The organism is Streptomyces sp. NBC_00400 (genome assembly GCF_036048035.1).
Lineage (GTDB): Bacteria > Actinomycetota > Actinomycetes > Streptomycetales > Streptomycetaceae > Streptomyces.
In genome coordinates, this window is the sequence record NZ_CP107940.1 from 7412133 (window position 1) to 7467947 (window position 55815).

Sequence of the window (55815 nt, forward strand, 5' to 3'; positions counted from 1 at the left end):
TCTGGGAGTCGACCGAGGCGCTCGCCACGGCGTTCGGCAGCCCGGAGTTCCAGCGCATGGCGGCCGAGTTCCCCGACGACATCGTGTCGTACCCGCACATCTTCGAGCAGATCGACGTATGACACGGCAGTTGCAGTTGCAGTTGCAGCCGCGTCCGTGCCGCCTGACCAGGCCCCGTACGACGCACCAGGCTCACGAAGAGCCGCAAGGAGAAGCAGTGTCGTTGAAGAAGATCAACACCGTCCTGGCCGCCGCCTTCATCCTCTTCATCCTCTGGTTCGGGACGGAGTTCATCCTGAGCCCGGAGACGACGGCGCCGGGCTACGGCCTGCCGAGCTGGCCGTCCGGCGACGGCGACGGCTTCCTGATCATCAAGGGAATCCGCGACGTCGTCTTGGCTCTGGTCCTGGGCATCCTGCTGGTGACGGGCCACCGCCGGGCGCTGGGCTGGGCGCTGCTGGTGGAGGCCCTCGCCGCGTACGGCGACATGACCAACGTGCTGGCCCACCACGGCTCCGTGGCCACCGCGCTCGGCGTCCACTGCCTGACCGCGACACTGATGGTGGTCAACGGCCTGCTGATAATGCGCGAGACCCGCAAGGTCTCGGCCGCTCCCGCGACGCCCGCCCCGCAGCCTGCCTGACCCCCGGTCAGGGCCGCCGGCGGTGCCAGCGAAGAAGCTGGACGAGGCAGTTCGGGCCATCGATGGCGCTCGTGCCGAGCTGGAGAACGCGTTGTACCGGGAGCATCCTGAGATGGCGCAGACGTCGTTGTACTACCCGCACTCCGAGGATCGGGACCGCGCGTTTCCAGATCCGCGGGGGGCTTAGGCCGCGCATTTGGTCGTGATCAAGGAGTGGTCTGGGTGAGGTCCTTCATCCAGATCATCGAGGCTCGAAGGGGGAGTCCGGCGAGGTAGCTCTCGGGCGTTTTGTCGAAGCGTGTGGCGATGCCTCGCCAGGCCTTCAGCTTGTTGATCAGGCGCTCGACGGTGTTCCGCTCCTTGTGGAGATCGGTGTCGTGGCTGACGGGCCGGCCGCCCCTGCGGCCCTTCCTCTTCCGGTTGGCGGCCTGGTCCCTCTTTTCCGGGATGACTGCCCTGATGCGGCGTTTACGCAGGTGGGAACGGTTGCCGCGGGATGAATAGGCCTTGTCCCCGGCGACTGCACCGGGCCTGATGCGGGGGCGACCGACGGGCCCACGGACCCGTACCTTCTCGAGCACGGGGATGAACTGCGGGCTGTCCGCGGCCTGCCCCGCGGTCAGGATGAACGCCAGCGGGCGGCACCTGCGGTCGGCGGCGAGGTGGACCTTGCTGGTCTGCCCGCCCCTGGAGCGTCCGAGCAGAGCGGCTTTCAGGCGGAGTTTGTGTCGGCGTCGGATCCGGCGCCGCTCTGCCCGCCCCGGGTCGTATTCGGCTTCCCGCCCGTCTTGTCCTTCCGGGCCGCCCCCTAAGCCGTACCACCACACGCCGGGACTACACGCTCCCCCACGCCCCAGGTCTGCGGGCCGCCGCCCTGCCAGTCGATCAACAGCCCGTTGGCGTCGACCTGGTCCGGGTCGAGCCCCGCACGCCGTAGGGACTGCGCGAGATCCCGGAGCGTGCCGTGCCGCCGCGGGGCCGGGGGAGCCAGCTGGGGCGCGTCGTTCGGATCATGGTGTCCCGGCCCTCCGGACGGCAGCGGCTACGCGAGCGGCAGGGTGCTCTCCTCCTGCTCGTCGGACGCTCGTGCGAATCCGTCTGTCAGCCTTCCCGGATGAAGCCCTCCCGCACCAGCCAGTCCTTCGCCACCTCGTGCGGGTCCTCCCCGTCCACGTCCACCCGCGCGTTCAGCCGCTGGGCCTCCGCCCCCGTCAGCCGCTTGGTGATCGGGGTGAGGAGGTCGGTGATGGCGGGGTACTTCTTCATTGTGGCGCTGTTCATCTCGGGTGCCGCGTTGTAGTTGGGGAAGAAGTGCCGGTCGTCCTCCAGCACCTTCAGCTTGAGTTCGGGAATGCGGCCGTCGGTGGTGGCCGCCACGCCGAGGGCGCAGGCCGCACCCTCGGCGACCTGGGTGTAGACGACGCCGTCGTCCATCTTTTTGAAGTTCCCGCGCCGGAGGGCGAATCCGTACGTCTTCGCCACGCCCGGCAGGCCGTCCTCGCGCACCGAGAACTCGCTTCCGCCGCAGATCGTCGCCGCGCCCGGGTCTTGCTTCGTCAGACGTGCCACGTCGGAGAGTGTGCGCAGCCGGTACTTCTGCGCATTCGCCTGGTTCGCGACCAGCGCGTAGGTGTTGTTGAGCGGGGCGGCGGGCAGCCAGGTGATGCCGTTGCGGCGGTCCTCCTCGCGTACGGCCTCCCACTGCTCGTACGGGTCGACGACCTGCTTGGTGTGACCGAGGTAGGTGATCCAGGCCGTGCCGGTGTACTCGTACATCCCGTCCGCCGCACCGGACTTGACCGCCTCGCGGGCACCGATCGAGCCCTGGATGTTCGTCCGGTCCAGGACTTCCGCGCCGGCCGCTTTGAAGACCAGCCCCATGATCTGGCCCAGGACGATCTGCTCGGTGAACTCCTTTGAGGTCACGGTCAGTTGGGCGCCCTCCAGCGGTCGCCCCTTCCCGATGGAGCCGGGCTGCACCGAGTCGGCCAGCGGGCTGCCGCTGGTCAGTCCGCAGCCGCTCAGCCCTGCGGCGGCGAGCAGTAGGGCGCCCGCGCCCGCGACGGCCGTCCGTACCCGGGCCAGGCGCATCAGTCCACCTCCAGGCCGCGTGGGCGTAGCAGCAACTCGACGAGCGTCCCCGGCCAGTCCATGATCAGCGCCATGGCGACCGTCAGTACGGAGCCGAGCACCAGCACCGGCATGCGCTGGTTGGTGATGCCGGAGGAGACCCGGTCCCCGAGTCCTCCTCCTACGCCGAAGGTGGCCGGCGTCGCGGTGCCGACGTTCAGCACGAGCGCGGTCCGTACGCCCGCCAGGATCCGGGACGGCCAGGGGCAGCATCTTGAGGGTGGTGGTCTTGCCGTAGCCCGAGGGCCCCACAAGGATCACGGGTTCGCCGGCCGCTTCGTCCCGCTTCACGTCCTCCACGGCCGCGGCTTGGCTGTCCGGACAGCGCTTGGTGAGGTTGTCCCGCCGGATACTCGCGCTGGCGGCGGCCGGCCGGCCGGGCCCGGCGGATCGGGCGGATCGGGCGGTTCCGTCCGGGTCCGCGGCGCCGGACGTCGGGGAGGTCGGTTTGACGATTTCGGCAGAGTCAGCCACGGATCCCCCGTGAGATGGTGAGCCGTCCGATCAGCACGTACCCGGCGTCGAACGGCATGGCTGGGACGACGATTCCGAGCGTCCCCGACAGTACTGCGTTGAGCGTGTTCGCACTGCCCAGGCTGGAGATCCCGCGGAAGATCTGGTTGCCGAGCCCGAGCCTGAGCCCGAGCCCGAGCCTGAGCCCGAGCCCGAGCCTGAGCCCGAGCCCGAGCCCGAGCCCTGAGGCAAAGGCGGCGATCGCCGCGATGCCCATCAGCATCCGGGTCGACACCCGGACACCGGTGAGGATCGGCGGCCGGGCGAGGGGCGGTTCGACCCTGAGCAGCTGGGCGAACGTGACATCCCTATGCCCTTGGCGGCCCCGACGAGGGCCGGGTCGACTCCGCGTAACCCGACGACCGCGTTACGGACCACCGGCAAAGTCGGCGGCCTGCCGCCCTGGCTGCCATGTCGCAGTCGGTGCCCGCGCTGGTCGGCCGGAATCGGGATCACCGAGTCCAACTGGGGCGACGTCCAGGTCGGCGTCGTACTCAGCGGCCGTGCGCAGCTTGTACTCCGGGGAGAGACGGCGGCGGGCCGGTCTCGGTGCCGGGTCCTCAGACTCGGCTATCGGGCCGTTCGTTGCTGGTCATACGGGGGGACTCCGGTCTCGCCCGGGAAAGGCAACCCGGCATACCGGGTGTCTCGCTGCAGACCGACGGGGAGGGGGCGGTGAGCTCAGCTGAACGTGCGTCGGTAGGTCTGCGGGCTGACGCCGGTCGTGCGTTTGAAGCGGTCGCGGAAGGTGGTGGGGGAGCCGAAGCCGACCTGGCTGCCGATGCGTTCCACGGAGTGCTCCGTGGTTTCGAGCAGGTGCTGTGCCTGGCGGATGCGGGCTCGGTGGAGCCATTGGAGCGGGGTGGTGCCGGTCTGGTCGCGGAACCGCCGGATCAGGGTCCGGGTGCTCGTCCCGGCCTGCTCGGCGATGTCGGCGAGGATGAGGTCGCGGGCCAGATTTTCCCGCAGCCACGTGAGCAATGCCTCCAGCTCGGAGCCCTGTGGTGTGGGTGCGTGGTCGCAGACGATGAACTGCGCCTGCCCGCCCTCCCGTTCGAGAGGCATCACCGACAGCCGGGCGGCGTCGGCGGCGACAGCCGAGCCGTAGTCACGGCGGATCATGTGCAGGCACAGGTCCATGCCCGCGGCCGCGCCGGCCGAGGTGAGGAACTGGCCGTTGTCGACGTAGAGGACGTTCGGGTCGACGTCGATGTCCGGGTGGGTGTCGGCCAGAAGCCCGGCCGCATGCCAGTGGGTCGTCACGCGCAGCCCGTCAAGGAGCCCGGTGGCGGCCAGCGGGAAAGTGCCTACGCAGATGGAGGCGATCCGTGTGCCGCCGGCAGCGGCTGACCGCAGCGCGTCGCGCACGGGGGAGGGGAGTGGGGCTGTGGGGTCGGTGATGCCCGGCACGATGATCGTGTCCGCGTCCTGGAGGCCCTGCAGACCCCAGGGGGCGCGCAGGGTGAAGGCTCCGGCGTCGATCTCGTCGCGCTCGGCGCACACCCGGATCTGGTAGCCGGGCCGCCCGTCGGGCAGCCGGGTCCGCGAGAAGACCTCGATCGGGGCGGAGAGATCGAACGGGATCACCTGATCCAGCGCGAGAACGGCAACGGTGTGCATGGCCGGAACCTATCTCCTCATCGGCTTGACGACTCCGGACCGATATCCGGGCAGCTTCATGTCACCGCGGTGCTGAGCATTCCGGAAGCCCTTGGCACTATCCCGTTGAAACCTGTCACTCGTGCCACTGGGCGATCACGGCGACAGCCGGTTGACTTCGGAACGTCCGAGAGAAATCGACACCCGAAGGAACACTCATGCACATCCAGGTTGTCCTGTTCGACGGCTTCGACCCGCTCGATGCCATCGCCCCCTTTGAGGTCCTGAACGCCGGTGGCTCGGCGTCGGACGGTGCGGTGACCGTCGAGCTGGTCTCCGCGGAGGGCCCGCGTGAGGTGATCAGCGGCGCCGGAGGGCTGACACTGCGCGCCACCGGCGCCCTCGACCTGGAGCGCGCGGACATGCTCCTGGTGCCCGGCGCCGCCGGCCGAGTCGGCGAACCCGGCGAGGTTCCGGAAGAAGAGGTGGGCGGCGCCGGTGAGTGGAAGCAGGACGAGTTCATCCCGGTGCTGCTGGGCCGCACGCTGACCACCGGGCTGCCCGCACTCCTCAAGCAGGCAATGGACGACCCGGACATCACGGTCGCCACCGTCTGCGGCGGCTCGCTCGTCCTGGCCATGGCCGGCCTGCTGGAGGGACGCCACGCCACCACCCACCACATGGGCCTCGACATGCTGGACGCCACCGGCGCCCACCCGGTCCGCGCCCGCGTCGTGGACGACGGCGACCTGATCACCGGCGCCGGCGTCACCTCCGGGCTCGATCTGGGCCTGTACCTGCTGGAGCGCGAGGTGGGCCCCCGCGTTGCGCACGCCGTCGAAGAGCTCTTCTCCCACGAGCGGCGCGGCACCGTCTGGCGCGCCCAGGGCCCAACGCCCGCCACCCTCTGAACACTCGGCCCCCGCCCTTCGCGGGCCAGTCGCTCACCCTCCCCCTTGCACAGGCAGGAAGAACATCAGCATGTCCGTCGAAGGCACCTGGAACCTGTCCATCTCCACCCCCATCGGCACGATGAAGGCCGTGGTCGAACTCCGTGAGCAGGACGGCGTCCTGACCGGCGTCGCCCACGGAGCCGGCGAGGAAGTACCGCTGAACGACGTCGCCCTCGACGGCGACCGGCTCACCTGGAAGCAAGCCGTCACCAAGCCCATGCGGCTGAACCTGGCGTTCGACGTGACGGTCGACGGCGACACGCTCCAGGGCACCTCCAAGGCCGGCCGCCTTCCGTCCTCGAAGGTCACGGGCGAGCGCCGGACCGCCCCGGAGCACCAGGCGTGACCAAGCTCCTCCTGTCGCTGCATGTCCTGGCCGCCATCATCGCCGTCGGCCCGGTCACCGTCGCCGCGAGCATGTTCCCCGCGACGCTGCGCCGCGCCCTCGGCGACTCCGGCGACGGCGACGCCCAGACGACCCTGCGGACGCTGCACCGCATCTGCCGGGTCTACGCGGGCATTGGCATCGCGGTTCCCCTCTTCGGCTTCGCCACGGCCAGCAGTCTCGGTGTCCTCGGCGACGCCTGGCTGATCACCTCGATCCTGCTGACCGCGGCGGCCGTCGGTGTACTGGCCCTGCTGATCCTGCCGGCACAGGGCCGGGCTCTGGCCGAGACGACGAGTTCCGCCTCGCCGTCGCCGGCGCCTACCCCGTTGACACCGGGTCGTCTCGCCATGTTCACCGGCATCTTCAACCTGCTCTGGGCCACAGTCACCGTACTGATGATCATCCGTCCCGGCTCCACCACGGGAGTGTGACCGTGCACCTGCGGTCTCCGCGCCATCTGCGCATCGCGGCTCACGCCGAGCTGGTCTCGCTGATCGTGATGCCGGCCAACGTGTTCACCGTCCACCTCAAGCCCATCTCGTCCTTGATGGGCCCCACCCACGGCTGCGCCTACCTGTTCGTCGTGATCGCTACCTGCCGGCTCACACAGGCCCCGGCCGCCGCCAAGGTCCTGGCCGTCGTTCCGGGCATCGGCGGGCTGCTCGCGCTGCGACAGCTCGACCACGTCGAGGCGGGGCGGGACACGGGCAGCAGGAGGATCACCCCGAGCACTCGGAGATGATCTTCACGGAAAGACGGCGATCAGGTCCTGGTAGCAGAACTGTGGTCGCCACCCACCGGATCGGCCGGCCCGGGGAGGGCGGACGGCTCCGAGGGGCGCGCTACCGGTCCGGGCCGGCGGTCCCGGATCAGCTTGGCGCAGACGTAATATCCCATTCCGCCCACCACGAGCCCGACGAGCCAGGAGAGGTCGGCGCCGCCGAGGAAACCCACCAGGGGGCCGACGTACATGCCGCTGTCGATGAACAGCAGTTCGGCACCGATCGACGCGAGGTAGATGAGCACAGCCCACCAGGTGCAGGCCCCGTAGCGGCCGTCCTTCGTCAGGAGCGCGGGAATGTCGTAGTGGCCCCGGCGAACGACGTAGTAGTCGACGAGGTTGATCGCGGACCACGGCACCAGTAGAGCCAGCACGAACAGGGTGATGTTCTGGAACGTCGCCAGCAGGCTGCCGCCGGCCAGGGCGGCGAGCACGCTCGCGACCGTCGCGAAGCAGGTCACGAAGATCGCTCGTGCCGCAGCGGTCGAGCGCACCCGGCCGTCCGCGGATACCGCGCTGAGCACGGTGAGGAAGGCGCCGTACGGGCCCTCCGCGCCGGCCGGAACCAAGCCGAGCAGCAGCGCCGCGACCAGCAGCCCGCTGACCGACGGAAAGCGGCCGGCCAGGAACCCGATCGCGTCGGAGTTCACCGCGGCACTGTTGACGGCCGCGGCCATGGCTCCGATGATCATGGTGCCCGCGCCGCCTACGGCCGAACCGAGGTAGGTGTAGGTGAACGTCACCCTGGTCGGCGTGTCCTCGGGTAGGTAACGGGAGTAGTCGGACACGTAGGGAGCCCAGGTGACCTGCCAGGCTACGCACACCGATATCGCCGAGACGACGGCGCCGACGGAGTGCGTGGTCGCACCGGACGGGTGGCTGGGCAGATGCGGGACAAGCCACACGAACAAGGCGAGAAACGCCACGCCCGAGATCACCGCGACGATCCGGCCGGCGGCGTGGATCAGCCGGTATCCCACCAGGGGGATCAACAGCAGCACCAGGTTGAAGAGCACAATGCCTGCGATCTTGGGCACATGGGCCCAGGTCGCGATCGCCTGTCCGGCGACGAGGCTGCCCTCGACGGCGAAGCCGAGATACATCAACACGACCATGGCGGAGGGCAGCACCGCGCCGTAGAAGCCGAACTGGGCGCGGCTCTGCACCATCTGTGGAAGACCGAGTTGGGGCCCCTGCGCGGAGTGGTAGGCCATGAACAGCCCACCGACCAGGTTCCCCACCACGATGCTGATGATCGCCCAGGTCAGATCGAGTCCCATCCCGATGGTCACCGCACCGGTGATCAGGGTGTTGATCTGCACGTTGGTGGAGAACCACAGGGCGAGCTGGTGCCACGGCTTGCCGTGACGCTCCGCGGCCGGAATGTGTTCGATCGTTCGCCGCTCCAGCGCGAACGGCGTCTGCCGCTTCATCGTGCCTCCCGGACGCCGTGCCCGGTCCCGGCGGCCGCGGCGATCGAGGCCAGCGCCGCGGCGTGCTCGGCACGGGCGTCCCGGGGGTGCGGGAGGCTGGAAAACTTCACGATGACGACGTCTCGTTCCGGATCGAGCCAGAGGTACTGGCCGAAGATGCCGATCCCGAAGAGTGTGCCCGCCGAGTCGCCGGGGATCCACCACTGGTTGCGGTATGTGCCGTTGGGGTGGATCGACCCGAGGTCGCGGTCGGGCAGCACCGCCGCCTGGCCGCCCCGGCGCGTGGCGTGGATCCACTCCCCGGGAATGACCTGATGGCCGTCGGCCATGCCGCCGTCCAGAACGCACCGGCCGAACCGGGCGAGATCGCGGGCGGTGGCGCCGATTCCGGCGCAGGCGTACGGGGCGCCCGCCGGATCCAAGGTGACCACGGCGTCGTGCTCGGCACCGATACGGGACCAGACCCGTTCGCCGATCACGTCCGGATAGGGCTGCCCGGCGGCGCGCTCCAACACCCAGGCGAGCACGTCGGTGGTCGCCGAGCAGTACTGGAAGCGCCGCCCGTGCGGGCCGTCGGGCTCCAGGCCGGTCAGAAAGGCCCGCACACCGTCCGGGTCCCCGTCGTGCTTGGGCCGCCAGCCCGCCGCCCGGTCACCGGTCTGCACCTGCGACTGCGGATCGTCGTAATCCTGGCGAAACCGCAGCGCCGCGGTCATGTCCAGCACCTCGCGCACCGTCGCCGTCCCATACGCCGACGACGCGAGTTCCGGAACGTATGTCTCCACCGTGGCCGATACATCCAGCACCCCGTCGGCCACCAGACATCCCGCGGCCATGCCGGCGATCGACTTGGAGATCGACATCAGCGCGTGCCGACGGTCCGGCGCCGCCTCGCCGTAGTAGCGCTCGAACAGCATCTCTTCGCCGCGCAGCACGACGATCGCGTCGGTCGCCGTCCGGGCAAGGAACTCAGCCACCGTCGAGGAGCCTTCGGCCGTCGCGATCACCGCTTCGTCCAGCTCCGTCCCGGCCGCGGCGAACCGACGGCGGCCGGCCCGGCCGCGCGGGATCACCGCGGTGCCGAGCAGCCGTTCCACATGATTGAACGCCCAGCGGTTGGCCGGCGGTTCGAGCCAGTTTTCGGGCGTGGCCGGGCTTTCGAGGGGTGGCTGAATCGATGCGCTCATGGGTGCGGATCTCCTGGCCTGGATGACGTGTGGGGGGACCACAGCGTCGCGAACCCGAACCATGCTGTCCAATACTGATTGTTGCCCTGTCTCCATGCCCGTTCGGCATACTGCGACCCGTGGAGATCAAACGTTTTCGCTACTTCCTTGCGGTCGTTCATGCCGGCACCGTCACCGGGGCGGCGGAACGGCTGCACATCGCGCAGCCGGCGGTGTCCCGGCAACTGCGCCATCTGGAGACCGAGCTGGGACTCGTTCTGTTCGACCGGATCGGGCCGCGACTCCGGCTGACGAGCGCGGGGCGGGAGTTCGTCGCGGTCGCCGAGGACCTGGTCTCCCGAGCCGACCGGATCGACTCCGTGGCGCGGCACATGGCGCGCGGCGGGCTGTCCCGCGTGGTCGTGGCCGCCGCCCAGACCACCATCAACGAGGTGCTCGCACCGTTCGTCGCGACCCTCACCCCCGACGATCCGTTCATCTCGGTGCGCGAGGTCCCCGCGGACCAGATCCAGACCACCGTGCGCGAACAGGCCGATCTCGGCATCGCCGCGGGGCCGGCCTGCGATCCGATGCTGGCATGGCGCCCACTGACCGACGTTCCCCTGCGCGCCTACGTCGCCCCCACCCACCGGTGGGCCACCCACGGCCGACGCACCATCACGATCTCCGAGCTGGTCACCGAAGAGCTGCTGCTGCTGACCCGGGAACACCCGGTACGAGCTGTCCTCGACCAGGCCGTGTCCGAGGCGGGCCTGACCTACTCGCACGTGACGGAGACCAGCAACGCCCTGATGTGCGAGGCGCTCGCGGCCGGCGGCTATGGCGTCGGCGTCGTCACCGACATGCCCCGGTTCGGCGGCTATCCCCTGCTGATCGACACCGCCGGGCCCACCACCCTGCGCCTGCAACTGCGCGCCTGCTGGCCGCCGCACCACTACGCCGCCGACGCACTCACCAGCGTCCTCGACCGCCTCGCCGAGTTCGCCGCCACCCATGTCCACGACACCGCATGGCAGACGTCACCCAACAGCCACCGTGACCCGTGAGCCTCGGCGAGATCGCCGGGCGTCATGGAGGACGATTCCGTATCATCGGCCGCTGCTCGGCGCGGAGTTCCTGGCCGCCACAGGCGGTGACCTGACCCGCTACGCGAGCTCCGACCGCCTGGCCGGCCTCGCCGGAGTCGCCCCGGTTCCACGTCTCGCGCACATCGCGGTGCATCCCGGAGCCACAACTCGACACGTCGCCCGAGCTGTTGGCGCCTCCCAAAGCAGTACTGCACCAGTCGCAGTGAGACGCCTGCCTCGGCGGCGACGTCGCGCATACCGACCGCGTGCAGACCCTGCCGCCCTGCGACCTGGAGGAGTGCTTCAGCGATCCGGGCGCGGCGTTCATCGTGATCCACGCGCTTGGGCATTCATGGTTTCTCCGGCCGTGGTTGGGGTGGTGAGTTGAGTGTTCGCCGTCCGGTTCGGCCCGGACGGCACCTTTTCATGATACCGCCGTATCAACAACATGGTACGGTCGTATCACGAAGAGTGGATCTCACGGAGGTGCCCATGCCCGAAGACACGACCCCAGCACGCCGTGACGTAGGCCGCTACGTCAACGACAAGCTGCGCGACCGCTACTTCGCCGCCTGCGACGTGCTCTACGCGAAGGGCGCACCGATCCGCTCCGAGACCGACGTGGAGACGAGTTTCGGGACCACCCACGTGTACCGGTACGGCCCCTCGGACCCGGCGGCCGAGTCACGCACGCCCGTCGTCCTGATACACGGGTCAGGTGGCTGCTCCGCACAGTGGTATCCCAACACGGTCGCGCTCAGTGCTGACCGCCCCGTCTACGCCATCGACACTCCCGGCGATCCCGGCCGCAGCATCCACCGCGAGCCGATGTGGCAGCCCGAGCGGGCCGCCCAGTGGATGGACGAGACCCTCGGCGCCCTCGGCCTCGACAAGGTCCACCTCGTCGGCTCCTCCTACGGCGGCTGGCTCGTCATCAACCAAGTCCATCGCCGGCCCGAACGGCTCGCATCTGTCACCGCCCTCGACCCGGGCGGGCTGCAGAAGGTGGGGCTGCGCTTCTTCGTCTGGATCTTCGCCAGCCTCTTCGCAACTTTCGCCCCCAAGGCACTCCGCCCGGCCCTGGCGAAGTGGCTGGAACAACCGGTCGTCTCCGACCGGGACCTGCGCGTCTGGATCCATGCCGGTGTGAAGGCCTTCCGGATACGCCGTCCCGCTCCGCTGCCGCTGTCCGACGCCGAGCTGGGCTCCATCCGGACTCCGTTCTACCTGATCATGGGCAAGCGAAGCCTGCTGGTGCACCCGAAGCGTCAGCTGGAACGCGTTCCTCGGGTGATCCCCGGCGCCCGCGCCGAAATCGTCGCCGCGACCGGACACGGACCGCAGATCGACCACCCCGACCTCGTCAACGCCCGGATGCGGAGTTTCATGGCGGGCATCGACTCCCTCCACCCTGCGACGACCCGGGACGTCACAGACGCGTAGCCGGTGGACCGTCGGGACCACTCGCGGGCCGTTGAAGCGATAGCAGAAGGCCGACGGATACGGGGTGCCGCTGAGCACCCACAGAGCCGGGCGGTCGGATGCTGTTGCGGTCCCGTCGCGGGCCCCTGAACCAGGACCGGTCCCGCGGCCTGGTGGCGGCCTGCGAGGCTCTGCAAGGACCGCAGCTCCGGTGTGCTTGCCCGCGTACATCGCGGCGTCGGCGCCCGGCTGGAGCCGTCGTGCCGAGGACGTCGGGGGAGGCCGCGCCGTACCGGCTTGGGGCTGGGGCAACGGCTTCGTTTTACGTCGCCGCAGACACCCGCGCCACCTCCAGGCCTGCGGCAATGCCGCAAGGTCGCGTGGTGGATGCGCCACTGTGGCTGCTGTGGGCGTGGGGGAACCGATTGACCGGGGTCTCGGAGCTGGTGAACATCACGATGCGGGTGGAGACAGCCGGCGGGCCGTGGTGCGACGGCGGCCCACCCGCCGGAGGCTGGAGGCATGAGCAGCAGCTCGCCCCCGAGGGCGGTGTGGACCGGATCGGTAGCGTTCGGCCTTCTCCCCAGCGGCCTGAGCGGCGTCCGTGACACCCGCCCGCCGGGGCTGCAGCCCGGCGGGCGGCTGGACGGCCGCGCCGTCAGCCGAGGGTGACCGAACCGCCCTTCACGTTCACCTTCGCGGGCGCCAGTCCCTTGGTGGCGGGGCCCTTCTTCACGCTGCCGTCGGTGATGTCGAACTTGCTGCCGTGGCACATGCAGTTGATGGTGCCGCCGGTGACCTCGCCGACGACGCAGCCCGCGTGGGTGCAGATCGCGGAGAACGCCTTGATGTCGCCGTCCTGCGGCTGAGTGACGACGACCTTGTCGGCTTTGAAGATCTTGCCGCCGCCCTTGGGGATCTCCGATGTCTTGGCGAGGATGGTGCCGCCGCCCCCACCGGCGGCGTCACCACCCGCCGCGCCGTCGCCCCCACCGCTCGCCCCCGAGCTGCCGGCCTGACCGCCGCCCTCGGCCTTGGAATCGCCGCTCCCCGCGTCCTCCATGCTGCCTCCGCAGGCCGCGAGTGCCGCGGTCAGCCCGGCCGCGCCGACCGCCGCGACGACGGTTCGCCGCGCCGCCCCGCGACCTGCCGTCGCCTGCCCGGTCTCCTCCGTCGCGGCCATCGCTTCGGTCTCCGTCTGCTGCGACGCTGCCTGTCGAGCCATCGTGTGCCTCCGGTTCATGGTGGTGCCTGCGGTGCGCGTGGTACTCCGTGCTCCATGGACGTTGCACAAGGTCCATACGGAGGGACCGCCCGGCGTGTTCAATGCGGGACGCGATGTCTGTGCGGAAGCGCAGTGCCGAGGGGGAACCACCAGGTCGGACGGCCACCGAGCCGAACTCGCAAGGGCCCTCAGCCCTCGTCGACGCGCCCCGCCAGAGCATCCAGCAGGAAGTCCCGCTGGAAGTGGAGCAGCTGCGCGTTGACCGTGTCGTCGGCCGGCAGGTGGGTGGCGCCGGGGAGCGGGAGCACACTGTGCGGTTTGCCTGCCGCCAGCAGTTCCGCCGAGAAACGCAAGGTGTGCGCGACGGCCACATTGTCGTCCGCGAGCCCGTGGATCAGCAGGAGGGGGCGGCGCAACAGATGGCCGTGGCCGGCCAGTGAGGAGCGCACGTAGTTCTCCGGGTGCTCCTCCGGGTGGCCGAGGTACCGTTCCTTCCAGTGGGTGTCGTACAGGCGCTGGTCGGTGGGCGGGGCGCCGGCGACCGCCGCGTGGAAGACCTCGGGGTGATGCAGCACCGCGGCCGCGGCGAGGAACCCGCCGAATGACCAGCCGCGGATCGCCACCCGTGTCAGGTCCAGGTCGTCGAAGCGTGCCCCGGCCGCCCGCAGCGCGTCCACCTGGTCCTCCAGTGCGGGTGTGAGCTGGTCGCCGAGGATGGCCTTCTCCCAGGCCGGGCCGCGGTTCGGTGTCCCGCGCCCGTCGACCACCAGCACCGCGAACCCCTGCTCGGCGAACCACTGCGACACACAGCTGGGCCACCCGCGGTCCCGTCCCACTTGCTGCATGGCGGGGCCCCCGTACGGGTCGAGGAGCACCGGCAGCTTCGCGGCGCCCTCCTCGTGCCACGACGGCAGGAAGAGCGCGCCACGCAACTGCCGCTCCCCGAGGAGGAGATGAAGAGGGCGCGGGGTGACCGAAGGCTCTTCGGCGAGCGAGGCGATGGCCTGACAGGGCGCCTCGTCGTGCGTTCCCGTCCCCGTGCCCGGGCCCGCCGCTGTGCCCGTGTCCGGCCCCTGCCCCGGTTCCGGCCCCGCCCCCGTCCCCCGCAGCACACCGACTTCATTGCCCCGCGGCGTCACTCCCGCCAGGACGACCGTGCCACCCCGCCCCACACCGGTGTACCGGCCGGGGCCGCGGCTCAGCCGGCGGCAGCCGTGGCCGGGATCATGGCACCACACATGGGTCTCCAACGGGTCCGCGCTCGCGGTGAACAGCACCCGCTCGCCCTCGACCCCGAGGACCGCGCACAGCTGCAGCCCCTCCGGGGTGACCCGGTGGCCGCCGACGGTCAGGTACCGGGTCTCGCCGTCGTCCTCGGGAAGCACCAGGGCACCCGATGCCGTACGGGCCGGGGTGCCGTCAACGAGTTCCACCCACGCCGGATCGGTCCGCTCATGCAGCACTGTGGTGGCCCCGGTCGCCGGATCGACCGAGAGCGTGCGCACGATCCGCTGGTCGCGGCTCTGGACGGCGAGGTACGGACCGTGTGCATCCCAGCCGGCGTCCACGAGGTACTCGTACGCCGTGCGGTCCCACTCCACGTCGACCCGTTCTCCCTCCAGGGAGAGGATCTGCAGGGTGACCTCGGCATTGGGCGTACCGGCCGCCGGGTACGGAATCGCCCGCGGCGGCTTCGTCGGATCCGCCGGATCGCCGATGTAGCGCCGCTCCACGGGGCCGGTGTCGGCCCTGGCCACCAGGACGTGCCGGCTGTCCGGCGCCCACCAGTAGCCGCGCATCCGGTTCATGGACTCGGCGGCCACGTATTCGGCGAGTCCGTAGGAGACGTCCGGGCCTTCCGCGGCGGCCAGCCGGCGGTCGGCGCCGGTCAGATCGACGACATGGAAACAGCGGCGGCTCACGTAGGCGATGTGCCGCCCGTCAGGGGAGGGGCGCGGGTCGACCACCGGACCTGCCGCCGGGACGGAGAACGGCGCGCCACCGTCGGTGCGCACCGCCCACAGGGCTCCGGACAGCGCGAACGCCACGAGACGGGCGGCGCTGTCGGCCGCGTAGGAGACCACGCCCACGGACCGCTCACGGGCGCGCTCCCGGCGCAGCCGCTCCTCCTCGGGGACCGCCCCGGAGCCCCCGGAACCGGATCCCACCAGGAGTGCCGGATCGGCCAGCAGCCGTTCCGTCCCGTCCTCGTACTGCCACAGTCGGCCGACGGGATCGGTGCCCGAGACCGTGCGGACGAAGAGCACCCGGCTGCCGTCGGGGGAGAGGGTGAAATGCCGCGGCACTCCGAGGGAGAAGCGGCGGCTGCGGGCGAGCTGGCGTGGAAAGTCCGTGGAGTGGGTGGAGCTCGTGGCGGGTGCGGAGTTCACGGCTCGTGTGGAGTTCGCTGTGGGGGCGGGGCTGGTGGCCTGCGTGGAGTTCACGGTGGTGTTGCTGTGCAAGGTGCGGTCCTCCAGGAAGGATGCTGAGGTGGCCGGTGGCCGGTGGCCGGTGCCCGGTGGCGGGCATGCGGTATCCGGTATCCGGTATCCGGTGTGCGATGGTCGGGGTGCGGCGACCCCTGGGGGGAACATAGGCAGGCCCGAGATCCACGGAAAAGGCTTTGCCGCGACAAGTTTTTCGCAGCACCGAGCGCCCGGTCCAAGGCATTACCTGCGGGGTCAGGGATTACCTGCTCGGCTAGGGTCGTTCCCATGAGTGAGGACATCGCCGCGCTGGTACGTCAACTGGCCGCCGTGGAACGGGACGAGCGCAGGGCAGCGACGGACCGGCTGGTCGCGCTCGGCGCCCCGGTCGTGGAGCACCTTCTGCCGCTGATCGTCGACGGCGAAGGGACCTGGCGATCGGCCGCGGAGGCGTGCATGGAGCGCCTGGGCGCCGTGGCGATCGAGCCCCTGAGGAGGGTACGCGGCGAAGGCCCCGGCCGCCTGCGGCCGGCCGCACTCCGCATGCTCGCGAGTGTCGGCGGCGCCGATGCCCTGGCCCCCGCCGACCGGGCGGCCGTCGAGCGGCTCGTACGGATCAAGCTGCTGGACGAGACGCCCGGTGACCTTCCGGCCGGGTCCTGGCTGGCGGTGCCACGGGCGGAAGTGCAGGACATCGTCCGGGCGTTGGGACTGCACGACGCGCGCCCCGTCACCACGGCCCTGGGGGTGTCCGCCGCCGTCCACGAGGAGAATTCGCTCGACCACCGTTGCGCTGACGGCACCACCACCACGGAATACCGCGTGTTCATCACGCCCGAATTCGACGGCTGGCGGCTCGTCTACGGTGCCGACTATCTCAACGACAATTGGGCACAAGCCGTCGAAAAACTCAGTGCCGGGTGCCGGGAAGCCCATTTCTACGCCGTGGACGAACTCAATGGCGCACGGGTGTGGTGGGTTGCGGAGAACGGGCAGGACAAACGTGGCTATCGCACCTACGGCGATCCCGAATGGGTCGGCGAGCCCATGGAGTTCGAGCGGGACCTGATGCAGGACGAGGACGACGAACTCTACGACCCGGAGGAGGCCGAGGAGTACGCCGAAGGTGTCCGCGACCCGGAGGAGGTGGCGTCGTGGATCTCCATCCAGCCGACGGCCGTCGAAGTGCTCGACCGGGTGGGCCATGGCTGGCTCGCTGTGACCGGCCCGGACGTCGGGCACGGCAGGTTCAGGGGCGCGCTGGACATCTGAGGGCCAGGACGGACCCCGCCCCCGCTACTGCCGGCCCGGCGCCGCGGCCGCGGTATCGCCGCCCCGGCACCGTCGGCCCGTACCGCCACCGCGGTACGGGCCGCGGCACCCGGAGCCGGGGAAGCAGGTCAACTCAGACTCGGCTGGATCTTGCGCCAGGTCGCATTCAGGTGCTCGATGTGGCGGTCCATCTCCCGGACCATGGCCTGCTTCTCCTCCGTCGTCGAATTTTCCTTCCGCTTGCTGTATTCGCGCTCGATGAGCTTCTTGAGTTCCTTGCGCGCGTCCGCCTCGCTGAGTTTCTGTGCTGCCGCGATTTCCTTGGCGGCCCGTTCGCCGGATTTGTCCGAGCGCGCGTTGATGCGGTCGGCGATGTTCTGCCGCACATCGGCCGCGGTCATCTTGTCGACCTTCTTCTTCTCCACGGTCTTCTCCGTGTCGAGCTTCTTCTTCGCCGCGACATCGGCCGGGTCCGTGCGATAGGTCGTGCTGTAGTACACCTTTGAGCCGTCGAGTGTCTTGTCCCGCAGCACCGTGGAACACTTCGCATGGCCCTGCCCCATTCCGCAGGGCTCACGCTCCGTGTAGACGGCCTTGGGCGTGTAGGCCCCGTCGCCCTGATTAACTCGCTTGAGCCATTCGGCGAGATGCTTTTCCGAGTGCCGGCCCGACACGTACTTCTCACCCACCGGCACCGAGGAGTCGGTGACATAGTGCGTCTCGCGTCCGGGCGGCGGGCCCTCGACCTCCAGCACGGCATAGTTGCGGTCCGTCAGGTCGGGGCTGTTGTGCCTCAGGCTGGGGGGAATGGTGCCGAGCTTGAGGCCGTTGAGGAGTTTGTCGCTGCTCTTGCGGTGTCCTCGCACACCGAGGGATTCGTCCGAGTTCTTGGCCGCACTGTCCGGGCTCTCCGGCTTGGGATCACCCTCGCCCTTCTTGCGGTACGGCTTGTCGACGTTCTCCGGGTTCTTTCCCACGCCGTGCTGTTCGTGGAATCCGACGCTGAGCCGGGCCAGGGACGAAACGACCGCGAGCCGTTCACCGCGCTCCAGGTCCTTGAATCCGGGCAGCCGCTGCTCCAGGTCGCTCTGGGTGAAGGCGCGCGGACCCTTTCCGGCATCGGGTGAAGAGGGAGTGGCATCACCGGTCGAGGCACGCAGAACCTGCGCCAGATTCCCGTCCTTGGCCCAACTGTCCAGGTGAGCATGCACGTTGTCGAGCGGGACGCGGTGCACGTCCCGGTCCCGCCGGAGTTCGTTCTGCAGCCTGTCCGGCGGAATCCCGTACTCCTTGGCCCCCTCCGCCTCCGCGTCGAGGGTGCGATCGCCTCTCCGCTCCTGTTCGGAGGTATCACTGTCCCCGCGGTCGTGCGGGTCGGAGTAGGGCTCCTTCTTGTCGACGTCCATCGCGTCGTCATCGCTCTTCGGCGACGGCGACGGCGACGAAGGTGGCGGTAGGTGTGAGGGGGAGTCGTCCAGTTTCAGAGCGGCGAGTCCGTCGTGGTCCGGCTCCGTTCGCGGCCTCTTGTGGCTGTTTCCGTGCTCCGACGAGGATCCGGCGCCCGAGCCGGACTGCTGGTTGTCCGTGGGGGGCGGATCGCCGGCCTTCCGCTTTCCGCCGGGTGCTTCGGGGGTGGGGGTGGACGACTGCTCGTGCCCGTTCTCCTGCCCTTGCCCGTGCACAGGGCTGTTCTCGTGTACCGGGCCATTCCCGTATACCGGTTCAGGCCCGTCCTGCTTCTGATGGCTTTGGCCGTCGGGGGCGTCGTGGCCGTTGTTGGCGTCCTGGCCGCCGCGGCTGCCCTGGCCGTTGTCCGGGGCTGGGGATGTGTTGTCCGGACCGTGAGTTGCGGTGTTGTCCGTGCCCGAGAAGTCGGACTGGTGTGATGGGTCGGACTGGTGTGATGGGTCGGGCTCCTGAGATGGGTTGGACTCCTGTGACGCTTCCGACTCCTGTGACGCGTCGGAGTCGGCTGCCGGGTCCTGCGCGGGATGGAGAGGGTTCCGATCGGCGTCCAGTGGGATGTAGAAGACATCCGTGGCGCCCTTGGTGTTGATGGGCTGCTCGCTCACCTCGCCGCTCTGGGTGTCCACCCACACAATGCGACCGTTGTGGTTGACGGCGTTGAACGCGTGGCCCCCGCCCCCGTCCCAGTTGACCTGCACAATCGCGGAGGAGCCCGGACCGGCCTGCAGAAGGTCCTGGGCGATCGCGGCATGCCCATCGGGGCTGGTGCCCGCATACGAGTGCGGCGCACCGGTCCAGCCGATGATGTTCTCGTTGGCGTCCGCCTCCGGCGACCAGTGGTCCGGGGTCCCGTCCGCAGCGAGATCCGGTGTACGGGGCGCAGAGACCTGAGGGTTTCCGTACCAGGTCTCAAGGAACGAGCGGCTGCAGTCGGCACAGTTGTTGGACCGGCCCGCCACATTCGTACCGCCGTCGTTCTGCAACTGGGACCAGTTTCCGAACGGATCGGGAAAGCGTTGGGGAGCGCCGTCGTCGTTACGGGGGATGGCGTCGACGAGTGCCTGCTGATCCGCGGTGTCGGGCGGCAACAAGCCGCCGGGCGCCTCCTGGATACCGGCGCGGATGTCGTCGAGGGTGGGCCGGTCGTCCTGCGGGTGGGGCTCGGTGTCCGAGGGGGGATCGTCGTCTGAGGAGGGCTCGGTGTCCGTGTCCGTGTTCGGGTCCGCGTTCGGGTCCGCGTCCGCGTTCGGCTCCGCGTCTGGGGCCGAGTTCGCGTCCGCGTCCGCGTCTGAGCTTGGGGCCGGCTCAGGCGAGTCGTTGCCATCGGGGTCGGAATCGTCGCCCCGAGCCGCGTCGGTCGTGCTGTTGTCATCCTTGATGTCGTCGGGTTGTTGCTGCTGCTGCGGCTCGGTGTCAGGTGTTTGGCCGCTGTCCGTGTGGGGGGCCGGATGGTCCGTGGGGCGGGTCTCCGGGGTCTCCGTGCCGTGGTCGGGCGCGGGCGTCGTGTCGTCGTTTCGCGGGGGCTGCGGACCAGGAGTGATGTGTTCCGGAGCGTGCTGGCTGGAGCCGTTGTTCTCCGGATCCGTGCTCGGCGGCGGAGTCTGCGTCTGGTGCGGTGACGACTCGTCGCCACGTGGCTGCTCGGTACGAGGCGGATTGGCGCGCGGAGGCGTTGGCCGGGGACGCGAGGCCTGGTCGGGAGTGCCCGGGCGCTGATGCGGAGGAGTACTGCGCGGATCGCCGTAGGGCGCGGTGCGGGGGCCCCGGGTGGGCGTGCCACGGTGTGCGGTGTCGTTGTCGGACGGTGCGGAACGCGGAGGCGCAGGGCTGGGCCGAGCATCCGAAGGAGCGTGGGCTCCGGCGGGGGCACTCGGGGTGGGCACGGGGCCGCCGCCCGTGGCCATGCCGGGCGGCGCGGTGGCAGCCGCGGGAGACGGCGAGGTCTGGGCGGGGGACGGATGCGACGGATCGCTGCCGGACTGCGACGTGTTCGGCACGCCGGAGGGGGGCGGCGCGAGGGTGGTCGCGCTGTCCCTGTGCATGGTGACGTCGCCGTCATCGTGCGGCTGGTGAGGGCTGTGCTGCTGAGGTGAACCGTACGAGGAAGCGGGGGAGGGATTCGAGGAAGCCGCATGCGGCATAGGGGCGGCCGAAGGCATCCCGGCCCGGCTTCCGCCCCCGCTCCCGCTCCCGGTTCCGGTGCCGCTGTCGTCACCGCCTCTGCTCGCGTTGCCACCATTTCCGCTCTCGCCGCTGTTGCCGTTGGCGTTCTGCGACGGCGAAGGAGAGGAATCCGACCCCGCGGGAGTGTGGTCGGGCGCGGGAGAGGGAGAGGGGACGTGTGCTTCTGGCCGGTTTCCCGAGTCCGGGGATCGCTCGGGCGCAGGCGTGTCGTTCGGTGCGGTGTGGGGTGTGGTGTCCGGTGCGGCGTCGGGTCTCGCCTCCCGTGTCGTATCCCGCTGTGCATCGGACGTGGTGTCAGGTCCTTGGGGAGAAGGGGCGTCGGCGTGCGCATGCTCCGGTGCGGCCGGGGTGCTGCCCTGAGGTGAGCCGGCGTCCGGCATACCGCCCACGTCGGGACGGGCACCCTGGTCCGGGGACGGCCCCGCGCCGGAGTGCGCCCCCGTCCCGGAGTCCGGCCGGGAACCCTGCCCGGATTCGGCGGAGGGAGCCCCATCCGGACGGGCCGAGGCGTCAGAGGACGGCGGCGCATCGGGCCGGGACGGCCCCGCGTCGGGCGTGGAGCCCAAGTCGGGGGAGGGGCTTGAGTCAGGGGACACCGACGGCGAGGACGTGGAGAACGGGGACGAAGAGGACGGGGGCGACGGCGGCGTGGACGACGAGTGCGAGGAGTCGGCGGGGGAGCCTGACGGTGCGTCGTCACCGCCGCCGCTCTGCGATGCGTGGTATCCCGCGTCGAACGGAGTCAGCCGGTCCGGAGACGGGGAATCCGCATGCGAAGGTCCGGACCGACCACCGCCGTCCGGGGAATGACCGCCATCGGAAGCGGGGTTGCCGTGAGCGTTGGACGGAGAATCAGCGGTGCTGGGAGCCGAGTTGGCCGATACGCCGGTGTCGCCACCGGAGTTGTCGCCGTCCGGACCGCCGCTGTGCGATGTGCCACCACTGGACGATCCGTCACCGCCCGAAGCACCACCCGGCGAACCACCCGGAGCATCACCCCGAGCATCCGCCGAAGCGCCGCCCGATGCCCCCGACGCCCCCGAGGAAGACGAGGGCGACGAGGACGACGAGTCCGCCCTCGAACTACCGCTGTCGGCACCGCTACTGGTCTCACTGCCGCTACCGCCGCTACCGCTGGACAACCCCTTACCGGACTTTCCGCCCGGGTCCGCGGCGGAATCGTGCCCGGAATCGGTGTCGTCGGAGCCGTGCCCCGCCGCCGATTCCAGTCCGTTGCGTACGTGATGTCCGGCCTTGGCGCCCGCACCGTCACGCAGCGACTCGGCGAACGTCTGGCCGGAGTTCTTGAGCGCGTTGACGCCTTCCTCGGCGCCCTTGTGCACCGTACGGCCGACGTCGAAGCCGTTCTGCGCATCGAAGTTCATGTTCACGGACTGCGCGATGACGTCCGAGATCATGGCCTGCAGCGCTGAGACGGCGGGTTCCTTCGCCGTCTCCAGGGCCGCGTCGAGAAGCTGCTTGGCGACCTCCTTGATGATCTTCCGTACGATCGCCCGGGTCGCGGCGGTCGCTGCCACGGCCGCTGCCTCGGACAATCCGAAGGTGAACGGAGCCGCTGCTTGAGCCGCGATGATTTCCGCGGCGAGGATCGCCAACTGCGTGATCACCGCGACCTTCATCCCGATGACGAGTCCGGCCGCGGCGTCGAGAGCGGTGGCGATGGCGTTCGCGGCGCTACGGGCGTCGGCGAAGTAGCCCGAGCCGCCCGCGAACTTCTCCCATGTGGTGTGGAAACCGTCGATGGAATCGCCGGAATTCTGCGACATCACATCGCCGGCTGCCTTGACGCCCTGGAACTGGAGATCTTCCACCCCGGACGCAAAGTCCCGCCACTTCTGGGCGGAGTCCATCAACTTGTCCTCGTCCGCCGTGGGCCAGTTGAACCCCAGCATTTCCAGGACCCACTCAAGTGCGTCCGGCAGCATCAACGACACGGCGGCGTTCCCCTTGGCTGATGTGGTTCGGGTGCTTACCCGGAGGTGTGGTGACGTGCGGAGGTCTGGCTACGTAGGGAGGGTTGGGTACGACCGGAGGCTTGGGTACGTAGGAAGGCTTGGGTGCGTACGGCGCTTCGGGTACGTACGGATCAAGGGCTGTCGGTGTATGTCAGGACGGCGTCATCGAGGCAGAGCGGTAGCCGAGCGAGAGTGGTAGCCGAGCGAGAACAGGAACCGAGTCGGAGCGGAAACGGAGCCAGGGCAGGAACCCGACCGGAGGGGGAACCGCTCCGGATCGGGAGCCGAGCCGGAACGGAAACGGAACGGGAGGAGCGGGAACCGCGAAAAATCGGGAACCGGCTCAGTAACAGTGACGAGGCCCGTAGATGAACCGGGCCGTAGGCCGGAGAGCTAGACGCTGGGCCGCTTGACCTGGGCTATCAGCCGGCTCTCCGCTTCTTCGTTCGCGACGTGCTGCTTCATCATGGAGTCGTTGAAGTCTTCGTCGGCCTCGTGGTTCTTGGCCATGTTGTGCAAGCCACCGCCGATTTCCTGGAGCTTCGACGCCAGGTGGCCCATGGACTCGTACATGCCGTCCCGCAGGCCCTCGTAGACGACGCCGAACTTCTCTCCCAGGTCGTCGTCCCCCCACGGCGGTGTGTCCTGGCCTTCGAGGGAGGTCAGGCCGCTCTGCAGCGTGTTGACGAGGGACTGGTAATCCTTGCCGATCCGGTCGAAATCGGTGCCGCCCGTACGCAACGACCCGATGTCCGCCTTGAGTCCGTCACCCATCGAGCTCCCCTTGCCCTGGACGCCGCCACCGCCGCGTCGCTATTAGAAAGTTTAACCACCAAAGTTGACGTCGTTTCACGTGGTCGCGGAGTACGCCGGCTTTCCCTTGCTCAGGCCCAGGTCACGGCACCAGATAGGGCGGGCCGGGATCCTTGAGGGGCTCGGGCAGCCGGATCACGGGAACCGGTTTGTTGTGCGGCCAGCCGTCGGAGGCGTCGTCGAAGCTGAGCTCCCCGCCGGCCGCGGGAACGGTGCTCGCGTCATGCAGATTGGTGATCTCGTTGTACACGTCCTGCACGTCGGGCGCTTCCTTACCGGTCTGGCCGGTGACATTGCGGGTGGCCCAGATCGCGGTCAGCACGGCGTCGTGGTGCATGATCGCGTATCCGTCATCCATCACCGCGTCGGGGAACTGCAGGTCGCGCAGGGCTTGGTGGAAGGGTCGGAAACCGGGCGGGGCATGGACGCCACGGACCCACTGGGCGGGACTCGTCGCCGAGACGTCCAGAATGGTGATCTTGTTGTCCCTGAGCAGGCTCCGTACCTGCTGTCCCTGTGCGAACGCCCCGGTGGCCCCGGTCATCACCGTGATCGGCGCGTCGTGACCGCACTGGCTGCGGGTGGACAGGGCACGGATGAGGTCGGCGAGGTCGCGGTCCCGCCCGGCGTAGAAGATCACTTGCGCCTTGGTCAGACAGATGTTGTTGACGGCGTTGTAGAAGAGCTGGGGGATGCCCGCGGGGTTGTGGCCGGTCGTGCCGACGAACGAGGCGCGCCGCCGGCCGATGTAGTCGCTGAATTCCTCGTCGAACGCCTTGCGCATGGTCTTGACGTAGTTGTCGTCCCTGCTGTCGAAGACGAGGTAGCCGCGGTGCCCCGCGAGCGGAGAGTGGTCCAGATACCGGCGGAGCGCCTTGGCATAGTCGACGTTGGACGGCGACACCTTGAACAGGCGTGGCGAGTTGAGGTCGGTGGCGGTCAGGACCGCGCCGATCGCGGGGATCTTCAGCCGGCTGAGTTCGGTGGCCGCTGCCTGGGTCTCCGGGATGCTGACGCCCATGCCGGTGACGGCGACCAGGGGATGCTCGTCGTCGACCAGGCCGGCCAACTGCCGTACCACCGGCTTCCAATGCGTCTCGTTACGGCCCTCATGGGCCAGGACGAGCTGGATCAGCGGCGTCTTGCCCTGGATGCCGGTGGAGCTGGTCGTGGACAGTTCGGGACAGGTGTTCGCCCGGCACTGCGCGATGAAGGCGCCCTCCAGGCCGGCGCGGATCTCGGCGAGGGGCAGCGCGCTGGTGTCGCTCTCCGTCATCGGCATCAGGACGCCGACCTTGACGTAGGGCAGACGGCTCTTCCCGGAGGCGGGATTCTCCCACTGGGCACGGACGCGTCGGTTCTCCTGGGCGATCCGGTCGGTGATCCCCTTGAGACGGGGGTCGAAGGCGAAGGCCTTCTCGTCCGTGATGCCGACGCACTCCCGCTGCCGGCCGGTGCCGTCCCAGTGCAGCCCCGGCTGGTCCGCCGCGCAGCTGGTGTCCTCTTTCACCGGCCACAGGAACCAGAGTCCGCCGGCCATCAGCGCCAGCGCGAGTACGAGGGCGGCGATCCCTCGCCACCCCTTCCACCACGGGGGGAGTGCGTCGGCGGGTTGCGGGTGCAGATGCATGGTGCCGGCTCCTAGGGACGGGGTGCTGCAGGGTGCTCACACGTACTTCGCGGCCTCGTGCATGAGCCCGATCCGGCGGGGGACGGAGCGCATGGCAAGGTCCTGGAGCATCGCGTTGACGGTCCGGTTGAGCTCGGGATTCGTGCCGGGCAGCCGGTTGCGGGGATCGGACGCCAGCCACAGCCCGATCACCAGCAGGGTCAGGGGCGTGTGCTCGGCGAACGAGCGGGGCGCGAGGTCGGCGGCCAACTGCTCCAGACGCAGCGTGGCCGGCTGTTCCGGTACCACCGGTTCCCGAAGTGGTGCGGCGGTGATCGTGTACAGCTCGTACAACCAGACGTCCGTGTCGGAGAGTTCGACCAGACGCCGGGCGAGATGCTCGACGACATCGTCCACCCGGTGCAGCGCGAGGGAGTGGTAGAGCACTTCCAGCGGGTGGCCGTGGTGGGCGTGCCAGGTGCGCAGCTGTCCGTGGACGGCAGTCCAGCGGTCCGGGCGGGCGGCCAGCTCCTGCAACAGCAGCAGGCGCAGCCACGGATGCAGGACGGAGCTGCCGCGCAACGGGTGCGGATGGATGCCTTCCAGATATCCGCCGCCCCGGCCACCGCGGGCCTCGGCATCCTGGGGGACCGGGTCGGTCAGCCATAATCTGGTCGCGACCACCCGGGCCAGCGAATCGCGGGTGTGCAACTGGAAGCGGTCGAGGAGTCCCGCGTCGCAGGCGGCATCGAACTCGCGGGCGGCACAGCACTCGACGAGCGCACGGTGCTGGTCGTCGGTCAGGTCGCGCAGCAGGTACTGCCGCGCCTCCTCTTCCAGCCGCGGTCCCTCGTCGGCGCCTTCCGCGGACGGCGCGGTGCCGGAGAGCACCGCGCGCAGCAGCTTCTCCGGATCCTCGCGGCCCACGAGGCGCGCCGAGGCGGTGAGCAGTTGCCGGACGCTCCACGGATGGCCGTCGGTCAACCGGTGGGCGAGCAGCGGTGCCTCCGGCAGCCGCGCGGCGATGTTCGTGCCGAGCTGGGCGGTCTCGCCGGCGGTCAGGCCGCGCAACTGGACGCAGTACCAGCGCCAGGACCGGTCCGGCGGCGGGTCCGGGATGGCCTGTTCCCAGTCGGCGTAGCAGGCCTGCTCGGGGGTGCGGAGCCGCACCCCCGCAGGGCCGGTCGCGAACATCGCCGGCACCCGGCCGACGTTCGACGCCGCGGCCATGGTCAGGAGCGGATCGGGCTGCCCGCCGGCGTCCCGGAGTTCCATGAGCAGGTCCAGGAATTCGCGCCCGCCGGGAGCATCGATGTTGTCCAGCAGGACGACGCAGTTGCGGTCGCGTTGGCGGCGCGCGTACTCGCCGCGCAGATCGGCCAGGAACGCCTCGCACAGCCGCCGGTCCACCGCGGCCCGGTCGGCCGGCTCCTCGCTCTTGCTCAGCTGGTTGAGTTCGACGAGCGCGTCCAGGGCGGCCAACGGATCGGCGTACCAGCCGAATCCGGTGTGCCGGGTCACCCGCAGCGGCATGCTGGGCGGCTGCCGGATGAGGCTGGCCAGCAGGCTGACGCCGGGGATCCGGACCAGGTTGAGGTCCTGCAGCAACCCGGCCACCGCGGCGACCCGGTCGCCTGCGGCATGGGGCTCCTGGGGCCCGCGCAGCGCCTGGCGCAGCTGCTTCTTGGCCCGCTCGGGATCCGTCGCGTCCAGCGACAGCTCGGGGGCCACCACGGCCAGTCCCAGCGTCAGCCGCGGGAAGACCAGAGGGGTCTGCCGGGGAAAGCGGTGCGACAGCCCGTACGCCAGACGGCCGGCGACCTCATGGGGCCTGCGGGGCGTGGCGGAGCCGAAGTCGAAGTACGCGTGCGGGCGCCGTGAGCCGAGGTAGCCGAGCCAGTTCAGAGTGGTGGTCTTGCCGCTGCCACGCGGTCCGACGAGGACGACGGTGGGAAGCCCGCGCCCGCCCGCAGCGGTTCTGCCGTCCTGCGGCCGGCTGCGGCACTCCTCGTACAGGGCCTCGATGCCCTGTATCCCCAACGGACGTTCCTTCACGCTGTTCGGCCCCCCGTGAAGACAGTGACGGTGCAGACAGCGGATCTGCAGGCGACGACTGTGCAGCCGGCGACTGGGATGACAGTCGCTGTGATGCCGACGACGGCAACGGCAGCCGCCGGCTGATTACAGAAGGTTGGCATGCGTACGCACAACGTGCCACCCGTTCGCGCAAGGTACCGGAAAGCGGTCCGCCGGACGGGGCGACCACGGCCGGCACCATGGCGGCCCGCGGCACGGCGCGCGCCGGCGCTCCGGCGCGCCTACCGTGAAAAGTGAAAGGAGCCCGACCGCTTGCCGTCAGGAGTGGGGAGCTCTCGATGCCCTTCTCGCCGCGCTCGCCGCGCTCAGCGCGACCGCGTTCGATGGCCTGGTCGCGGCGAGTGCCCGCTCTGCACGGACGCACCGCAGTGGTGACCGGAGCGGGGCGCGGGCTGGGGAAGGAAATCGCCCGCGCGCTGGCCCGGCGAGGGGCCCGGGTGGCCCTGCTGGGGCGGGAGGAAGCGGCACTGCGCCGAGTGGCGTCGTCCCTTCCGACGAAGGCGCGCTGCTGGGGAGTCGACGTTACCGACGACGACGCCATGCGGCAGGTGGCGCAGGAGGTCCGCGACCGCCTGGGGCCGGTGTCCGTCGTCGTGGCGAACGCCGGGATCGCCGAAGGCGGGCCTTTCGCCGAGTCCGATCCGGCAACCTGGCGGCGGGTGATCGAGGTCAATCTGACCGGCAGTGCGATCACCGCGCGCTCCTTCCTGCCGGACCTGCTCGCCACGCACGGATACCTCCTGCAGATCGCCTCGACGGCCTCCATCGGAGCCGCTCCCCTGATGAGCGCCTACTGCGCTTCCAAGGCCGGGGTGGAATCCTTCGCGCACTCGCTGCGTGCCGAACTCGCCCCTCAGCGCGTGGGCGTCGGAATCGCCTATCTGAACTGGACCGACACCGACATGATCCGGGACGCGGACCAGCACCCTGTGCTGCGCGAGCTCCGTGCCCACATGCCCCCGCCCGCGAGGAAGGTCTACTCGGCCGGGTGGGTCGCCGCCCGGCTGGTCACCGCCGTGGAACGCCGTGCCGCTGCGGTCTACGTACCGGCCTGGCTCCGTGCGGCACAGGTGGTACGTGCCGCCCTGCCGGCCGTCGTCACCCGGCTCTCACGGCGGGAGCTCCCTCGGCTGGCCGCCCGTACCCCTTTCGAAGCAACCGGGCTCCTGGGGGCCGGTGGCCGCGCTGACGAAGCGCACCGCCGTCCGTGAGCAAGGCAGGACCGGGGCCGTCGAGAGGCGTGGGTGATGCGCCTGGATCGCCGCCGTCACCCCTCCAGCACGCCGGTGACCAGCAGCCGCAGCGACATGGCAAGCCGTCGGGCCTCTCCCTGCCCCAGCAGGCGCACGATCGGCCCGTTCTGCAGTGCGCCCATCAGGACATGGGCCAGCAACTCGGCGTCCAGGTCCGGGCGTTCCTCGGCGAGCAGCCCGCTGATGTGGCCGTGCCAGAACCCGTAGACCGAGTGCTGTTCGGGTGCGTCCTCCTGGGCGTCGTGGGAAGTTGTCGCCGCCTGTCCGAGAGCGGCCAGCAGGCCCTTGTTGCGGCCGACCACCTCCACGACCGCGTCGAGGAAGGCCAGCAGCCGCTCCCTGGCAGGGGCGCCCGGGCCCAGCGGCGGGGGGCCGTGTGTGACCGAGTCGTGCAAAGAGAGGGCGCGTTCCAGCATGAGCTCCCGCATCAGGCCGGCGCGGTTGCCGAAGCGGTGGAACACCGTGCCCTTGCCGACACCGGCCGCGGCAGCGATGCGCTCCATCGACACCTGCTCCGGCGGGCTTTCGGTGAGGAGCCTTTCGGTCGCCTCCAGGATTGCGCGCCGATTGCGTGCCGCGTCGGCGCGTTCGCGGCGGCCTTCCGCCATCAACTCTCTCCTCGCCCAGGGCTCATGACCCCGTAGACAACTGGACCGTCGGTCCAGTACGTTCTTAGTTGGACCGCTGGTCCAGTTCGGGCCAGCTTAGAACATCCCTCTGTGCAAGGAGAGTTGCTGTGCGACGAATCCGCTACCACTCCTACGGTGGCCCCGAGGTCCTCGCCCTGGAAGAAGCCCCCGTTCCTGTCCCGCAGGCGGGACAGGTGCTCATCGGGGTCGAGGCGATCGGCGCCAACTTCGTGGACACCCAGCTCCGGCGCGGCATGGCCCAGGCCGAGCTCTACCCGCGGCCCTTACCCCGGTCCCTCACAGGCGATGTGGTGGGCACGGTCGAGGCGGTCGGGCCGGACACGGACCCGGCACTTGTCGGCCGGCGGGTCGCCGCGGCGTCCGAGGATGCGTTCTGCGACCTCGTCGTCGCGGACGCACGCTGGCTCGTCCCGGTACCCGACGGGCTCGACGCCGGCACGGCCGGCGCACTCCCGATGGTGGCACCGGTGGCCCTGGGCGTGCTGCGCGCCGGGCGGCCGGCGCACGGCGAGACCGTACTGGTCCACGCCGCCGCGGGTGCCATCGGCCACCTCGCCGTGCAGCTCGCAAAGGTGCTCGGCGCGGGCACGGTCATCGCCACCGCCAGTACGGCCGCCAAGCTGGACTTCGCCCGCGCCCACGGCGCCGACATCGGCGTCGACTACACCGACGAGGACTGGCCGGAGCAGGTCCGCACGGCCGTGCCCGGCGGCGTGGATGTCGTCCTCGACGCGGCCGGCGGCGAGATTCTGCGCCGCAGCCTGGACGTACTGGCCCCCTACGGGCGGCTGGTGGCGTACGGAGCGGCGAGTGGCGAGCTCGGCAGCGTCCCCGTCACCGACCTGTTCGCCCTGAGATCCGTCACGGGGTTTTCCCTCATTGCCGCGCGTGCGGCCGACCCCGGGCAAGCCCTGAAGGACCTGGCCGAACTCACCGAGTACGCGTCCCAGGGGCTGTTGCGCACGGCGGTCCACGCCCGGCTGCCGCTGACCGAGACCTGCGAGGTGCACCGGCTGCTGGAGAGCCGTGCACAGCTGGGCCGCGTACTGGTCGTGCCGTAGGGATTGCTGTTTCGCCGGTGAGGGTGACGGCGACCGGACGCTGAGGAGCGAGCGGTTGCCAGGTCCGCGACGCGGACCCGCTCAGGGGCTCGACGTGTGCGCCGATCGAGTCGGCGCTCTGTTGAACACACAGGCATGGCCGTGCAGATGGACCCCGGGTGGGTGCACGGCACCCACGTTCCTCGTCGTGCGCGCAGTTAGCGTGAAGCACATGAGCAGCAATGACCTGGGTGACTTCTTGCGTGCCCGCCGCGATCTGGTCTCCCCGGATGAGGCGGGACTCGTGTCCCACACCGTGCGCCGGGTCAAGGGGCTGCGGCGCGAGGAAGTCGCGCTCCTGGCCGGCGTGAGCACCGACTACTACATGCGGCTCGAGCAGGGCCGCGAACGGCACCCTTCGGATCAGGTGCTGGACGCACTCGCCCGCGCCCTGCGCCTGGACGAGGCCGCGGCAGTGCATCTCTTCCGGCTTGCCCTGCCGGCACCGCAGATCGCCCCGTCGGTCCCTGCACCAAAGGTGAGCCCGCAGCTGGCGGAGCTGATGGACCATTTCGTGGAGGTTCCGGCATGCGTGGTGAGCCCGGCCCTGGACTTCCTGGCCGTCAATCCCATGGCCCGCCAGCTCTACCGCAGCTTCGCCGCCATCGACAATCTGCAGCGGATGATCTTCCTCGATCCGGCTGCCCGGGAGTTCTACCGGGACTGGGACCACGCTGCGCAAGGGGCCGTCGGCAACCTGCGGGCACTGTCGTCCCCGTTTCCCGACGATCCGCGCGTGACCGAGGTCATCGGGCAGATGTCGCGGCACAGTCCGGCGTTCGCCACGCTCTGGGCCCGCTACGAAGTGCGGCCCCGCACCAGTGAGGAGAAGCGCCTGTGGCACCCACAGGTCGGTGAACTGCGGCTGCATTACCAAGCCTTCACCGTCACCGGCGCTCCCGGCCAGCAGCTGTTCGTCTACTCCGCCCGGCCCGGCAGCCCCAGCGCCGACTCCCTGCGCCTGCTGCGATCACTCGCCGCGGACGAGGCAGCCGGTGGCACACCGCACCGGCCGGCCCGGGAGGGCACGGCCCGGACACGCCGGACCGGCCCGGCACCCGCCGAAGAAACCGAGGCATCCTACGACTAGGTCACAGCCCTCCTGCAAGCCTGCCTCAGAGCTGCCGGACGGCGCTCTGAGCAGCGTTCCGCGCCGTTCGGAGCAGCCCGAGTCCTCGGCACCCACCCGCACATACGGCAGCCCGTGCAGGCCCTGGGCCGAGGGCTCACACCTCCCCTCTGCACACCATGACCCACGAACGAGAAGGTCTCATGTCCCCGCACACCGCCCCCCAGCCCTTCTGGGCCGGCACCCCCGTCAGGACCTCACGCCGCGGGCACTTCTGGATCCCGGGTGAACGTGTCACCGGTGACCACGGCATCTACCAGCGCGGGCCGATGTTCGTCGCCTGGGAGGCCCCTGAGAAGGTGACGCAGCCCTACCCCGTCGTCCTCGTGCACGGCGGAACCCTTCAAGGCACCGAGTGGCTCGACACCCCGGACGGACGGCCCGGCTGGGCCCAGCGCCTGGTCGAGGCCGGGTACGCGGTCCTCGTCGTCGACCGTCCCGGACACGGCCGTTCGCCTTATCACCGCGACATCATCGGCCCCATGGGAGCGCCCTTCTCCTATGAGGAGGGCCGGCGCGTCTTCTTCCCGTCCGAGACCGCCGAAGCGCAGACCCAGTGGCCTTTCGACCCGGCCGATGACGAGGCCTGGGATGCCTTCATCGCCCCGTTCGGGCCGCTGCCCGCCGACCTTGCCGCTTCTCAGGAGATGGATGCCGACCGGCTCGCCCGCCTGCTGGACCGGATCGGCCCCGCCATCGTGATGACCCACTCCGCCTCCGGCCCCGACGGCTGGCTGCTGGCCGACCGGCGCCCCGGCCACATCGCCGCCATCGTCAGCGTCGAACCCATGGGGCCACCCTTCGCCGAGACTCACGGCATCGGAACGCTGCACTGGGGCTTGACGGCAGCCCCGCTCACCTACGACCCGCCGCGCACCACTGCCGACGAGGTCGCCGCCGCCGACCCCGCGACTCTCCGTATTCCCGCCCTGGCCGGCGTCCCGGTGGCGGTGGTCACCGGCGAGACCGCGGTCTTCGCCACCTACGCACCGGCAATCGTCGGCTTCCTCACCACAGCCGGCGCAGCCGCGGAACACCTTCACCTGCCCGACCACGGCATCCACGGCAACGGCCACGGCCTGATCTACGAGTCCAATTCCGACCAAGCCCTGCAGCCGGTCCTCCAGTGGCTGGACGAACACACCACCGGCTCCCGGACACGGACCGGACGGACCTCCTGACCTCGCCGAACGTGCCCGGTCACCGGACACCACCGCACCGACCGCATGGTCCACACCACCTGGCCCTCTCGCGCCGCAGCCCGACCTCCAAGGACTCTCCATGCCCGAAACACGTGCCAGCGCTGTGATACCGGCCGACGCCACCGCCGTGTGGCGCCTTGTCCGGGACTTCAACGGCCTGCCCGCCTGGCAACCCGGCGTCACGCACAGCGCACTGCGGGACGGGGACGCCCCCGACCGCGTCGGCAGCGTCCGTACCCTGACACTCCTCAGGGGAGAGAAGGTCTCGGAGAGCCTGGTCGCGCTCGATGACCACACACGGTCGCTGACCTACGACATCGTCGAATCCCCGTACCCCGTGCAGAGCTACCGCTCCACCCTGCGTGTCATCCCGCTGACCAGCACCGGTGAATCCGTCGTCGATTGGACCCTGACCTTCGACTGCGCTCCTGCCGTCGCCGAAGAGCTGACCGGAGCATTCAAGGACGGCGTCTTCGCCCCTGGCCTGCGCGGCCTGACCAGTTACTTCACCTGACCGACCACTTCACCGGACGGGCAGCCCAGAGAATCGGCTTCTCGGTCCGTCCGGCGGGAGTCCGCGTCCGTTTGGCGGGAGTCCGCGTCCGTCCGGCGGGAATCCGCGCCCGGCCAATGCCTGCGCAGCGCCGCCAAGGCGGCGTGCACAGCAGGCCTGCGGTCGGCCTGGGAGCGCCAGACGGCCGACAGCCGGCGGGAGGGCGCGGGCCGCATCGGGACGACACGGACGGTGGGCGGCAGGGTGCCGCGGCCGAGCCGGGGCAGCATGGCGACGCCCAACCCCGCCGCCAGCAACGCTATTTGGGACTCGAACTCCCCGATCTTGTAGGCAAGGTCCGGTTCGATGCCGAGATCGGAGAAGGAACGCACCAGCCACTCATGGCACATGGCCCCGGGGCCGTGCCCGATCCAGCGTTCCCCTCGAAGGTCGTACGGGGTCACCAGGTCCCGGTCGGCGAGCGGGTGCCCTTCGGGCAGGATCACGTCGGCGATGTCCTCACCCAGCTCGGTGACGGACAGCGAGGCGGGAAGTGTCAGCGGGGTGTTGTGCCAGTCGTGCACGACCGCGAGATCCGCCTCACCCCGTACGACAAGGCTGACGGAGAGGTGGGGGTCGCACTCCACCAGCCGGCAGTCCAGGGCGTGGTGGCGCCCGGCGAGATCGGCGAGCGAGGCGGCGACGAAGCCCCGGCAGGCGGTGGGGAACGTGGCGAGCACCAGTTGACCGGTGGGCTGGTCACGCTGTTCCTCCAGCCGTGCACGGGTCCGCTCCAGCACGGCGGTGACCTCGTCCGTCGCCTCCGCCAGCAGCCAGGCCGCGGGTGTGAGTCCGACCTTGCCGCCCTGCCGGTCGAGCAGGGGGGAGCCGGTCTCGCGCTCCAGCTTGGCGATCTGCTGGGAGACGGCGGACGGCGTGTAGCCCAGTGCGGCGGCCGCACGTGTCACCGAGCCGTGGGTGGCCACGGCACGCAGCGCGCGCAGGCGATTGAGGTCGAACATGAAGCGATGCTAATACCCCACCTTCAGAAACCTTCGCTGGCCCTTTCGGGCGGCGGCTGTTGGGATGGGACATCCCGAAGAAGCGTGTCCCCAGGAGTAATTCGCATGAAGCCCGTACATGTTGCGTTAGCGGTGGCAGTCGCCGCCGTATGGGGTGCGAACTTCGTGGTGATCGACGTAGGACTGCGCGATTTTCCGCCACTTCTCTTCTCCGCCGTGCGTTTTCTCCTGGCCGCGCTCCCCGCGGTTTTCTTCGTCGGGCGGCCCCGGGTCGCCTGGCGCTGGGTGATTGCGGTCGGGGTCACGCTCGGCATCATGAAATTCGGCATGCTGTTCCTCGGCATGCATGCGGGACTGCCCCCGGGGCTGGCCTCCCTGGTCCTCCAGGGCCAGGCGGTGTTCACCGTGCTGTTCGCCGCGGTGTTGTTGAAGGAGCGCGCCCGGCGGGTGCAGATCGTCGGCACGGCCATTGCCTCGGTGGGCATCGTGCTGGCCGGGCTGGACTCGACGGCCGGTACGCTTGCCGGATTTCTGCTGGTAGTGGGCGCGGCAGCGTGCTGGGGCCTGTCGAACATCGCGATGCGGAAGGCGGGTCCGCCGGACGCCTTCCGGTTCATGGTCTGGGTGAGCGTCGTGCCGCCTGTCCCGCTCGCGCTCCTCTCCGTGCTCTTCGAGGGCGGGGAGGCGGACCTGCGGGCGCTGCAGCAGATGAACCTCAGCGGGCTGGGCGCCGCACTCTATGTGGCGTGGGGAGCGACGCTGTTCGGATTCGCCTCATGGGGATATCTCCTGCGGGTTTACGACGCATCGACCGTTGCCCCGTTCTCATTGCTCGTCCCGGTATTCGGCCTGGCATCCGCCTGGATATTCCAGGGCGAGCACATGACTGCGGTGACATTCTGCGCCGCAGTCCTTGTCGTCGTCGGTATCGCGGTCGGAATGCTGCGCCGTGAGAAGAAGCCGATGCCGCCCGAAAGAAGCCGATGCCACCTGAAACAACCGAGCGAACGGCCGCTACCGCCGCGCCTCGCGCAAAGTGACTACGGAAGGACACCATCGTGAGCCGACAGGCGGGAACGACGACAGCGGACGGCGAGGCCGGCACCGCGAGCGGGCCGGACGGGCGCGCGGTCGCCGCGGCCCTGGTCACCGTGCTGCTGTGGGCCTCGGCGTTCATCGTGATCCGCAACTGCGCTGCGGACTTCGGGCCGGGCGCGCTCGCCCTGGGCAGGCTGCTGGTGGCGACCGTCGTGCTGAGCGTGCTCCTGCTCGTCCGGGGTGGTGGATTCCCGCCGCGCGAGGCCTGGCCCGGCATCGTCACCTCGGGAGTCCTGTGGTTCGGCGCGTACATGGTGGCGTTGAACGCGGGCGAGCAGCGCGTGGATGCCGGAACGGCTGCCTTGATCATCAACATCGGGCCGGTTCTGATGGCGCTGTTGGGCGGATGGCTGCTCAAGGAAGGCTTCCCGCGCAAGCTGATGGCGGGCATGGCGGTGGCGTTCGCCGGGGCCGTGGTGGTCGGGCTGTCACTGTCGGGCGGAGGACAGTCGTCTCTCATCGGCGTACTGCTGTGCCTGTGCGCGGCGCTGGCGAACGCGGTGGGTGTGGTGCTGCAGAAGCCGACGTTGAAGCACGCCACACCGATCCAGGTGACGACGTTCGGCGCGCTCTCCGGAACGGTGGCCTGCCTGCCGTTCGCCGGACAGTTGGTGTCGCAGGTGAGCCGGGCTCCTGTGGCGGCGACGCTGCAGATCGTGTATCTGGGCGTCTTCCCGACGGCCCTTGCGTTCACCACATGGGCCTATGCGGTGTCGCGGACGACCGTCGGGAAGATGGGCACCACGACCTACGCGGTACCGGTGCTCGTCGTCTTCCTGTCGTGGCTGTTCCTCGGCGAGGTCCCCGGCTTGCTGACGCTCCTCGGCGGCCTCCTCTGCCTGTCCGGCGTCGCGGTGTCGCGGATGCGGGGGAAGACGCGGCCCCCGGCCCCGGAAACCGCGCCACGGAGCCGGGCCGCTGCGCAGCCCGTCATCCCGGCGAAGTCCGAAAGGTAGACGGCCGTCGCCGGCTCAGCCGCTGCCGGGGCCCGCGTTCCTGGACCGGTACGTGAGCCGGAGCGCCATGAGGGCGGCGACGGACTCCAGCCACCGGGCGACCTCCTGGTCGCCCTCCACGGTGCGCACCAGGGAAGCGGCCGACTGCAGCCAGCCACGCACCAGTTGTGCCGCGGCGTCCCCCGGCACCGGCTCGGGGAGCGCCGCGGCATAGCCGGTCCCGCCGCTGCGGACGACTTCGGCGAGGAAGGCGACCGCACGCGGAAGGACGCCCTGCCGGTCGAGCACGACGGCGGCGCCCACCGCACCGTCCCCGAAGAGCGCGGTGCGGTGCGAGCCGCTGGATCCGATGCCGTAGCGCAGCAGCGCCGCGACATCGAGCGTGGCGAGTTCGTCGTCGGTCTTGCCTGGGGGAGGGATGGGATGCATACCTGTCTCGGAATCGGTCACTTCACGGTGACGGTGTAGGTGTGGTAGGTCGGCCGGACGGGTGCCGGTGCGACTGTGGAGCCGGGGGGCGGCGAGGGCGGCGGGGACGCCGTGGCGGAGTCCTCGCCCTTGTCGACGCAGGCGTGCACGGGGCAGTGGATCAGCCGGATCCTGGTGCTTCCCCGGCCGACGGCCTTGAAGCGGAAGAGCTGACTGCCGCCGTCCGCCCCGTCCGCGTCGCTCCCCGAGTTCTCCTGCTCCTCGCCTGCCGCGCGCACCACACCGGCGGCGGGTTTCGGCTCGGCCACGTACCAGCGTTCGCCGAGGGAGGCGTTGGAGGGCACGGACAGGGTGAACTCCTCGCCGGGGCCGGCCTCGATGGCGGTCTCGTCCCGGTCATAGGTGGCGGGACCGAAGAGACCGCATCCGGTGAGCGCGGCGAGGGCGGTGAGCGTGGCGAGGGCCGGTACGAGTCCCCGGCGGAGGGCGGCGTTCGGGAGGTGCGTGCGCATCATGGATCGCTTCAGTCGGCGGGCAGGTGGACGGCGTAGGCGTCGGGCATGCGGTTGTCGGAGGCCTTGTCCATGTGGCCGTTGACGAAGTCGTCCTCACTGACCCAGGTGGTGGTGCCCCAGGGGTTGTAGACCTGGAGCTTGTCGCCCTCCTGGCCGATGATCATCATCGCGTGGCCGCTGCGGTCGCCGTCCTTGTACCCCTCGACGCCGATCGGCACCGGCTTGCCGTCGGCCACGGACTTCTCGATGTCCGGCAGCACATCGCGCCGGGCATCGGCGCTCCTGGTCTCCTGGAAGTCGTACGACGCACCGGTGTGCGGGCTGATCTCCTTGTTGACCACGGTGGTCTTGCCGTCGTTGTCCATACCGTCCGGGTGCCGGGAGAACGGGAAGTCGTAGTCGTAGTTCCCGTCGCCCTCGTCGTGCACCCGCTGCTGTTCGGCGCCCAAGCGGTCGCGGAAGGCGTCGGGGTCGTCCTCCTGGCCGGAGGGGCCACCGGTCAGTCCGAGGGCGTAGACGGGGTCGACCATGGCCCGCGCGCTCACCGTGGACGACGGCACGCAGGTGTTCCCGTCCTGCGACCACCGCTCGTCGCCGAAGGCCTGGTCGTCGGTGTTGTTGTTCCTGCCGTCCTTGGCGCGTCCCTCGTCGTCCATGCTGTCGGCGGCGGTCGACACCGGCGTGAGGTGCCGCTGGAGCCACCCCGGGTCCTTGCCGTGGATCTTCTCGCGGAAGTCCGTCACGGCGTCCAGGTCGTAGCCCGCGGCCAGTGCCTTCACCAAGTAGGCGCGCTCCTGCGGCGACTTGGAGTCGGCGAGCATCTTGTCGAACTCGGCGCGGTCCTTGGCGTTCATCTTCTCCATGTACCGGCCCGAGCGCTCCAGGTCGTTCGCGCTGAGCAGTTCGTTCATCTCCGCCGGGCCGTAGATGCCCGCGGTGTCGGCGAGAACGAGCTTGTCGGCGGCGGAGAGGCCGCTGGTGTGCATCTTGCCGGCCCGCGCCTCGGAGGCGAACTTGTTGAGGTCGCGGGCGGCCGCGCGGGCCGCGTCGTCGGCGGACCGGGCCGCGGAGCGCATCTTCTCGACGCCGGCGGAGGCCGCCGTGCCGGCCCGGAAGATCGCGTCCTCCTCCTCGTCGGTGTCCACCATGTCGTCGAAGAAGCCGTCCGCGGGCCCGAGGATGGACAGCGCCTCGTGCAGCTGGCCGCGGCCGGTCTCGTCCAGTTTCTGGGCGTCCCCGACCGCGTCGCTGAGGGTCAGCAGGGCCTTGCCGCCCTTCTGCAGGGCCTCGGCCATCTGGGCGGCCGCCCGGGCGGCCGCCTGGACGACCTCGGTCGCCCCCACACTCGCCTTGCCCACCCAGACCTCCGGCAGGCCGGAGCCGGCCACCTGCTCGACCTTGTGGGCGACCTCTTCGGCGTTCTTGGACTGGGTGCGGTAGCGCTTGCCCAGCAGCTCCAGCGTGCCGGCGGAGCCGACCGGCGCCGGGACCGCGAGGGCGGAGTTGATCAGGTTGATCATCTCGTTCTTGTCGTCGCAGTCGAGGAGCTGCTTGTAGCACGCCTCCAGCGCGGCGCGGCGCTCGGTGGTGGATCCCTGCTCAGCCATCGAGAATGAAAAGACCTTTGTGTGCGGTGTCGTCGGACGGAAGGGTGCGGACCGGGCGGACCGTGGCGGCCCCGGCTCAGCCGAAGGGGGACCGGTCGGTCACGGGGGCCGGCCTGGTCGTCCACGACGGGTTCCCCGCCCCCGCCGCTCCGCCGACCTGGGAGATGACCTCGTGATCGGCCTGGTCGTAATTGCCCTTGGACGCCCGGACCTTGTCGGCGAGTTCGTGGAGCGCGCTCTCCAGGGTCTTCGCTTCCTGCTGCCAGGCGGTGGAGAACGACCGGTAGGCGGGGCCGGAATCGGAGCCGCCGAGCACGTCGTCGTCGAAGCAGACCGCGTCGGCTATGGCGCCCTTGATGTCGCCGGTATCGTCTCCGGCCGAGTCGAGCTTTTTCGCCTCGGCGTCCATGCCGCCCTGCTGGACGTGGTATCCGGAATGGCCGGCCATTGATCCCCCGTGTATGCGTTCCGCGCTGCCCGCCTTGACGTGGCACGCCGAAGGGGCGGCATGCCCCTGACATGGCGCCGCAGCGGAGGTCATCGTAACCGTGTGACCGGACGAGTGGGTCAGCCGAGCCACCGGCCGGTGGGGCTTCCCCTTCCCCAGCTGCTGCCGGGCGGCCCGCCCGGGGGACGAGCCCCGGCTCCACTGCACGAGCGAAAAAAATCGGCCGGTGATGTCGAGAACCCGTGACCGGCTCCGTCCCCGCAGTGAACGCGACCACAATGGGCCGCACCCGCTCCGAGGAGAAGCACGATGGCCAAGTACCTGCTGCTCAAGCACTACCGAGGCGCACCGGCCGCGGTCAACGACGTCCCCATGGACCGGTGGACGCCGGAAGAGATCTCGGCGCACGTGCAGTACATGAACGACTTCGCGGCCCGGCTCGAGAAGACCGGCGAGTTCGTCGACGGTCAGGCGCTCGCCCCCGAGGGGACATGGGTCCGGTACGACGGCGAGGGGCGCCCGCCCGTCACCGACGGTCCGTTCGCCGAGACCAAGGACCTCATCGCCGGCTGGATGGTGATCGACGTCGACAGCCACGAACGCGCCGTCGAGCTGGCCGGGGAGCTGTCGGCCGCCCCCGGGGCGGGCGGGAAGCCGATCCACGAGTGGCTTGAACTGCGTCCGTTCCTGACCGCGCCGCCCACCATCACGGAGTGACCTCACCGATGGACGAGGCCCTGCTCCGGAGCCTCACGCCGAGCGTGCTCGCCATCCTCGTCCGCCGCGGAGCCGACTTCGCGGCGGCCGAGGACGCGGTGCAGGAGGCGCTGATCGAGGCGCTCCGTGTCTGGCCGGCCGGCCCTTCCCCAGGCTCTCGGCCGCGCTCGAACAGGGGAGACCCCCTTCGGGACCCGAAGGGCTGGCTCGTCACCGTGGCCTGGCGCCGCTTCCTCGACGAGACCCGCGCGGACGCCGCCCGCCGCCGGCGCGAGGACCGCGTCGAGGAGGAACCGGCGCCCGGCCCCGCGCCCGCGGTGGACGACACCCTCCAGCTCTACTTCCTCTGCGCCCACCCGTCACTGACGCCGTCCTCCGCGGTGGCCCTCACCCTGCGCGCCGTCGGCGGGCTGACCACCCGCCAGATCGCCCAGGCCTACCTGGTGCCCGAGGCGACCATGGCGCAGCGCATCAGCCGGGCCAAGCGCACCGTCTCCGGTGTCCGGTTCGATCAGCCCGGTGATGTCGCCACTGCGCTCCGCGTCCTCTACCTGGTCTTCAACGAGGGCTACTCCGGTGACGTCGACCTGGCCGCCGAGGCCATCCGGCTCACCCGGCAGCTCGCGGCCCGGGTCGACCACCCCGAGGTGGCGGGGCTGCTCGCCCTCATGCTGCTCCACCACGCCCGGCGCGCCGCCCGGACTGTGCCCGACGGCAGCCTGGTGCCGCTCGCCGAGCAGGACCGCGGCCGGTGGGACACCGGGCTGATCGCCGAGGGCGTCGGGATCCTGCAGGCGGCCCTCGCCCGCGACCGGCTGGGCGAGTTCCAGGCCCAGGCCGCCATCGCGGCGCTCCACGCCGACGCACCCACCGCAGAGGAGACCGACTGGGTGCAGATCGTGGAGTGGTACGACGAGCTCGCGCGCCTGACCGACAGCCCGGTGGTCCGGCTCAACCGCGCGGTGGCCGTCGGCGAGGCCGACGGACCGCGCGCCGGCCTGGCGGCACTCGCGGAGTTGGACGACTCCTCCTCCAGCTCTTCGGGCAAGGGAGACCCCGTGCCCCGTTACGCCGCGGTGGCGGCGTACCTCCACGAGCGCGACGGCGATCTGGCGACGGCGGCACGGCTGTACGCCGAGGCGGCCCGCAAGGCACCCAACCTCGCCGAGCGCGACCACCTGACGCGCCAGGCCGCCCGGCTCAACGCCCGCCGGCGCCGCTGACGGCTCGCGCGCCTCACCAAGCCGGCCCGTCCCACCAAGCCCAAGCCGGCCCGTCCCACCAAAACAGCCGGTCCCACCAAAACAGCCCCCGCACCACGGCAGTTGCCCATACGACCGCCGTGGACGCCGATTTGACCGCCTGTTTGACCGCCCGTCCGCTAATACGGAGCGAAGGCCGTCCGGCAATACGGAGCGAAGGCCCGCCCGGCGGTACGGAGCTAAGGGGGAGTGGCCGGATGTCACGGTTCAGTGGCCGCGTCTCCCTTAATCGCTCATGCAAAGACAACTTCCAGCGGAAGCCTCTTATGTAGAGACCCAAAAGGGGTGCCCGCCTTTGGTTGCAAATCACAAGATCCACTCGTGGCGGTCTCGCGGTAGCGGCCGTATGGGGCGACGTGGCTCGCCCTCACCCGTCGCGCAGGCAAAGAGCCTCACCATCGGAGAGGGAAAGGCTGGGTTTCCCCCTTTTGCGGCAAGTCGAGCACGGCTGCGCGCCGAGCCCGCCCCGTGAGAGCAGGGGCGACCCACACCCGTTCAACACCCGCCGGCAGGAGCAGCCTTCGCTTGACCGGAGGGCGGTCTGCCGCCGTGCGCCGGTCCGCCAGGGATGACGGCACAGCCCTTAGGGTTTTGTCGTATGGCGAATGAATCCGTACGCGCCGAACGGCTGCTGGAAGCCCAGGCCAAGGCCGAGGCACTGTTCCACGAGATCGCCGTCCGCGGCCTGGTGGCCCCCGGCGAGAGCGAGCGCGCGGTCAGCGACCGCGTCCGCGATCTGGCAAACGACATGTTCGGCACCACCCGCCACTGGCACAAACGGATCATCCGCTCCGGACCCCACACCCTCCACCCGTACCGGGAGAATCCACCGGACCGCACCATCGGCGCTGACGACATCGCCTTCGCCGACTTCGGCCCGATCTTCGAGGAGTACGAAGCCGACTTCGGCCGCACCTACGTCCTGGGCGACGACCCCGTCAAACACCGCCTACGGGACGACCTGCCCAAGATCTTCGCGGCCGGACGCCACACCTTCGAGGCCACCCCGGACATCACCGGCAAGCAGCTGTACGCCCGGGTTCAAGACCTTGCCGTCGAAGCCGGCTGGGCCCTGGGAGGGTGGCACGCGGGCCACCTGGTCGGAGAATTCCCGCACGAGAAGATCGACGGTGCCGACACCGAGTCCTACATCACCCCGGCCAACGACACCCCCATGCGGCGCACCGACAAGGCCGGGCGGCGCTGCCACTGGATCCTGGAGATCCACCTCATCGACACGGAACGGGAAATCGGCGGCTTCTACGAGCAGTTGCTGGATCTCGGCTGACGCGCCGTCTGCCGGGGCGAGCACCGGCGGACGCACCGCTCATGGCCGACGGTGCTCCTCGGAAGGTTGGACGGGTAAGGGCGAGACCGTGCCGGGCCGGGGTCAGCCGGCCGGTGTCGGCCGCCAGGGTCCCGCCGGGTCGTCGTAGGCGGCGTCGTAGCCGTCGGTGGCGATGGGGGCCTGGAGGATGGCGTCCGGAACGGCGAATGCCTCCACGAGGGTGAGCGCATGGGGGGCCAGCGCGGCGCTGACGCGGTCGACGGCGGGAGCCAGGTCCCGGACCGCTTCGGCGGTGAGGTGGCCGTCCGCCAGCAGCAACCCCGCGTAGGGCGCGAGATGTTGGAGCACGAAGAGTTGGAAGACCTGCGCGAGCAGGCTGCGCGTGGTGGTGTCGCCGACGCGGTCGACGGCGGCCAGGAATGCCTGGGCGGCCCGTCGGGTGGCGTACGCGCCCACGAGGTCCAGGGCCGGGTTCACCGCGTGGTTCCAGCGGTCCATCGGGCCGGCGCCGGGCCGGCCGAGCCGGTTGCGGGCGTACCGGAAGCAGTGCAGCTCGTGCCTCACGAGCAAGTCGAGCAGGAGAGCGCAGCCGGTCAGCGCGCCGGTGCGTGCAGCGGGGGCCGGGGGCGGGCGGTAGCCGCGCCCGATCAGCATGTCGGCGCCGGCCTTCGTCCAGATGACCAGGTTGTCCCCTTCGGCGGTGATGGTGCTCTCGATCGGCGCCTGAAACAGCTGACCGAGGTGCGCATTCCGCGCGACGCAGGGCGGGAAAGGCCGGCCGGCGCCGCCCTGCCCACGAGCGCAGCAGCGACCGGGCTCAAGTGGAGGGAGAGCGCGGAGGTTCGACGCGAGGCGGCATCCACACCGCGGCCGCGAGGGAGGCGAGGAGGGCCGGCGCTGCGGCCACCGCGAAGGCCAGGGCAAAGCCGGGGGCTCCACCGCGGGCCTCGGCGAGAGTGGTGAGCACGGCGATGCCGAGTGCCGTGGCCACCTGCCGGGTCGTGTTGAGCAGGCCCGAGGCGAGCCCGGTCATCGAGGGGGCGATGCCGCTGGTGGCCGCCACGGTGATGGGCGTGAACGCCACGCCGGCACCGAGACCGAGCAACAACGCGGGCAGCGCGATGTCCACCAGGAACGCGCTGTGGGCTCCGACTCCCGACAGCCAGAGGAAGCCGGCGGCCGAGACGGCTGTCCCCACGGCGGCGGTGCGGCGGGTCCCCCAGCGCGGGGTCAGGCGCCCGGCCAGGTGAGCACCGATCATGACGGCGAAGGCGGTCGGCAGGAAGCCGAACCCCGCGCGAGTGGGGCTGTAGTGGAGCACCTGTTGCAGATAGAGCGCGAGCAGTACGGGACTGGCGAGGTAGGCGACGCCCAGACCGAAGACGACGGCGTTGGCGCTGCTGACCGAGCGGTGGGTGAAGATGCGCAGCGGTACGAGGGGTTCGCGGGCCCAGCGGCCCTGATGGACGAGGAAGAGTGCGAGCAGTGTCACGGCGCCGGCCAGGGCCGCGAACGCTGCACCGCGTGTGCCGGGTGCGCGCACCGTCACGACGCCGTAGATGAGGGCGGCGAGACCGGCCGTCACCAGGAGCGCCCCGAGCAGGTCGACGGGACGGCGTCCTGCGCCCGGTTCGGTGGAGGCTGCCCGGCGGGGCAGTACCAGCCATCCGGCCACGGCGATGGCCAGGCCGAGGGGGACCTTGACCCAGAACACCGAGCGCCAGCCGAGCGCGTCGGTGAGAGCCCCGCCCAGCACCGTTCCGGCGGCGGCGCCGACCGCGCCGACCATGCTCCACAGGCTCAGCGCGCGGGCACGCCGTACAGGGTCGCGGTACGCCTGGTGCACGACGGTCAGCGTCGCGGGCATCAGCAGCGCCCCGCCGATGCCCTGCACGGCGCGGGCGGTCACCAACTGCGCCGGGCCGTCGGCGAGGCCGCACCACACATTGCCGAGGGTGAAGAGCACAAGGCCCGTCACCAACAGCAGACGGGTGCCGAAGAGGTCGGCTAACCGCCCGCCGAGCAGCAGGAAACCGGCGAAGGTCAGGGTGTAGGCGTTCACCACCCAGCCCAGTCCTGCACCGCCGAAGCCGAGTTCGGAGCCGACCGCGGGCAGGGCGACGGAGACGATCGTGGCGTCGAGGACGACCAGGAACATCGCGCCGCAGGCGAGCAGCAGGAGCAGCCCGGGAGGTGTGGCGGCCCTCGCCGGGCGCCTGGTCGTTTCCTTCCGGGGGCGCGCGTCCTTTTCCGTGCGCACGGGCACAGCACTCCCTCCTTTCGGTACGGAGAACCGGAGAAGCAGAAGTAAGTAAGGTGAGCCTAACTCAATAGAGACCATTGGTCACTAAGGTGCGGGGAGTCGTCGTCGGCAGGGGAAGCCGTCGCCGACAGGGGGAGTCGTCGACAGGAGGAGCCGTCACCGACAGGGGTGGCCGTCAGCGGGAGTCTCCGCCCGGTCGGTAAGGTCCGGAGCATGACTGGTCCTGGCAAGCGGCCCGGCCCGCCCGCGCGGCTGAGCAGGGGTGCGATCGTGGCGGCCGCGCTCGCCTCCGGCGACCTGGAGTCGCTGTCCATGCGGCAGTTGGCGGCCCGGCTCGGCGTCTCGCACTCCGCCCTCTACCGCTGGGTTCAGGGGCGGGAGGGCGTCATCGACCTGATCGGCGAGGCGTTGATCGACCGCATCGTCCCCACCGATGCACCCACGCCGGACAATTGGCGTGCGTGGCTGGGGCGCCTCGCCTGGGCCGCGCACGACGAGTTCCTTGCCACTCCCGGCTATGCCACCCGCATCTCCCGCCCTCACCGGCACACGCGCGGCTTTTTCAAGATGCGGGACGCCGTTGTCGCCGCGTTCCGCGCGGGCGGCGCGGACCCCGAGTCGGCCGAGCAGAGCTGGTACGTGTTCGGAACCGCGCTCGTCACCTGGCTCGGTGCGCAGGAGCAGCGCCTTCTCGGCGACGTGCCGCTCCGGTTCGACCTCTTCCTGGACAGCCTGCTGCGGGGTCTGCCGGTGCGGGAGGCCCCTGAGTACGGCGCCCGGCCGTCCGCCCTTGGCGAGTAGGGCGGCGTCGTAAGTCGCCCGGGGGAAGGTCCTCTCCCGGGTGGGGCCAGTCCTCGGCGGGCGAGGGCTGGATGTGCGGCCTCTCTCCCTTGTCCGGCGGTGGCCCGCTCCTGGCCGCGCATGCGCTCCACGGGCCACATCGGCCCCCTGTCTGTCCGGTGCCGATGGTGCGGGTCTCGCGCCGCACGTACGGCGGACGCCCTGCTGCAGATGCCCGCGGCAGGGGCTCCGCGTCGCGATGGCCTCTACCGCAGGCGCCCGCGCTGCCCCCACCGCCCATGCCCGTACCGCGGACAACCGCACCACCATCTTGCTCGGGTGAGCAAACCCCGCTACCTTCTTGCTCATGCAAGCAAGAAACAGTACGGCCAAGCAAAAGGCGGCACGCAAGACCAAGCCCTCCTTCACCGAGACGGGCCGCCGCGCCCAGATCGTCGCCGCGGCGATCGATGTCATCGCCGATGCCGGGTACCACCGCGCCTCGTTTGCGAAGATCGCGGAGCGCGCCGGGCTGAGCAGCACGGGGATGATCTCCTACCACTTCGACGGGCGGGACGACCTGATGCGGGAGGTCGTCGCCGAGGTGATGCGGCTCGCGGAGGGGTACATCCGCCCCCGCATCGAGGCCCACGAGAGCTATGCGGCCCGCCTGCGCGCCTCCATCGAGGGCAACCTCGACCTGTTCGCCGAGTACCCGAACCACCTCGCGGCGCTCGTCGAGATCCTTGCCAACCTCCGCGGCGGCGACCCCGGGATGGTCGCTTTCCTCGACTCGACGGAGGCGAACCTCGCCGTCCAGGTGGAGCAGATCCGCAAGGCGCAGCGCGCGGGCGCATTCGGTGACTTCGACCCGTGGGTGATGATGCGGGTGATCCGCGCCGCCATCGACGACGTGGTGCGCCGCGCCACCCACGATCCCGATCTCGATGTGCGGGCCGCCGGCCGGGAGCTGGCGGACCTGTTCGAGCGCGCCACCAGGAACACGTCATGACCACAGCGGACACGGGGGCACACACCATGGCGACGCACCAGGCACCACAGACCGACACGGACGGATCCGCCACGGCGACGGCCCGGGGCCGCACGGCGGCGCTGCGCCGGCGGCTCGTCGTGCAACTGCTCTTCGAGCTCGTTCTCCCGCTCGGCTCCTACTACGGGCTGCGGGCGGCCGGCGCAGGCCAGTGGCTCTCGATGGTCGTCGGCGGTGTGCTGCTCCTGCCATGGATCGGCTACGGCATCGTGCGGCAGCGGCGCGTCGAGGCAATGGCGGTGTTCACGCTGAGCCTGGTGGTGGCCGGAACACTGCTGTCGCTGATCACCGGCAGTCCGCGGGTGCTGATGATCCGGGACAGCTGGCTGACCGCCGCGATCGGGCTCTGGGTGCTCGGCACGCTGCTCACCCGGCGCCCGTTCATCATGACGGCCTCGCGCGGCATCGTCATCGCCAAGGTCGGCGAGGCCGGGCTGGCCGCCTGGGAGGCGCGGTGGGACGAGGAGCCGACGTTCCGTCACCACCTGCGACTGGTCACGGCGGTGTGGGGAGCGGTCTTCCTGCTCGACGCGCTGCTGCGGGTGGTGCTGGTGTACACGATCCCGCTGGACGCCTTCCCGCTGACCAGCACCGTGCTCTGGCTGCTGATGCTCGGGGGGCTGTTCGCGTTCCACAACTGGTACCTCACCCGGCACGGCCTGAAGCTGTAGGGGAGCCTCTGGACACCGACGTCGACGTACTGATCGTGGGGGCGGGCCCGACCGGCCTGTTGCTCGCCAACGAGCTGGGACTGGCCGGAGTGCGGACGGTGGTCGCGGAGCGGCTGCCCCGCCGGAGCGGCCAGTCCGAAGCGCTCAATCTGCGGCCGCGCACCGCCGAGGTGCTGGACTGCCGGGGCCGGCTGGGGCCCGTATGGGACCGGTCACTGGCTCCCTCGGCATCGAAGAGACCGCTCGTCTCCCCGGGCTTCCCCTACGGATGGTGACCGCCCTGGCCGCCGACCCTGACCCGGCCGTGCGGGCCGCGGCCTGCCCGAGGGCCTGGCCTCACCTGGGCGGCCCGGCCCGGCGTCGGCTCCTGGACGACCCCTCCGACAAGGTCCGTGCCGAGGCACTGCTCCGGCACCACCAGGACCATCCGATGCCCCCTTCGGTCTTCGACTCCGACAACGTTCAGGAACGCGCCCTGCAGACCTGCCGCCTGGAACGCGGCCTCGCCGAAAGCCTGGCACGCCACGGTGAGCCGGCCCAGCGCTGCGCGCTTGCCGGCAACCCCTATTTGGACCCGGCCCTGGTCGAGCGCCTTGCCCAGGATTCCGACGAAGACGTCCGCTCCGTAGTGGCCACCAGGCCCGACCTCTCCGAGGAACAGCGGGCAGGCATCTGCACCGACGTCGACCCAAGCGGCCACCGCTCCCCGCTCCGGTGGGTCGTGGCGCTGCACGACGACCCCGACGCCATGCGCCGCCTGGCCGCCTCCTCCCACCCTCTCGTGCGCAGAAGCGTCGCCCGCGCCCGGCACCTCCCGCCCGACGTCATCGAACGCCTCGCCCGGGACGAGGACCGTGTCGTACAGCTCTTCCTCGCCGAATCCTGCGACGACGCACCTGCCGACATGCTGCTCGGGGTCTGGCAATGGTGGACCGGCAGCCTCAGCGTTCCCGACCGCCCCCACAGCCACCCGAACTTCCCCCGCCGCGACCTCCTGCGTTACGCCGACGACCCGAATCCGCGCATGCGGCAACTGGCCCTCGATGACCCCGAATCGACGATCGAGCTCGTGGAGCGGTTCAGCCGGGACACCGCAGCGGAGGTGCGGCTGCGGGCAGCGACCGACCCCCCGGCTGACGGTCGCCTCGGCCGTGCGGATGCTCGACGACCCGCACGAGCGCATACGCCGCGCGGCCGCCATGCACCCGCAGTTGCCCGCCCGGGTGCTGGTCCAGCTGCTGCGCGACACGGACACCGCGCAAGCTGCAGCCCAGCACCCGGCACTGCCCGTCGCGGTGATGGAGCGGATGCTCCGGTGATGTCATCCCCCCACCTCGCTCATGCGCGCGTGCGCTCGTGTTCTTGCTCCGCGACCCGCGCATGTGATCGGGACTAGGGTGGTCCGATGCCGCTTGTGGAAGTGACCTATGCGCCGGGTGTCGCCGAATCGAAGCTCCGGGAACTGGGGTCGGTACTGCCGCACCTGGTGTCCGAGGCCGTGGAGTGTCCCGAGGAACCGTACGACGGGGACTTGCAGCCGGGCGATGTGGAGATTCGCTTCCGCAGGCTGGGTCCGTTGGACCGGAGCGGTTTGGACGTGGTGATCGAGGTGAGGTCCAAGTGGTTCGAGAGCCGGGCCGCCGACCGCCAAGAACGCGTGGACAGGCTTCACCAGGACATCAGGACTGCGACCGGACTCCACGACTTCGGCGTTTACTTGTCACTCCCCTCAGCTGCGTGGTCACAGGGAGACTGAAGCAGCCCTCCGCCTCTGACCAGGACGGCTCCTGTCCGGCCAAGACGCCTCTTGTTCGATGGCGCGAGCCGGTTCACAGGATGGCGGCACCCGTTCACCGGTCGGCGGCACCCTCGGCCGTCTCGGCCTTGTCGAGGTCCCGGGCGACGATGCCCTCCATATGACGCGTGAAGACGGTCGCGGCCTCGGGGTTCATGCGGCGCAACGCGACCATGCCGGTGACGATGACATCGCAGACCTCGGCCTCGACGTCCTCCCAGGTGTGCGAGTGGCCCTTCCGAGGGTTCTGCCCCATGGCCCCGATCACCGCCTCGGCGACCTCGCCGGCCTCCTCCTGGATCTTCAGCAGTTGCAGCAGGATGCGCTGTTCGCGAGGGAGCGTGGAGTGTTCCTCCAGGCGGGCGGCAAGGCGGGCGATCGTCTGCCAGGTCTCGGTCATCTGCGTCTCGATTCCTCTCGTACGGTCGGGGTTCAGCCGGCCAGGGAGCGTGCGTGCCCTCGCCTGCCGGGAGTTGCGGCCCCGGCAGGTGGTGGCGCAAGCCGGGGCTGACGATGCTTACCGGTCTTTGGCCAGGGCTACGAGCTCGGCGAACAGGCCATCGGCATGGAGCAGGTCGTCGTAGGTGCCGTCCTCGATCACGCGGCCGTGCTCCATGACGATGATCCGGTCGGCCAGACGGGTGTTCTCGAGCTGGTGGGTCACGACGATCGTCATGCACGCGGCGGCCAACCGCTTGATCTCCAGGAAGATCTGGTGCTCACCGCGGGCGTCCATCTGCGAGGTCGGCTCGTCCAGGATCAGCAGCGGAGTCTGCCGGTACAGCGCGCGGCCGCACACCAGACGCTGCCACTGCCCACCCGAGAGTTCCACGCCGCCGAACAGCTCCCGGGCCAGGAGGGAATCGAGCTGGTTCGGCAGTTCCTCGATGGTGTCACGCATGCCGACGGCGTCGATGGCTTTCCACACCAGGTCGTCGTCCCATGTCTTGGGCTGGCCGAGCGTGATGTTCTCGCGGACCCGCAGCGGCCAGGTGGCGAAGTTCTGCGGTACGAGCGCGGTCCGCTTCCACACGGCGTCGACATCGGCCCGGGCCAGGTCGGTGCCGTCCCACAGGACGCGGCCTTTGTCGGCGACGAGGATGCCGGTGATGAGCTTGGTGAGCGTGGACTTGCCGGAGCCGTTCTCTCCGACGACGGCCAGGATCTCGCCCCGTCGCAGACGCAGGGAGACGCCGTCGACGGCGGGCTGTTCTTTGCCCGGGTACCGGTAGACGACGTCGTCGAGCCGGATCTCGTGCACCTCCTCCGGGATCGTCAGCGCACCCCGCTCGGGGGCGCGCTCGGTGGCCATGGTGAGGAAGGCGCGCATGTCGGAGAGGTAGAGCGAGGTGTGGAACATGGCGGCACCCTGGATGACGACCTGGGAGAGCGCGGCGAGGGCGGTCTGGACGGCGACGAGGGCGGTGGCGGCGACCGGAAGGGGGACGCGGCCGGTGGCGGCCAGCCAGGCGAGGGTGGCCCAGGTGCCCATCAGGAAGATGCCGCCGAGGGCACCGGCGGTCAGGTCGATGCGGAGCCGTCGCGGGGCGGAGCCCAGGGTGCGCTGGTCGATGCGCTCGGACAGGGCCCGGTACCAGTACAGGAGGTAGCCCGTCATGCCGTTGGCGCGGACCTCGTCGCCGTGGCGGGGCAGGGTGGCCCACCAGCGCATCATGCCGCGTACGTTGCGGTCGCCGATGTTCAGGTAGTGCGTCTCGTAGTCCACGCGGGCCCGCAGGATCGCGCCGGTCCCGGCCGGGAGCACGGCGAGCAGGAGGACCGGGAGCATCATCCAGTGCAGCACGGTGATGACGCCGCCCGCCGCGACCATCCGGACGACCGCGGCCATGAGCCGCTGGGCGTCGTCGACCATGGTGGCGGTGCGGACGGTGCCGATCTCTGCGGCTTCCTGCCGGTCGGAGAAGCCGTCCTCGTTGTAGGCCGCGGCCTCGACCCGGCAGGTGGCGGCGACCAGCGCCACATCGGCCTCGGTCATCAGCCGGGGGGTGATGCGGCTGGAGGCGTAGGAGGCGAGGGCTGAGCTGATGCGTCCCGTGCCGGCGGCGAGGGTGAGCACGATCAGGGCGGTCAGGGCGCCCTGCAGGCGTTCGGAGACGGGGTCGGCTGCGAGCAGATGCGTCATGGCCTTCGCGGTGAAGGCGAGCAGGACGGCGGCCGCAGCGCCGGTGAGGAGCTGGCAGAGCACGAGAAGCAGGACGGCGGCCCGGTCCACGTCCCAGGCCATCCGTACGGTGTCGCCGAGGACGGCGGGAAGGCGTCTGCCCATCGTGAAGAAACCGGCCTCGGCCAGCGGGTTCTTGCCGAACTCGCCCTCGAACTCGATGGCCGCCGGGGGTGGCGGGGGAGGCGTCTCCTCGTTGGCGGTCAAGGCGTCGGTCACAGTCACCTGCGTCCCTCCTGGGGCCGGTGCCGCACCTGGATGGTCCGGCAGTGCACGGCCTAACGACGCCCACAGAGAATCGAACGCGCTCGATTCCGGACGTGTGCGAGCCCGGGCGCGGCAAGGGCTCGAACGCGTGGGCGCCTTACTGGGGCCGCCCTCGGGCGGTGGGGCTTGGCCGAATCGCCGCTATCCGGAACGCGTGGGGCGCATGAGGATTGCGCCGCCGTCGGCCGGCCGAGGGAGCCTGGGGCCGAACATCTCGTGCGTCCGGCAAACGGGGTCCGGTTCCGGATGACATAGCGTCATCCGGAACCGATCCTGGCCGTCCGCTCAGGACGGGTGATCACGGGTTATCTGAGCGGCCCTTGCTCGTCGACGAAAGCGGGGGCGTGGTCAGGAACACCTCGGCGCTCACCGGGCCGTAGGCGATGTGGAACGTGTCCAGCCAGTACGACCAGTCCTGCGCCCCTGCCATGCTGCTGAAGCGGTAGTTGAGCTGCCGGCGCACCCACTGGCCGGGGGCGAGGCGCACTGCCGGGGGCCGTCGTGGCCGGGGCGGCAGGGCGAACAAGGGGTCCACCCGGGGCAGGACCCGCAACCGTCCGTCGGCTTCCCGGAGTTGTACATCGACCCTGCCGAGGTCTTCCCGGGTGTCATACGGCTCGAAGCCGTCGCGCTCGTGCAGACGCATCACGTGTGCGGAGCCGGCTTCGGCATGCGGGAGCGCAAAGCCGATCGGGGCCGCGTTCCTGCGCGAAGCGGCTTCCCCTCCCCTGGACTTCTTCGTCCAGGACGTCCGTATCCACTGGACGGTGATCTCCATGGCGCCCTCCGTGCCACCGACGAAGCCACCTGGCTAGGTGCCGTCCCCGCTCGCCGTACGCCGTGACTCCTCGACGATCCGCTGCAGAGCCGCCGCGTGTGCTTCCAACGCTGCCCGCCCGCCGTCGCAGAGGTTCACCCAGGTGCGGGGGCGGTTGCCGACGTACCCCTTGCGCACCTCGACGTACCCGTGCGACTGCAGCGTACTGATCTGTTTGGACAGGGCGGAGGGAGACAGCCCCGCCGACTCCTTCACCCAGCTGAACTCGGCCCACTGCACGCCCGCGAGCAGCGACACGATCGTCAGCCGGGTGGGGTCAAGGAGTACGGGGTCGAAGTCAGCGTGTGCCATCGAGGGCGCTCGCCCCTGTGCGCCGGCCGCCGTGCACGGCAACCGAGAGCAGCGCCCGCTGCCAGCTCTGCCCGAACAGGGCCAGGGCGCCGCCGCCCACCACGCCCACCGCGGTCCGCCAGTACGGCACGTCGAGGGTCCAGTGCGGCTGCAGCAACTGGATGGCGAAGCCGGCCAGGAGTACGACAAGCAGTGTGAGCAGCGCGTAACTGCGGAAGCGCCCGGAAATCTCCTGCCTGCGCATCCGGACGGGCTGACCCAGCAGAGTCGAGCCCTTGCGGGTGTTGAGCAGCACGACATAGCCGACGCCGAGTATTCCGTAAGCCGCCGAGGACCAGGCGGCCGCTCCCGCTCCGAAGAAGTCGGGAGCTGCGAAGAGCGCGCCGAACACGACGCCGAACACCACGGATACCCAACGGGAGTTGGCGGCCGAGCTGTGCGCCTGCTCCCGGTGCCGGTCAATGTCCCTGAGAGCGCGGGCCGCTTCGTCTGCCGAGGGCCGGGGGCCGTCGGGTTCGGACGGCGATGACGTAGATGACATGGCTATCTCCTTGAAGGGCTCGTTGCCTCATCGGAATCAGTTTCCTGAGAGGAAACTACTCTCCCGTGTTGGTGATAGTCAACGAGGTGTCAGTTTCCTTGGATGTTGCGGTGATACCGCCGCCCCTTGCTCCAGCGCCCCTGCATGACCTGCTTCAGGAAGGCGGCGGAACTCGCTGATATCGCGAGGCTCTTTGCCGCCTCGCGACCAGGCCTACCGCGCGGTGTGATCCCCCTCGTCCGCCGAGGTGAGGGCGTCGAGGTCATCGGCGTAAGAGCGGATGTGGAGGGCCCGGTGGGCGCGGACGGCGGCGATCACGGAGGCGAACGCCGGGTACGCGTGCGGGTGTTCCTCCAAGAGGCCCACGGCGGCGACGGCACCGTATTCCGCGGTGTCCTCGTCTTCCGACCGGGTCAAACGCAGGCAGATCTCCGCCGCACGGACCGAGTCGGCCATGGCGATCAGCGTCTCTGCCAGCGGGTTGTCCGACCAGCGCCACTGTTCGCCTTCGATGACATCGCCGTTGAGCACGTCGCCGTGCTCCCAAGCCTCGGTGACGGCGGCGGTCACCTCGGTGGTCCACGGCAGTCCGGCTTGGGCGATGCCCCACGCCGCGGCGGCGCGGACAGCGGGCGTGTGACGGGATGCCAGAGCGCCGGAGAGCCATGCGGCGCGGTGGGCGACGTCATGCCGGGCGACTCCACCGGTCATGACCGCAGCGATGAGCGGGTCCGGTTCGCTGAGGGCGCGCTCGCCCAGCGCGCGTACGGCCAGCTCCTCATGCCCGGTGCGCAATCCGGTCATGTAGGCGACGCGGTGCCGCACTTCACGAACCGGGTCGGTGAGGAGGGGAAGCAGGCGCGGGGTCGCCCGCGCGTGGGCCGTACGGATCTCGTGGTGCACGGCTTCGGTCTCCGCGATACCGATGGTGATGCCGAGCAGCAGGTCGGCGAGGGTTGCCCGGTGAGGTGCCGTGGGGTCGAGCAGGAGGTCCACGAGGACGGGGTACGCCTTGGCCGACCCTGCGTAGACGCTGCCCTGGTGGACCAGGCAGTTGTGGAGGACCTCAACGGCCCGTCCGGCGCGGTCCGAGTCCTCGCCACAGGCGTCACGAAGCCACTTGAGGGTGTCCGCTCCGTCGCCGTAGGCGTGTTCCGCCTCTGTCCAGTCGGTGTCGTGCAGTGCGATCCGTGCCCGCATCGTCGCTCTCGTCCCCTCCGGGGTGTGTGCACTCTCGTGCCGTCGGCTGCCCCAAGGCTAGGGAACGGGAGGGAGCTTCACGCGGGAGGGAGCCTATGCGAGGGGAACCTATGGAGGAGGGGTGGACAACACAGCGAGGCCAAGAACCTTCCTCATCTCTCGTCGATCACGGGCATGGGGCCTCCGTCGCCATGCCACTTCTGGAGGAAGGCCGGCTGCCGTGTCACATCCACCAGTTCGATACGGCCGCCAATGCTGTCCAAGCGGTGGTACGCGAAGGGCCGGCCATAGGGGCAACCGGAGAAGTCAACGGTGAAACCCTCGTCGTCCAGCCGCTGTGAACCCTGCTGGACAGAGCTTGTCCAGTAGCCCAGATGGTCGAACCGGGCTCCTTGCGAGGCATCCCAAGGACTCCCCGCGGGCCCCTCGATCAGCTCGATGAACGGTGGTCCGCCGCGGGTGAAGGCGATGCGGAAGTCCCACTCGCCAAGCCGGTCAGCCACCGGAGCACCCCACTCAACCCCCACGGACCTCCCAAGGTCCTGCATAGCCCTCTCGATATCCGGCACAACGAAGCACACATGGTAGAACGCAGTCATCAGCTCATGATCGAGCAGATGCCGAAGCCATGTCTGCTGTTTTTCCGGGGCGGACGTTGCACGACACGGTGAGAGCCTGCCGGCAATGTCCGCCTCCAAAGGCCGACCACGCCGGCACTGTCGTATCCGGGCGATCAGTAGCCTCACCCCCATGGGACTGGACATCACGGTGATGATCGTTGACTGGTCATGGCTGGGGGAGGCGCCGCCCCGGGAGCGGTTGTCGCGGTTGAGGGATGCCTGGTACGCCGATGAGACGGGGCTGTGGAACCACGGCACACCGGCGGTCACGGGTGACTGGGAATGGCCGCGGGGGCCTGACGCCGCCTTCTTCGCCGTGTACGAGTTCCTGCGCACCTGCGGCTCGTTCAAGCCCCACTTCTGGGCCGGGGAACGGTGGGAGTCCCTCCAGAAGCGACCGGTGTCCTTCACCAGGAGCACCTGATGCTGCCCCGGCAGGGGGCCTGGCGCCACCACAACTCGGCTCAGCCCCAGGTCTCTCCGCTGACAAGGGAGGGGCCGAAGTGACGGGCAGCCACGGAGGCGATCGTCGGTACGGCACCTTCTTCCGCCGTGTGTTTGAAGGTGTGGACGATGCAGGTGCGCACCGGGTGGACCGGCCCGCCGGGGCCCCCGGAGTCGTTGGTGGCGAGGGGCCGGACTTGCGTGCGGGCCAGGGCGAAACAGACCAGCGTGGTGCGGGAGTCCGTGAACCGGAAGTGGTCAACGATGGCCCGGTTGCCGAAGTCGAGGCAGTCGAAGACGACGGCGACGTCCTGGTCCCCATACGGCGCCTGTTGCAGGGCCGGCAGCGCGTCGAGGATCGCGTCACTACGAGCGAGCAGACGGGCCTGTTCGTGCGAATCGCCCCACGGGGGCGGGGCGTTGTCCCGGAACTCTTCAGGGACCTCCTCCGAGCGCAGCAGCGTGCCCACGGCCGGGCGGTCCCATCGCGCCTGTCCGCTGACGCTGCCCCAGTTCAG

General features: G+C 70.1%; 52 protein-coding genes and 5 pseudogenes (2 of these 57 running past the window's edge). 26 read left to right on the plus strand and 31 right to left on the minus strand.

The features are described from left to right. On the plus strand, positions 1-122 hold the 3' portion of the coding sequence (locus tag OHS81_RS32530) for an antibiotic biosynthesis monooxygenase family protein (protein WP_328389203.1). It extends 229 nt beyond the left edge of the window; 122 of the gene's 351 nt are visible here — the last part of the coding sequence; its start codon lies off the left edge, out of view; the stop codon is at positions 120-122. Positions 123-217: 95 nt separating this feature from the next. Next, positions 218-643: a DUF4267 domain-containing protein gene (locus tag OHS81_RS32535; RefSeq protein WP_328389204.1), complete on the plus strand. Its 426-nt coding sequence runs from the start codon at positions 218-220 to the stop codon at positions 641-643. A gap of 206 nt (positions 644-849) precedes the next feature. Here OHS81_RS32535 and OHS81_RS32540 read toward each other — a convergent pair. The 5 genes and pseudogenes from OHS81_RS32540 to OHS81_RS32560 all read right to left on the minus strand — a co-directional run. Beyond that, positions 850-1404: pseudogene (locus OHS81_RS32540) on the minus strand (IS5 family transposase); the annotation flags it as partial. A gap of 340 nt (positions 1405-1744) precedes the next feature. Next, positions 1745-2734, minus strand: coding sequence for a glycine betaine ABC transporter substrate-binding protein (locus OHS81_RS32545; RefSeq protein WP_328389205.1), 990 nt, complete (start codon positions 2732-2734; stop codon positions 1745-1747). After that, a pseudogene (locus OHS81_RS32550) lies at positions 2734-2992 on the minus strand (ABC transporter permease); the annotation flags it as partial. The gene OHS81_RS32545 and the pseudogene OHS81_RS32550, both read right to left, overlap by 1 nt. Before the next feature lie 247 nt (positions 2993-3239). Next, positions 3240-3670 (minus strand): annotated as a pseudogene (locus OHS81_RS32555) (hypothetical protein); the annotation flags it as partial. Positions 3671-3967: 297 nt separating this feature from the next. Then, positions 3968-4906 (minus strand): GlxA family transcriptional regulator, encoded by a 939-nt coding sequence (locus OHS81_RS32560; protein ID WP_328389207.1) that lies wholly within the window; start codon positions 4904-4906, stop codon positions 3968-3970. A 197-nt stretch (positions 4907-5103) separates the two neighbouring features. Between OHS81_RS32560 and OHS81_RS32565 the strand changes: the two genes are divergently transcribed. The 4 genes from OHS81_RS32565 (at position 5104) to OHS81_RS32580 (ending at position 6968) form a co-directional block, all read left to right on the plus strand. Then, on the plus strand, positions 5104-5796 hold the full coding sequence (locus tag OHS81_RS32565; RefSeq protein ID WP_328389209.1) for a DJ-1/PfpI family protein: 693 nt from the start codon (positions 5104-5106) through the stop codon (positions 5794-5796). A 70-nt stretch (positions 5797-5866) separates the two neighbouring features. Next, positions 5867-6184 carry a hypothetical protein gene (locus tag OHS81_RS32570; protein ID WP_328389211.1) on the plus strand — a complete coding sequence of 106 codons (318 nt, stop codon included), beginning with the start codon at positions 5867-5869 and terminating at the stop codon, positions 6182-6184. Next, positions 6181-6657: a DUF2269 family protein gene (locus OHS81_RS32575; RefSeq protein WP_328389213.1), complete on the plus strand. Its 477-nt coding sequence runs from the start codon at positions 6181-6183 to the stop codon at positions 6655-6657. Before OHS81_RS32570 ends, OHS81_RS32575 begins: the two co-directional genes overlap by 4 nt. A gap of 2 nt (positions 6658-6659) precedes the next feature. After that, positions 6660-6968, plus strand: a complete 309-nt coding sequence (locus tag OHS81_RS32580; protein WP_443058799.1) for a DUF3817 domain-containing protein — start codon at positions 6660-6662, stop codon at positions 6966-6968. A gap of 20 nt (positions 6969-6988) precedes the next feature. On the opposite strand, the gene OHS81_RS32585 is transcribed toward OHS81_RS32580, so the two are convergent. Together OHS81_RS32585 and OHS81_RS32590 are read right to left on the minus strand one after the other, a co-directional pair. Beyond that, positions 6989-8440: a purine-cytosine permease family protein gene (locus tag OHS81_RS32585; protein WP_328389217.1), complete on the minus strand. Its 1452-nt coding sequence runs from the start codon at positions 8438-8440 to the stop codon at positions 6989-6991. Further along, positions 8437-9627 (minus strand): serine hydrolase domain-containing protein, encoded by a 1191-nt coding sequence (locus OHS81_RS32590; protein ID WP_328389219.1) that lies wholly within the window; start codon positions 9625-9627, stop codon positions 8437-8439. Before OHS81_RS32590 ends, OHS81_RS32585 begins: the two co-directional genes overlap by 4 nt. 119 nt (positions 9628-9746) lie before the next feature. On the opposite strand from OHS81_RS32590, the gene OHS81_RS32595 reads away from it, so the two are divergent. Next, positions 9747-10673: a LysR family transcriptional regulator gene (locus OHS81_RS32595; RefSeq protein ID WP_328389221.1), complete on the plus strand. Its 927-nt coding sequence runs from the start codon at positions 9747-9749 to the stop codon at positions 10671-10673. A 203-nt stretch (positions 10674-10876) separates the two neighbouring features. Here the strand turns inward: OHS81_RS32595 and OHS81_RS32605 are convergent. Next, positions 10877-11044: pseudogene (locus tag OHS81_RS32605) on the minus strand (TetR family transcriptional regulator); the annotation flags it as partial. 142 nt (positions 11045-11186) lie between these two features. On the opposite strand from OHS81_RS32605, the gene OHS81_RS32610 reads away from it, so the two are divergent. After that, positions 11187-12137, plus strand: coding sequence for an alpha/beta fold hydrolase (locus tag OHS81_RS32610; protein WP_328389223.1), 951 nt, complete (start codon positions 11187-11189; stop codon positions 12135-12137). A 637-nt stretch (positions 12138-12774) separates the two neighbouring features. On the opposite strand, the gene OHS81_RS32615 is transcribed toward OHS81_RS32610, so the two are convergent. Continuing rightward, positions 12775-13299 (minus strand): Rieske (2Fe-2S) protein, encoded by a 525-nt coding sequence (locus tag OHS81_RS32615; RefSeq protein WP_328391577.1) that lies wholly within the window; start codon positions 13297-13299, stop codon positions 12775-12777. 230 nt (positions 13300-13529) lie between these two features. After that, positions 13530-15731 carry a S9 family peptidase gene (locus OHS81_RS32620; RefSeq protein ID WP_328391579.1) on the minus strand — a complete coding sequence of 734 codons (2202 nt, stop codon included), beginning with the start codon at positions 15729-15731 and terminating at the stop codon, positions 13530-13532. A gap of 324 nt (positions 15732-16055) precedes the next feature. Here OHS81_RS32620 and OHS81_RS32625 point away from each other — a divergent pair, with 324 nt between their 5' ends. Further along, positions 16056-17039, plus strand: coding sequence for a hypothetical protein (locus OHS81_RS32625; protein WP_328389225.1), 984 nt, complete (start codon positions 16056-16058; stop codon positions 17037-17039). 128 nt (positions 17040-17167) lie between these two features. On the opposite strand, the gene OHS81_RS32630 is transcribed toward OHS81_RS32625, so the two are convergent. The 4 genes from OHS81_RS32630 to OHS81_RS32645 form a co-directional block, all read right to left on the minus strand. Continuing rightward, complete coding sequence (locus tag OHS81_RS32630) at positions 17168-22636, minus strand: toxin glutamine deamidase domain-containing protein (protein ID WP_328391581.1); 5469 nt, start codon at positions 22634-22636, stop codon at positions 17168-17170. Positions 22637-23059: 423 nt separating this feature from the next. Continuing rightward, complete coding sequence (locus OHS81_RS32635) at positions 23060-23440, minus strand: hypothetical protein (protein WP_328389227.1); 381 nt, start codon at positions 23438-23440, stop codon at positions 23060-23062. Between the two features lie 121 nt (positions 23441-23561). Further along, positions 23562-25109 (minus strand): ABC transporter substrate-binding protein, encoded by a 1548-nt coding sequence (locus tag OHS81_RS32640; protein WP_328389229.1) that lies wholly within the window; start codon positions 25107-25109, stop codon positions 23562-23564. Between the two features lie 36 nt (positions 25110-25145). Beyond that, complete coding sequence (locus tag OHS81_RS32645) at positions 25146-27128, minus strand: hypothetical protein (RefSeq protein WP_328389231.1); 1983 nt, start codon at positions 27126-27128, stop codon at positions 25146-25148. Positions 27129-27526: 398 nt separating this feature from the next. Between OHS81_RS32645 and OHS81_RS32650 the strand changes: the two genes are divergently transcribed. Beyond that, positions 27527-28396, plus strand: coding sequence for an SDR family oxidoreductase (locus OHS81_RS32650; protein ID WP_443058800.1), 870 nt, complete (start codon positions 27527-27529; stop codon positions 28394-28396). Between the two features lie 56 nt (positions 28397-28452). Here the strand turns inward: OHS81_RS32650 and OHS81_RS32655 are convergent, their stop codons facing one another. Beyond that, positions 28453-29046, minus strand: a complete 594-nt coding sequence (locus tag OHS81_RS32655; RefSeq protein WP_328389233.1) for a TetR/AcrR family transcriptional regulator — start codon at positions 29044-29046, stop codon at positions 28453-28455. A gap of 128 nt (positions 29047-29174) precedes the next feature. Between OHS81_RS32655 and OHS81_RS32660 the strand changes: the two genes are divergently transcribed. The 4 genes from OHS81_RS32660 (at position 29175) to OHS81_RS32675 (ending at position 33033) form a co-directional block, all read left to right on the plus strand. Continuing rightward, positions 29175-30149, plus strand: coding sequence for a quinone oxidoreductase family protein (locus OHS81_RS32660; RefSeq protein WP_328389235.1), 975 nt, complete (start codon positions 29175-29177; stop codon positions 30147-30149). Between the two features lie 211 nt (positions 30150-30360). Further along, entirely contained in the window at positions 30361-31278 is a 918-nt protein-coding gene (locus OHS81_RS32665) for a helix-turn-helix domain-containing protein (RefSeq protein WP_328389237.1), read from the plus strand. A gap of 182 nt (positions 31279-31460) precedes the next feature. Further along, complete coding sequence (locus OHS81_RS32670) at positions 31461-32498, plus strand: alpha/beta hydrolase (RefSeq protein ID WP_328389239.1); 1038 nt, start codon at positions 31461-31463, stop codon at positions 32496-32498. Positions 32499-32598: 100 nt separating this feature from the next. Then, a complete protein-coding gene (locus OHS81_RS32675; RefSeq protein ID WP_328389241.1) occupies positions 32599-33033 on the plus strand; it encodes an SRPBCC family protein in 435 nt (144 codons plus the stop codon). On the opposite strand, the gene OHS81_RS32680 is transcribed toward OHS81_RS32675, so the two are convergent. Then, on the minus strand, positions 33021-34034 hold the full coding sequence (locus OHS81_RS32680) for a LysR family transcriptional regulator (protein ID WP_328389243.1): 1014 nt from the start codon (positions 34032-34034) through the stop codon (positions 33021-33023). The genes OHS81_RS32675 and OHS81_RS32680 overlap by 13 nt on opposite strands. 105 nt (positions 34035-34139) lie before the next feature. Here OHS81_RS32680 and OHS81_RS32685 point away from each other — a divergent pair, with 105 nt between their 5' ends. Both OHS81_RS32685 and OHS81_RS32690 read left to right on the plus strand, forming a co-directional pair. Further along, entirely contained in the window at positions 34140-35096 is a 957-nt protein-coding gene (locus OHS81_RS32685; protein ID WP_328389245.1) for an EamA family transporter, read from the plus strand. After that, complete coding sequence (locus OHS81_RS32690; RefSeq protein WP_328389247.1) at positions 35093-36088, plus strand: DMT family transporter; 996 nt, start codon at positions 35093-35095, stop codon at positions 36086-36088. Before OHS81_RS32685 ends, OHS81_RS32690 begins: the two co-directional genes overlap by 4 nt. Positions 36089-36103: 15 nt before the next feature. On the opposite strand, the gene OHS81_RS32695 is transcribed toward OHS81_RS32690, so the two are convergent. The 4 genes from OHS81_RS32695 to OHS81_RS32710 form a co-directional block, all read right to left on the minus strand. Beyond that, positions 36104-36517: a hypothetical protein gene (locus OHS81_RS32695; RefSeq protein ID WP_328389249.1), complete on the minus strand. Its 414-nt coding sequence runs from the start codon at positions 36515-36517 to the stop codon at positions 36104-36106. 17 nt (positions 36518-36534) lie between these two features. Then, positions 36535-37032 carry a protease inhibitor I42 family protein gene (locus OHS81_RS32700; protein WP_328389251.1) on the minus strand — a complete coding sequence of 166 codons (498 nt, stop codon included), beginning with the start codon at positions 37030-37032 and terminating at the stop codon, positions 36535-36537. Positions 37033-37040: 8 nt separating this feature from the next. Next, positions 37041-38639 (minus strand): peptidoglycan-binding protein, encoded by a 1599-nt coding sequence (locus OHS81_RS32705; protein ID WP_328389253.1) that lies wholly within the window; start codon positions 38637-38639, stop codon positions 37041-37043. A gap of 76 nt (positions 38640-38715) precedes the next feature. Beyond that, a complete protein-coding gene (locus tag OHS81_RS32710; protein WP_328389255.1) occupies positions 38716-39087 on the minus strand; it encodes a type VII secretion target in 372 nt (123 codons plus the stop codon). 309 nt (positions 39088-39396) lie between these two features. On the opposite strand from OHS81_RS32710, the gene OHS81_RS32715 reads away from it, so the two are divergent. The 3 genes from OHS81_RS32715 (at position 39397) to OHS81_RS32725 (ending at position 42354) form a co-directional block, all read left to right on the plus strand. Beyond that, positions 39397-39804 (plus strand): YciI family protein, encoded by a 408-nt coding sequence (locus OHS81_RS32715; RefSeq protein ID WP_328389257.1) that lies wholly within the window; start codon positions 39397-39399, stop codon positions 39802-39804. Between the two features lie 8 nt (positions 39805-39812). After that, on the plus strand, positions 39813-41027 hold the full coding sequence (locus tag OHS81_RS32720) for an RNA polymerase sigma factor (RefSeq protein WP_328391585.1): 1215 nt from the start codon (positions 39813-39815) through the stop codon (positions 41025-41027). A gap of 637 nt (positions 41028-41664) precedes the next feature. After that, on the plus strand, positions 41665-42354 hold the full coding sequence (locus OHS81_RS32725) for a M24 family metallopeptidase (RefSeq protein WP_328389259.1): 690 nt from the start codon (positions 41665-41667) through the stop codon (positions 42352-42354). 102 nt (positions 42355-42456) lie between these two features. Here the strand turns inward: OHS81_RS32725 and OHS81_RS32730 are convergent, their stop codons facing one another. Both OHS81_RS32730 and OHS81_RS32735 read right to left on the minus strand, forming a co-directional pair. Beyond that, positions 42457-43008, minus strand: coding sequence for an acyl-CoA dehydrogenase (locus OHS81_RS32730; protein WP_328389261.1), 552 nt, complete (start codon positions 43006-43008; stop codon positions 42457-42459). Between the two features lie 163 nt (positions 43009-43171). Beyond that, the gene (locus OHS81_RS32735; protein WP_328389263.1) at positions 43172-44620 is read right to left on the minus strand and encodes a DHA2 family efflux MFS transporter permease subunit; all 1449 of its coding nucleotides are present in this window, start codon (positions 44618-44620) and stop codon (positions 43172-43174) included. 210 nt (positions 44621-44830) lie between these two features. Between OHS81_RS32735 and OHS81_RS32740 the strand changes: the two genes are divergently transcribed. From OHS81_RS32740 to OHS81_RS32755, 4 genes are all read left to right on the plus strand, one after another. Continuing rightward, positions 44831-45418, plus strand: coding sequence for a TetR/AcrR family transcriptional regulator (locus OHS81_RS32740; protein ID WP_328389265.1), 588 nt, complete (start codon positions 44831-44833; stop codon positions 45416-45418). Positions 45419-45764: 346 nt separating this feature from the next. Next, positions 45765-46409: a TetR/AcrR family transcriptional regulator gene (locus OHS81_RS32745; protein WP_328389267.1), complete on the plus strand. Its 645-nt coding sequence runs from the start codon at positions 45765-45767 to the stop codon at positions 46407-46409. Continuing rightward, a complete protein-coding gene (locus tag OHS81_RS32750) occupies positions 46406-47119 on the plus strand; it encodes a VC0807 family protein (protein WP_328389269.1) in 714 nt (237 codons plus the stop codon). Before OHS81_RS32745 ends, OHS81_RS32750 begins: the two co-directional genes overlap by 4 nt. Before the next feature lie 35 nt (positions 47120-47154). Then, positions 47155-47394 (plus strand): FAD-dependent monooxygenase, encoded by a 240-nt coding sequence (locus OHS81_RS32755; RefSeq protein WP_443058801.1) that lies wholly within the window; start codon positions 47155-47157, stop codon positions 47392-47394. Here the strand turns inward: OHS81_RS32755 and OHS81_RS32760 are convergent. After that, on the minus strand, positions 47382-48044 hold the full coding sequence (locus OHS81_RS32760; protein ID WP_328389271.1) for a hypothetical protein: 663 nt from the start codon (positions 48042-48044) through the stop codon (positions 47382-47384). The two genes, OHS81_RS32755 and OHS81_RS32760, sit on opposite strands and share 13 nt — an antisense overlap. Before the next feature lie 226 nt (positions 48045-48270). Here OHS81_RS32760 and OHS81_RS32765 point away from each other — a divergent pair, with 226 nt between their 5' ends. Together OHS81_RS32765 and OHS81_RS32770 are read left to right on the plus strand one after the other, a co-directional pair. Further along, positions 48271-48438, plus strand: a complete 168-nt coding sequence (locus OHS81_RS32765) for a hypothetical protein (RefSeq protein WP_328389273.1) — start codon at positions 48271-48273, stop codon at positions 48436-48438. Positions 48439-48524: 86 nt separating this feature from the next. Continuing rightward, positions 48525-48875 (plus strand): hypothetical protein, encoded by a 351-nt coding sequence (locus OHS81_RS32770; RefSeq protein ID WP_328389275.1) that lies wholly within the window; start codon positions 48525-48527, stop codon positions 48873-48875. 94 nt (positions 48876-48969) lie between these two features. On the opposite strand, the gene OHS81_RS32775 is transcribed toward OHS81_RS32770, so the two are convergent. The 7 genes and pseudogenes from OHS81_RS32775 to OHS81_RS32805 form a co-directional block, all read right to left on the minus strand. After that, positions 48970-49314, minus strand: coding sequence for a MazG-like family protein (locus tag OHS81_RS32775; protein ID WP_328389277.1), 345 nt, complete (start codon positions 49312-49314; stop codon positions 48970-48972). A 117-nt stretch (positions 49315-49431) separates the two neighbouring features. Continuing rightward, positions 49432-51315, minus strand: a complete 1884-nt coding sequence (locus tag OHS81_RS32780) for an ATP-binding cassette domain-containing protein (protein WP_443058880.1) — start codon at positions 51313-51315, stop codon at positions 49432-49434. A 353-nt stretch (positions 51316-51668) separates the two neighbouring features. Further along, positions 51669-52141, minus strand: a pseudogene (locus OHS81_RS32785) (hypothetical protein). A gap of 33 nt (positions 52142-52174) precedes the next feature. Then, positions 52175-52492, minus strand: a complete 318-nt coding sequence (locus OHS81_RS32790) for a transcriptional regulator (protein WP_328389281.1) — start codon at positions 52490-52492, stop codon at positions 52175-52177. Further along, entirely contained in the window at positions 52479-53033 is a 555-nt protein-coding gene (locus tag OHS81_RS32795) for a hypothetical protein (protein ID WP_328389283.1), read from the minus strand. Before OHS81_RS32795 ends, OHS81_RS32790 begins: the two co-directional genes overlap by 14 nt. Before the next feature lie 213 nt (positions 53034-53246). Then, the gene (locus OHS81_RS32800) at positions 53247-54233 is read right to left on the minus strand and encodes a hypothetical protein (protein ID WP_328389285.1); all 987 of its coding nucleotides are present in this window, start codon (positions 54231-54233) and stop codon (positions 53247-53249) included. A gap of 152 nt (positions 54234-54385) precedes the next feature. Beyond that, positions 54386-54832 (minus strand): VOC family protein, encoded by a 447-nt coding sequence (locus OHS81_RS32805; RefSeq protein WP_328389287.1) that lies wholly within the window; start codon positions 54830-54832, stop codon positions 54386-54388. A 151-nt stretch (positions 54833-54983) separates the two neighbouring features. Here OHS81_RS32805 and OHS81_RS32810 point away from each other — a divergent pair, with 151 nt between their 5' ends. Next, entirely contained in the window at positions 54984-55277 is a 294-nt protein-coding gene (locus OHS81_RS32810; protein WP_328389289.1) for a hypothetical protein, read from the plus strand. A gap of 40 nt (positions 55278-55317) precedes the next feature. Here OHS81_RS32810 and OHS81_RS32815 read toward each other — a convergent pair whose 3' ends face one another. Next, positions 55318-55815 carry the 3' portion of a hypothetical protein gene (locus OHS81_RS32815; RefSeq protein WP_328389291.1) on the minus strand. It continues 153 nt past the right edge of the window, so the window shows 498 of its 651 coding nt (coding positions 154-651); the start codon falls outside the window, past its right edge; the stop codon is at positions 55318-55320.

Coding starts and splice junctions, on each gene's coding strand:
- OHS81_RS32545 (WP_328389205.1), bottom strand. CDS start 2,734: ATGCGCCTGGCCCGGGTACGGACGGCCGTCGCGGGCGCGGGCGCCCTA.
- OHS81_RS32560 (WP_328389207.1), bottom strand. CDS start 4,906: ATGCACACCGTTGCCGTTCTCGCGCTGGATCAGGTGATCCCGTTCGAT.
- OHS81_RS32565 (WP_328389209.1), top strand. CDS start 5,104: ATGCACATCCAGGTTGTCCTGTTCGACGGCTTCGACCCGCTCGATGCC.
- OHS81_RS32570 (WP_328389211.1), top strand. CDS start 5,867: ATGTCCGTCGAAGGCACCTGGAACCTGTCCATCTCCACCCCCATCGGC.
- OHS81_RS32585 (WP_328389217.1), bottom strand. CDS start 8,440: ATGAAGCGGCAGACGCCGTTCGCGCTGGAGCGGCGAACGATCGAACAC.
- OHS81_RS32590 (WP_328389219.1), bottom strand. CDS start 9,627: ATGAGCGCATCGATTCAGCCACCCCTCGAAAGCCCGGCCACGCCCGAA.
- OHS81_RS32610 (WP_328389223.1), top strand. CDS start 11,187: ATGCCCGAAGACACGACCCCAGCACGCCGTGACGTAGGCCGCTACGTC.
- OHS81_RS32615 (WP_328391577.1), bottom strand. CDS start 13,299: ATGGCCGCGACGGAGGAGACCGGGCAGGCGACGGCAGGTCGCGGGGCG.
- OHS81_RS32625 (WP_328389225.1), top strand. CDS start 16,056: ATGAGTGAGGACATCGCCGCGCTGGTACGTCAACTGGCCGCCGTGGAA.
- OHS81_RS32630 (WP_328391581.1), bottom strand. CDS start 22,636: ATGCTGCCGGACGCACTTGAGTGGGTCCTGGAAATGCTGGGGTTCAAC.
- OHS81_RS32635 (WP_328389227.1), bottom strand. CDS start 23,440: ATGGGTGACGGACTCAAGGCGGACATCGGGTCGTTGCGTACGGGCGGC.
- OHS81_RS32640 (WP_328389229.1), bottom strand. CDS start 25,109: ATGCATCTGCACCCGCAACCCGCCGACGCACTCCCCCCGTGGTGGAAG.
- OHS81_RS32655 (WP_328389233.1), bottom strand. CDS start 29,046: ATGGCGGAAGGCCGCCGCGAACGCGCCGACGCGGCACGCAATCGGCGC.
- OHS81_RS32665 (WP_328389237.1), top strand. CDS start 30,361: ATGAGCAGCAATGACCTGGGTGACTTCTTGCGTGCCCGCCGCGATCTG.
- OHS81_RS32670 (WP_328389239.1), top strand. CDS start 31,461: ATGTCCCCGCACACCGCCCCCCAGCCCTTCTGGGCCGGCACCCCCGTC.
- OHS81_RS32675 (WP_328389241.1), top strand. CDS start 32,599: ATGCCCGAAACACGTGCCAGCGCTGTGATACCGGCCGACGCCACCGCC.
- OHS81_RS32680 (WP_328389243.1), bottom strand. CDS start 34,034: ATGTTCGACCTCAATCGCCTGCGCGCGCTGCGTGCCGTGGCCACCCAC.
- OHS81_RS32685 (WP_328389245.1), top strand. CDS start 34,140: ATGAAGCCCGTACATGTTGCGTTAGCGGTGGCAGTCGCCGCCGTATGG.
- OHS81_RS32695 (WP_328389249.1), bottom strand. CDS start 36,517: ATGCATCCCATCCCTCCCCCAGGCAAGACCGACGACGAACTCGCCACG.
- OHS81_RS32700 (WP_328389251.1), bottom strand. CDS start 37,032: ATGATGCGCACGCACCTCCCGAACGCCGCCCTCCGCCGGGGACTCGTA.
- OHS81_RS32705 (WP_328389253.1), bottom strand. CDS start 38,639: ATGGCTGAGCAGGGATCCACCACCGAGCGCCGCGCCGCGCTGGAGGCG.
- OHS81_RS32710 (WP_328389255.1), bottom strand. CDS start 39,087: ATGGCCGGCCATTCCGGATACCACGTCCAGCAGGGCGGCATGGACGCC.
- OHS81_RS32715 (WP_328389257.1), top strand. CDS start 39,397: ATGGCCAAGTACCTGCTGCTCAAGCACTACCGAGGCGCACCGGCCGCG.
- OHS81_RS32720 (WP_328391585.1), top strand. CDS start 39,813: ATGGACGAGGCCCTGCTCCGGAGCCTCACGCCGAGCGTGCTCGCCATC.
- OHS81_RS32725 (WP_328389259.1), top strand. CDS start 41,665: ATGGCGAATGAATCCGTACGCGCCGAACGGCTGCTGGAAGCCCAGGCC.
- OHS81_RS32730 (WP_328389261.1), bottom strand. CDS start 43,008: ATGCTGATCGGGCGCGGCTACCGCCCGCCCCCGGCCCCCGCTGCACGC.
- OHS81_RS32740 (WP_328389265.1), top strand. CDS start 44,831: ATGACTGGTCCTGGCAAGCGGCCCGGCCCGCCCGCGCGGCTGAGCAGG.
- OHS81_RS32745 (WP_328389267.1), top strand. CDS start 45,765: ATGCAAGCAAGAAACAGTACGGCCAAGCAAAAGGCGGCACGCAAGACC.
- OHS81_RS32750 (WP_328389269.1), top strand. CDS start 46,406: ATGACCACAGCGGACACGGGGGCACACACCATGGCGACGCACCAGGCA.
- OHS81_RS32770 (WP_328389275.1), top strand. CDS start 48,525: ATGCCGCTTGTGGAAGTGACCTATGCGCCGGGTGTCGCCGAATCGAAG.
- OHS81_RS32775 (WP_328389277.1), bottom strand. CDS start 49,314: ATGACCGAGACCTGGCAGACGATCGCCCGCCTTGCCGCCCGCCTGGAG.
- OHS81_RS32790 (WP_328389281.1), bottom strand. CDS start 52,492: ATGGCACACGCTGACTTCGACCCCGTACTCCTTGACCCCACCCGGCTG.
- OHS81_RS32795 (WP_328389283.1), bottom strand. CDS start 53,033: ATGTCATCTACGTCATCGCCGTCCGAACCCGACGGCCCCCGGCCCTCG.
- OHS81_RS32800 (WP_328389285.1), bottom strand. CDS start 54,233: ATGCGGGCACGGATCGCACTGCACGACACCGACTGGACAGAGGCGGAA.
- OHS81_RS32805 (WP_328389287.1), bottom strand. CDS start 54,832: ATGACTGCGTTCTACCATGTGTGCTTCGTTGTGCCGGATATCGAGAGG.
- OHS81_RS32810 (WP_328389289.1), top strand. CDS start 54,984: ATGGGACTGGACATCACGGTGATGATCGTTGACTGGTCATGGCTGGGG.